Genomic DNA, 57,671 nt, shown 5'->3' with positions numbered 1-57,671 from the left:
GCATGAGCGCTTTACCAAAATGGGTGCTCACCATAGGATCTACCTGGCTGTCATCCTCCAGTTTGCTCACCACAGCCAGCCCAATGGGCAGCATCATCACACTAGTGGCGGTATTGCTGATCCACATGCTCAGAAATGCCGTAGCGAGCATAAAGCCAAAAACGATCTTTCGCATGTCGGTACCGACAAACAAGATAATATTGAGTGCTATTCGTCGGTGTAAATCCCAACGCTCCAGTGCCTTGGCAATGACAAAACCACCCAAGAATAAAAAAATAAAGGGGTGGCCATACGCTGAAGTAGTTTCTTTAAGGCCTACAGCACCAGTGAGGGGAAAAAGCAAGATTGGGAGTAAAGCTGTTACAGCCATGGGTGCAGCTTCGGTAATCCACCAAATGGCGACCCAAACCGCACAGGCCAGGGTCATATGAGCTTCTGCAGACAAGCCTTGTGGATGCGCTATAAAAGCAATAAACATGAAGGCCAGAGGTCCGAGCAGCCGGCCGATTCTCTTAGTCATAGGTAGATGGATCTTAAAAAAAGCCAAATAAACAGAGATCTAAAGAAAAGGCCAAAAGGATTGGGAAGTGGCTCTACCAGCCTACTGCACTACCAGGCGAGCAGTGTGATATTGCTCACCACATCGTGCCTGCAACTGGTATACACCCGGCAACATAACGCCAGGAAGCAATCTGGCACTTCCGGGAAACGCTCTCAACTGTTCGGAAAAGACTTCACGTCCATCCAATGCCACTATGGAAATGGATACATTCTGATTAAGAGCGGCATCCCATGTCAGTGTTACTTCATCACGCATTGGATTTGGGTATACGAGACAGCCCTGAGAAGTAGCGTCCAATATCACAGGTGATTCTACCTCCACGTCTTTGGTGAATTTTTCCACTTGCAAAATCATGGCTGCCAGATGCCCTCCATTGTCTGGAAAAGTAACTTTCACGGTAGCATTTTCAGACAGATAGCTCATAGGCACTGGTATTTCGATCATTCCAAAAAAGTCCTCTCTATTAGCCTGATCATACCCTTTCCAGTTGTCTGGTACAGCTACCGTTTTTCCATTTACAGTCACAGTAGGCTTTTTAGAAACATTGTGTTTTCGGCCTATACTCATGCGTAACGTAGCATAGCCTGTGCCTGTCTCCACATCCGAATATTCAAAAGTGATAGGCTTATTGATGGTGATAGGCTCTAGATAATTAGTCGCATAATACTTTTTGGTTATGATGGAATTGGAAAACTCGGAATCTTCCTTGAGCGTCACAATATAGTTGACCGTCTCCCCTGCACGCAATGAAACAGACACTGGCAATGAATTGAGGTGCTCTGTGGTATACTCAGGATCCTTGTCTGGATAAATCATCAATGAGCGAACATCCGCACCAAAATTCTCTCCCAGATTGTTCCATGCCATTTCCGTTTCTATGGTTTCCTCAGACAAGCTGTTAAGTAGTACATAGATTTTATCACCATCCTTGAATGCCTGTACTTGTACATCTGGGTTGGTCGACTGGATGTGGAGGCGTTCTCCCTTCACTCCTTTCCATAATTCAAAAAATAAAATCCGAGCAGAATATTCCCAGCCTTCCGGGTTGGGCTCTCCAAGATTGGTAGGTATAAAAAGCACAGAGCCGTACGGGTTGTAGTTGTTGGCAGCGGTGAGGTGCCACTTTGCTTTATCACCAATAAACGGAATGCTGATCAGCATGTCATTTTCACGTTCCATCAGCCCCATAATGATGCGGTTCATTGAGCGAATGCTTTGGATGCTTTTCATGTCACTGTATTCTGCCGGGTAGCCTTTTTCTATTCCTCCATATTCGGTAATGGCATGAGGCTTAACTATCCCCCACTTCACGTAACTATACGCTTCTATAAGGTCCAAAATAGCCTCCGAATTGCTGCCCGAACGTTTGGTGTCCTGCCCGGTCACATTGATACCGTCGTACAGGTGGGTAGCAAATCCATCCATGTGCTCACCGGCCACATCCATAAACATTTTCATGCGCGTGTTCCAGTGTTTGAAATCCCAAAGCTCGAGCGAAGGCCATGCACTAGAATATCCAATTACTTTCATATTGGCCAGGGCCTGGCTTTCATGAATTTTCTTACCTATGGTGCCGTACCATTCCGCCATGCGCAGGCGCATTTTGTCGGCATCTGGCTGTTCGGCCTTGAAGACCTCATCTCCTGCATGTACGAAAGGCTCGTTCATCACTTCATAGAACTCTGGCCTTCCTCCCTGGTCTACCCAGTTTTCGTAATAGTTGACCGCCCAGTTGGCAGCTACTTCCACATCTGTGGAATAGCGTACCACGTTTTTAGGGTGATCGGTAGCCACGTGACCTACCTGTACTGGCCGCAAGCTGTTATCGCCTTGCTTGTGCTCTGGATACTTCCCTGTTTCTCCCATTTTGTTTTTGGCAAAGCCAAAGGGAGACCAAAAGCCTCGCCCAAGGTATACATCATAATCACTCAGAAACTGCTGTACATCCGGGTCGTTATATCCTGATGAGTGAATGTTAAAGTATGTTTTACGGTTGAGCTCCGACACATCACCCAGGTACCTTTGCACACTGGCATCTATCTTCACTTCGGCGGTTTGACCACTCACAGTGTACCCTATGACCGTGTAAATCACAAAAAGTACGAGACTATTCACTATACGCTGCATTTTTCTTCTCTAATTTTATTTTGATTCAATATTATTCTTGAGCAATCCATTAGTCAAAACAACCGTTTGCTCATCTTGGAATAACTACTTTGAATGAATGACCATCAAATAGCATGACGTATACACCACTCTTTACAGGTGGCAGCTGCACCAGCATACCTTCATCTATATACTGAGGCGTGAGCTTCCAGCTTTTACCATCCAGACCTGCGAGGTAGACCGGACCTTCAGAGCTACCACGGATCACTACTTGCCTGTCAGCCAAAACAGGATTAGGGTAAATATCCACCGAATTTACTGGTGCATTTAGCACCTTTCCAGAAAAGAAAGAAGTACCAAAACTAAACGCCTTTTTTCCGATTTTTTCCCCTATTATCCTCCCGGGAATATCATCAGCTGGTGGGTGAATACCTCCCCATATCCGAGACAAACTACACTGATCAGACGCATCCTGATAGGTAGCCCACTGAAGCACCACATCCTGACTAGGCCCCTCCTCGAACACCAAAAACTCATTTTTGTGTGCCACAAACTCTCCCATTCCACCTGGGAAATATGAAGATCCCGTAAGGCGTGTGAGCAGCTCAGCGGCAGCTCGCGAAAAGGTAGAGTGTCCTGACACATATCCGGCAAATGGGGGAGTAACAAAACTCGGCCGCTGGTATGGCCACCAATTTTCAGCTAATATCCATCCTACTCCAGCCTGATCGGTTTCTGTGTTGTCAATGTATCGGTGCCCTTTCCATGCATAGAGTTTTAATTTGCCTATATGCTCCTGATTAGCACCAGCGAGGGAGTCATTTTTAGTCACCATTTCTATCAGACCATCTACCAAAGGGAGGCCAGCCACATGGTAGTTGGGCAGGCCAGGATCACTACTCTGGCCCTTTGCAGCCATATATCGAATAGCAGAAACAGGCCGGATATAATCATACCACCCTTTGATGCTCCAGGCCGAAACTGCTGCATCATGCATGGCTCCACCAAGTAAAAAATACGCTTTTATGTCCCACTCCAAATCACTCAGAAGTGGCCCGGTGCCTTCAAGTCTTTTCTCCAAATCCGGGTGATCCGAAACATGATTGAGCAACACAAACCAATGGCCTGGAGGTGTCTCTGAGTCGGGCCCATCTGCCCAAAACTCGGCCAGCACTCGTGTAAAATCTCCCCGAGGTACTAGCTGTGGCTCATAAGCACTACCAGTAGCTGGATTGACCTGGTGTCCTGTTCCGAATTTGCGCTGACTATCATAAAAACCCGGGTGATCGCTCAATTCCCGGGGTAAGTCTTCAAAAGCAATATTGCCCATGGCACCGGGAGAAATATCCCACAAAACACCATCTGTAGGGGCCAACTCAGCACTCCACCTGGCTACTAGTACAAAGTTCCACTGATATAATTTGGATTCGGGTGAAGCCGTGGTGGTATCCAAATAAGGAGGAGCACCTGGGTCATGATGGATAAAGTATTCATGGCCCTTTCGCACTGCGGTACGCACGTCCTGCTGGTTCAGCGCAAAAGGTACTACACTCCCCCACTCAGGACTTAAAAACTCTGGAGACGATTCCCTGGTAGGGTTTCCTGCCTGATCAATAAACTCGCGAAGGCTCAGCGGCTGCCAGCGGTTAGGATCCGCAAGGTCAGGGTTGGAAGGTTCTTCTGGATACAATGGATTGTTTACAGGTTTATAATGCGCATTGTCATATCCAGTAGCCTCTCTGGCTCCATCTTGCTCACCTAGCTTGATGACGGCCTCAGCGATGTAGTTACCCAGCGCAGCGGGATTTCCAGTGGTATAATCGGTAGACAAAAACGACTGATCATAAGACAACCTTTTCATCATCTGATCAAGGGCCGGAAGGGTAATATCGGCCTTAGGCGAATGTTCGAACCGATGTTTCAACAAGCGGTATGCCGCATAACTAATGGCTGCTTCGCGTGCTTCGTCAGCTGCTACCTCAGACCTAAATCCCTGAAATGGTGAGTATACCTTACCTATGGTATTGCCCAGCAAATAGGTCTGTGCCGACTGATCAAATACTGCCCAGGCATCGTACATCGCCACGCTGAGGTGAAATAAATTACGGGCATGAACGGTGGGGCGCGCATAATCATTACGAATAGCTTCCAACAACAACTCGTTCCACAGGCGAGCTATGGAATACTCCGAATTTTCCTGGCGGGGCACCAAACTTACCTTTTTAACAACTCGCCTGCTGGCACAGCTGGACAACTCGCGTACACTTACTTCTCCTTCACTTCCTACTCCCCATTCCACTGTAATTTTTTGCCCATGTTTATCGGAAATAATTCTACCCCCTGACACTTCCCATTCATAGTCTCCGCCATTGCTTTCTGTATAGGTATACACGTCAGTGCGAAGATTTGCCGAAAGCGCCGGACCTACCAGCTCACCAGTTTTCAGGTATTCGCAGCTTCCATCGTTTCCAGTGGCATTTGGATTATAATTACAAGCCATCAGATCCGTGCATCCCATCCGCTTTTTTGCGCCAAGCGCTCGCTCCTCCCACACCTTGCCTTCTACCATTTTCAGATGTTTGTTTGCGGGCAAGTTTTGAAACACCTGCCGAATTCCGGACGGCCATACCACTATCAGCCGGTCGATCAATTGATGGTCCCCCAGTCCGAAGTGAATGGGCAGCTGGTTTTGAGCTAGAAACGAGCTACCATGATGATATCTATACATCCGCTGCCTGTCTACTGATACGATCAACCTGGCTCCAAAAGCACTTCGATTGGAGGAACTACCAACTAACTCCACAGACAGCCAATTTCCGGTGGTATGATTTTCATACAGGTGTACGGATTCGTTGGAGTTGGTAACTAGCAGATCCAGGTCCCCATCGTTATCATAATCAAATGTGGCAAGTCCATTTGCATCTCCCGGATCACTTAGTCCCACACTGTCGGTCAGGTTTTTAAAGAAAAGTGAATCAGTGTTAGATTGATTTTGGTAGTAAAAATTCTCCAATGCCTGTCCATAGCCATTCACGACCATTAGGTCTTCATCCATATCGTGATCCCAATCGGTAAAAGCGGTCCCCCAGGCCCATCCAGATTTCAACACCCCCCAGTCCACCGATACATTGGTGTATTTCCCTTCATCATTTCTCAGCATGGCGCTTTCTCCAATATTGGTGATATACATATCCGGCCAGCCGTCGGCGTTAGGGTCTCCAGTAGCGATCCCCATGCCATCACCAGATCTGTCTGCCGCATTCCAGCTGTCGGCAACCTCCTTAAAGGTCCCGTCCATTTGATTGAGGTATAGTCTATTAGGCTCACCAAAATCATTCGCTACATATAGATCTGGCCAATCATCCTTGTTGACATCAAGGGATACTGCCATCCAGGAGGGGTCATTCGGTGTAGGATCTGCAATATTTGCCAATTCGGTGACTTCTGTAAACGTCCTGCTACCAGAGTTTTTATAAAGCTTGTTGGACGTACATCCTCCCCATTTGGTAAGGTAAATATCAAGGTAGCCATCCCGATCATAATCCCACCACACTGCTCCCGAGTAATTGCAGCTATCTTGGTGAGGCAATCCACTTTGCCGGGTAATCAGATTAAAACCTCCTCCTGTGTTACGATAGAGCTGTACGTGGTGGATACTGGTGAGTAACAAGTCAGGATATCCATCATTGTCCATATCACCCCAGGAGGCCCCGAGCTTGAGACCAATATCATCGGTCAGCTCCACCCCAGTATAATCGTGCACACTTTGAATGCCCAACTGCTGAGCTACCTCTGTAAATGATCCATCATTGTTGTTTTGGTAAAGCCGACTGTATTGAGTGCCAGACCCGTCATTGTTGTCTTGTCTGGCTACCAGAAATACATCCAGGTCTCCATCCAAATCGTAATCGGCTACTGCTGCTCCATTGGCATCTACAGCGCCAGATAATCCTGCGGCATGTTCCATGCGCACAAATTGCTGCGCCTTGACTGAAGCCATAGAAAGGCTCAGCCATAAGGCCAGTATCATCCCACTTTTCATTTCGCTAGGTACATTGGTAATCTCCTAAATATAGAATCTTCCTATAGATGGCAGGCGGGAGAAAAACCCGCTAAAGTGAGGGGTATTCTCTGATCTTTTGATAATCCAGGCACTTCGATACTACTAGCCCCATTATCCCTACTCACAAAACGCAAAAAAGGACTGTATCTCACAACACAGCCCTTTTTCTATGAAATGGTCCTCACTCGTTCCGGTGCTGACCTAAAAATGAATTTACTTAATTTGGATCTTGCGGTACTCACCAGCAGCCTGAAGCATGTATACGCCAGGCTTGAGGGCTGCAACATCCAGGGCTGTCTGTACATCCTCCAAACGACCCGACAGCATCACCGCACCTTGCAGGTTGTACAACACATAACTAGCACCAAGTGCATCTGCAGGTATAGAAAGCGTAAACTTGCCATCTTCTACAGGATTGGGATACACGATGATTAGCTCCTCACTTGATTTGCTTTCATGCGTAAGCCTGGCTCCGCCACTACTCGTAAAGGTCAGGTGATTCAAATTGATATTACCAGCGGTAATATGCACTCTAAGAATTTGCTCTCCGGCAGGTAGTGTCACCGTTGCGTTTACAGTAGCATAAGTCTGCCATGCACCGGTAGCAGGCAGGCTAATCGCTCCTGACAGGTTGGTCCCACCAGATTCGATGTGAATGTTTCCTGTAGCAGAAAGCGATGCATAGCGAATAGCTACCTGATAGGTACCTGCAGAGGCCACATTTACGGTATACTCGAGCCACTCGCCATTAGCTGTCCAGCCAACGTTATAGCCGCCCTCACCGCATACTTCCAGGTCTACGCCATCTGTTCGGTAGCTCCCTCCACTGTTGGCAGAGGTAGCATCGTAGTACGCCACACCAGAGCCACCAGTGTCATAATCTTCTGACTCAATCACACCAGGAATCGCATAAGCCGTACCTCCATAAGGTTCTTGATTGGCCGTAACAGTGATGTTATTGACCTGCTCAGTATCAATGTTTTGAGTCCAGTCGGTACCTACGGGTCGAATGCTGCCTTTCAGGATGTAACCCGTACCAGTAGCCGGTGCACTCCCTAAATTGATAGCAACTGTAGCTGTACCACTCCCGGCATTTACCGTGGTGGTGCCTTGCCCCAACCAACCTGTGGAAGACCAAAACTCTACTACCACATCTCGAGACTGTGATGCCGAGTAGTCGACGCTGATGTTGTAGGTAGTTTTACTGGGCAACTCCGCAGGAGGATTGCTAAACGCAAACAGGTCTTGATTTGCCACCACGGTCACATTATTGACCTGATCAGTGTCTAAACTGGTGGTCCAGTCTCCACCTACCGGCCGAATACTGCCTTTGATAATGTACCCCGAGCCTGCCGGTGGAGCACTTGATAAGTTAACGGTGACAGTAGTGGTACCGTTTCCAGCAGGTACGGTTACAGTGGTTTGTGCCAACCAGCTGGTAGATGACCAAAACTCTACTATCAAATCTCGAGACTGTGATGCCGAATACGTCACATCAAAATCGTATGAAGTAGCACTTGGTAGTGAAGTTGGAGGATTAGTGAAAACAAACGAATCATTTACCGTCACAGGATTGTCGTATTTTTCAACTTGTAAAATCATCGACGCAACTCTACCCCCATTGTCAGGGAATGTTACGGTTACGGTATTGTTGGATTGGATCAAGCTCATGTCCACTGGAATTTCTATGGTACCAAAGAAATCCTCTCTATTTGCCTGATCGTAGCCTTTCCAGTTAGTAGGCACTGCCACGGTTGTTCCATTTACTTTCACCACTGGAGACTTGGACACGTTATGTTTTCTGCTGATCGACATCCTCAGCGTGGCCTTTCCAGTACCTGTTGTCACCCCATTAAAGGTGAATGGAATCGCAGTATTGGCACTAATCGCTTGCAAATAGGCCGTGGAGTAATATTTCGTGCTTCTAATCGCATTGGTAAAACTAGCGGTATTGCTAAAGGTGTACTCCAGCATAGCCGTTTCCTGAGGTATCAGTGTGATGCTAGATGGCGCTGAAGTTTGCGTGTTGTCACTAAAAACCGGGTTGGAGTTGTCATAGATTTTTAGTGTCTTGATACGCACATTCTGCACCTGTCCTGTGCCTCCTGCAAGATTTAGGTTTACGGTTTTATTGGCCGAATGGAGGTTGTTTAATGCTACATACAGCTTATTGCCGTCTGCAAAAGCCTGAATCTGCACATCTGGGTCAGAGGTACTAATGTCCACCCGGTTACCAGTAACATTTCTCCAAAGCTCATAAAAGTATATTCTTGGAGTATAGGTCCATCCAGTAGGGTTGGGTTGCCCTATGTTAGATGGCTTAAACAGCACCGCCCCATAGGGTTGATAATTATTGCTAGCATTGATATGCCACGTAGATTTGTCCGTAATAAATGGGATGGAGATGGCCATATTGTTTTCCCGCTCCAGCAGGTTAAATAAGATGGCATTGATCGCTTTCACGCTTTGAGCATTGGCGATATCACTGTAGTCGCTACCATAACCGCTTTCTATACCACCGTACTCGGTGATGGCATGGTCTTTTACGGTGCCCCATTTGACGTTGCTGTAAGTTTCTACCAGGTCGAGAATCGCTTCAGAGTTACTACCTGAGCGACGATTGTCCTGACCTGTAACATTGATGCCATCATACAAATGCACTGAAAATGCATCCATGTGCTGTCCGGCTACATCCATAAACATTTTCATACGGGTGTTCCAGTGTCCGAAATCCCACAGCTCCATAGAAGGCCAAGCACTGGCGTACCCGACCACTTTCATATTGGCCAGCTCAGGTGACTGGTCTATTTTCAATCCGATCTCTCCAAACCACTCGGCCATGCGCTCGCGCATGAGTGCCTGATCTGGCTGCTCGGCGGAAAACTCTGGATCGCCTGCATGCACAAAGGGCTCATTCATGGGCTCAAAAAACTCCGCCCTGCCAGCATCATCCACAAAGTTTTTCCAGTACTCCACGGCCCAGTTGGCACCGGCTACTTTGTCTGCACTCCAGCGGACCACATTTTTGGGATGCTCTGTAGAAATGAATCTGCTGACATTTCGAACGGCCGTACTCCCTCCCTTATAGGCAGGATACGTACCTACCGATCCTGTTTGGCTTTTGGCATAAGAATAAGGCCCCCAAAAGCCGCGTCCTTTGGTGACATTGTAATCATTAAAAAAGGTTTGAACATCGGCATCATTGGAGTTGGAGTGGAGGGTAAAATATTTGGCCCGATCCAATGTAGAAACGGTGCCAAGAAATCGCTGTGTAGACCGGTCGATAGTCACGGTCTGCGCGTAAAGTATGCCACTCAAAAGTGTGAGTAGCATCATCATCATAGGTTTTAGTTTAGTCATATGTATTGGTTTTTGGTTTCGGTTGAAATGGTGGTGAATGGGGCTCCGATTAGTCAAATCCAATATCAAAATAGTACTAAACTAAAAATTTGGCAGGGACAAAGGTTTGCACAAACCAGCGCAAACGGTTTCTGGTAATAAACTGACCTACAACCCTTTATAGTGGCAGAAAAGTGAGCTGCTCAAAAAGTGATTTCGCTAGCAGCTCATGCCCCAATGCTGTCGGGTGAATAGGGTCTTTGGCATAAGCCTGCTCCGTATGCGTCTTGAGGGCAGTGGTACCATCCAGCACGGTCACTTCTTTAGATGTCATGGCTTTTACACTTTGCCGAAACCCTTCCAACACTTCCTGATCATATCCCGGGTATGGGTTTTTCCAGGAATAGGGTTGTTGTTCTTCTATGGAATCAATTCGTCGTACCAAAGGAGGCGGAGTAATCAAAACGGGGTGAATAGCCCGGGACTGGCAGGCGGAAACAATTCGCTCTAACCCTCGCCGATAGCGCTCCTGTGTATCCTGTGAATAAGGCTGGTAAATACCGCAATTGATTCCAAAATAAAAGAATGCTATGTCTGGCTGGTGTTGCTCCAATAGACTGTCCAGCCGATCAAACAAATAAGGTCGTGGCCCGGGGTGTCCCTCCTCAGTGAGGCCGGTGATGGTTTCACTGTTTCGTCCGGCTGGAATCACCTCAAACCGTTTCGGTGCCACCTCTTGAAGCATATGATCAAGTGCCACCACATAGCCACCATCTCTGGTGACACTGTCTCCAATAAAAAGGAGTTTTACCTGGCGCTGCTGGGCGCATGCTGCCACCAATACCACCAGGATCAACCCTATCCCGCGTGCCATCACCTTTGCGCTAGTGCTCGCTGACTTGCGCCTACGATCTCCAAATCAGGACGATCTTTTGCCAGTGCCTCTATACCTTCAGGAGTCATCAAAGTTTGCCAGACGTAGAGTTTTTTTAATGAGGTCATATTAGCTAGTACTTCTATGGATTCATCAGAAACTTTGGTTCCATAAAGATTGAGCACCTCCAGGTGGTTTAGACCAGCAAATGCTTTTAACCACTCATCCGTCACGTTGCTATTTTGAAGCTTGAGCCTTGTGAGGTTGTTCAACCTGCCTATTGCTTTTTGCAAAGAAGGATGCAGCTCCGTTTCGCTCAAATCCAGCCAGGTGATATTTTCACTTGCCTCCGGTAAGACAGTGGCTTGCCTTTCGGTAAGTTTCCCTATGGGCTTCAAGTCTAGTAAAGCATGTCCATAAGCTATGGTACTTACCTTCCAGCCTGCAGTTTTCAGCCTTTGCAGTACCTCTTCATCTATTGGGTCTACCTGCACACGCTCCACAAACGGCTTTGGTGAGGTATCCAGCCCATAATCGCGCAGCAATGCCATACGCAGATCTGGGTGAATATCTTCAGCCTTGAGTTTTACCTGCTCATCTGCACCCTGATTTATCCACCACTTCAGGAGTTCTACTTCCGTATAAGTCAATGGATCCCCCTTTGGCGGCATAAACTTTTTGCTGGATGGAGAGAGCGTAGTTCGCACAAATAGTGGACTTTCTAAAGCGTTTTGCGCCTTTACAGCCTTACCACTACTTCCTCCTTTATGGATCATTTCCAGGGTAGAAAGGTCCAATTTCCCCTGGGTTTTGGCAGGTCCATGACAGCTTTCGCATTTGGCCTTTAGTACTGGCTGAATGAGGTCACGGTAAACCAATACCGAATCCGGATTAGATGGGAGTTTCAAATTCTGGTTACCCGAATCTACTCCTGCCATTTTCTGTACAAATTTTGGAGCGTACGCCAACAGGTAGTCACTGCCATGCGTGAGGTTTCCGCCAAGGTGTCCTGTGATAGAAACCATCACTACCAATAGCATGACCAATAGATGTGAATACCTGGATGCGGACCCAAGCGCTCCTAGCTTTACTGCCCACGCCACAAAGGCCAGCACACCGAGCCCGATGCCCATCCACTTATGCCACCCAAGTGTTTGTTCGTCATAGCTACCACCCTGAGCGAGTAAGTAACCAACCACCGCTGACAGCACCGCCCCGATAGCTCCAAAAAGCAGAGATAACGCTATGGCTGTATCCAGCTTGCCATAGCGATTTGGCCTAACCCGTGCGAGCACTTCCATGATCGCCGCCAGCAATAGAAATCCGATAGGCAGGTGCACTACCAACGGGTGAAATCTTCCGATAAAAAGTTCTAAATCCATAATTATACCCGCTCTAATTTAATTGGAGGCGTGTGATGTGCATTCCACTGACACACATAGAGGTTTTTGTCTCCATCTACACAGACATCATGACCATGATTGAAGATCGGTGATTCTGCCTGATACATTTGTTGGAGTTTGCTACCCTTATATTCTGGGGCCGTGCCTCCCGGATTAGAGACTACCTGGTCTCCTTCCAACACGGTAATAAAGCCCGTATCTCTCACCCAGCCTTTGTTTTCTTCTCGAGTTTTGCTCCAGCAAACACCCGCGTAGATGTTTTGGTCATCGATCACAGGGCGACACACGTATAAGCCGGGCAGCTCCACGGTTTTGATGTATTTCCCATCCAGCGTAAAGTATTTGAAGCAGTTTTCGGAGCGCGAAGTACATACCAGCTGTGGCTCGGCACCACGTGTGTCGATAGCTACACCATGCGCATTTTGTAGGTTGTGGCGTTTGTCGGCATTGCTGTGCCCACCAAAATGACGGATATACTCCCCTTCGCTGGTGTACTGGATGATATAATCTGACCCGTAACCGTCGGCCACATAGATATCTCCATTGGGTGCTACAGCTACTTCGGTGGGCATAAATGGCTCATCGGCTTTGTACACGCCAGTGATGCGTGGATCTGGCAGGTTAAACAGCAAGCGGCCATCTACAGTGGTTTTGCTCACCACTCCGGCTTGCTTTTGCCACTTGCCGTAGCGGTCCTGATACCAACCACAGTCTACAATAAAGAGAAAATCCTCCTCCCCTTCTGCCGAGAGCGTAAGCCCATGGCCTCCAGGATATCTGGTACCCCAGTAGTCGAGCAGTTTTCCACTTCGGTCAAAAACCAGGATGTTGTTGTCCGTATGGTCGCCGATCATCAGTAGGCGCCCTTTTCGGTCCATCACCATCTCATGGCAGTTTAGAATAGACGTTTTGGCATTGCCTATTTGGGCCCAGTCCCGGACTACTTTGTATTGGTAGTCGCCATGGCCTACAAGCTGCGAGTCGGCGGCTCTGTTGCTGAGTATATTAAAACTAAAAGACGGCACAGCTGTGGCTAAACCAGCAGCCAGTGCTCCTTTTTTCACAAAATTTCTTCTGGAATTGATCATCGATTTTAGGTTGAGCGGAATTGTGTTTAGGTTAAAATATCTTTTACGACATGTCCATGAACGTCGGTAAGTCTGTAGCGTCTGCCCTGGTGTTTGTAGGTAAGTCGTTCGTGATCTACCCCCATCAGATGCAGGAGCGTAGCATGAAAGTCGTGTACGTGCACAGGGTTTTCGGTGATGTTGTAGCTAAAATCATCCGTAGCACCGTATGTAAAGCCCGGTTTCACCCCAGCTCCGGCCATCCACATGGTAAAGCATCTTGGGTGGTGATCTCGGCCATAGTTGTCCGGTGTGAGTTTACCCTGCGAGTATACGGTACGTCCAAACTCTCCTCCCCAGATCACGAGCGTATCTTCCAGCAGCCCACGCTGCTTTAAGTCTTTAATTAAAGCGGCTGTACCCTGGTCGGTATTTCGGCATTGGTTTTTGATACCTCCCGGAAGGTAAGCATGCTGATCCCAACCTCTGTGGTAGAGCTGCACAAACTTCACATCTTTTTCTATCAGCCTTCTGGCCATCAGGCAGTTGGCGGCATATGTACCCGGGTTGCGGCTGTCTTTGCCATACATATCAAAGATATAATCCGGCTCATCGGACATGTCGGTAATCTCAGGTACTGAGGTCTGCATGCGATAGGCCATTTCATACTGCGCAATGCGCGCATTGATCTCAGGGTCACCGTATACACTGTGCTGAATCTCGTTCATTTGCTTGAGGTATTCCAGCATCTCGGCACGATCGTGACCGTCGTAGTTTTCCGGGTTGTTCAGGTAAAGCACCGGGTCTTTGCCTGATCTAAACTGCACTCCCTGGTGCTCTGTAGGCAAAAAACCATTGCCCCAAAGGCGGGCATACAATGGCTGCCCACCTGCATTTTTGGAATTGAGCACGATAAATGCCGGTAGGTTTTCATTGTCAGACCCCAGACCATAACTCACCCATGAGCCTATACTCGGGCGGCCTGGTAGCTGATGGCCTGTCTGAAAAAAGGTGATGGCCGGGTCGTGGTTGATCTGCTCTGTATACATTGATTTGATAAAACACAGGTCATCCACCACCTCTGCTGTGTGAGGCATCAACTCACTCACCCAGGCACGACTTTCTCCATACTGATCAAACTTATATTTAGACGGGGCGATAGGTAAGGACGACTGCTGTGCACTCATCCCTGTAAGTCTTTGATTTCCTCTAACGGACCCTGGCAGCTCCTGACCAAACATCTTCTCCAGCTGTGGTTTATAGTCAAAGGTCTCAAACTGTGAAGGTCCCCCACTTTGAAACAGGTAAATCACCCGTTTGGCCTTGGGAGGGAAATGAGGCAATGTTCCTAAGCCACCGCCGGCGTTGAGTGCTGGCTTACCAGCACCGAAGAGTTTATCCGTTCCTAGTAGCGATCCCAGTGCCATAGCCCCTAATCCCATTGAGGTTTTGGTTAGAAACTGTCTACGGTCGATCTTTCGTTCTTCTTCCTGAAGTTCCTTATCCTGAGATCTGATGATATCGTGATGATGGCACATAAGTCTTATCTTTTGGTAATTGTTGCGTCTGAATTAATGATTACACTGGCAACCACAGCATTCGCTGCAATCAGGTTGCTATCCAATGAAGGATCTACTTCATACTCCCCTGCCGCTAGCCAGCCTTTGGCTTTTTCCGGCTGCTGGGTAAACTTTTCGTATTCTTTATTTCTAAGCTCCTTTAGGATGGCGAGCTCTTCGGGCATTGGCGTACGCCCCGTCAGTTTGATGTATGCCTCTTTGATGGCCTGGTCAGCAGAAGCTTTCCTACACATATCCTCACCAATTTTTTTGGAGGCCTCTACAAACGTAGGGTCGTTGAGCAGCACCAGTGCCTGGAGCGGTGTATTGGTCTTTTGCCGCCTGATTGTACACTCATTGCGCTCCGGCTGATCAAAGGTAGCCTGAGTAGGATGTGGCACCGTTCGTTTCCAGATGGTATAGAGACTTCTGCGGTAGAGCTTGTCTCCAGTGTCTTGCTGATATTTTCCACCATTCATCTTCCAAAGGCCTTCTGGCTGATAGGGCGATACGCTCTCCCCACCGATTTCATCATTGAGCAGACCACTAGCGGCTAAGGCATTGTCTCTTATCATTTCGCTGGTCAGCCGGGCTTTTGGCCCACGAGCCAGAAGTACATTGTCTGGATCTTTCTGGCGAAGCTCAGGCGATGGAATAGAGCTCTGCCGATAAGTGGATGACATCACGATGAGCTTTTGAAGAGCTTTCACGTCCCATCCACTCTCCATAAAACGGATGGCCAGCCAATCTAAAAGTTCAGGATGCGTTGGTAATTCCCCTTGATTTCCAAAATCTTCGCTTGTTTTGACAATGCCTCTACCGAAGTAGTTTTGCCAGTATCGGTTTACAGCTACTCTGGCTGTGAGCGGATGGTCCGGATGTATCAACCACTTGGCTAGTCCCAGCCTGTTTCGAGGGAGATCCTCAGGGAATGGCAGTATGTTTTCTGGGGTATTTGGAAACACCTCTTCTCCATACTGATCGTACAGGCCTCGCTCCAAAATATAAGCCTGGCGAGGCTCCTCCATTTCTTTCATAATCATCAGCTCCTTTACCTGCTCTACGGTGTCTACATAGGCGGTGCGTAGCTCCTGCAGGTCCGAACGAACCTCCTGAACCGGCTGATAGTGTCTGGCGACATAATGAGCGATCAGTAATTCCTTTTCATAAGTCGAAAGCTCATCTGGTGCTTTGCTTACAAGCTGATTAAATCCTTGTGGGCTTGCTATAGCTTTTGCCTCCAGAGCAGTAAGCTTTTTACTGTAAACCTGCACTTCATCGGCACGAGCATTTTTGGCGCCTATGCCTCTCCATCTTCCACCCAGCTTTAGCCCAGGCTCTATAGGGTCTTTGTAGATCACATCTTCATAGTTTCCAAAGATGATGTCTTTGTACAGGTTATCAATAATGAGTTTGGTTTCCACCGGCTCTCCATTCAGGTAGAGGTCTAAACCCGATGCCTTACTAGACCCATCATACGTCCAGGTGAGGTGTATCCATTCATTGCGAGGCACATCCCCGACCATGTGCTTTTCTATGGCATTGTCTGGCCAGGTATGGGCCATGAGCATTTCCAACTTGTTGTCTCTCAGGTACAGGTGATATCCTTTGTAGGAGTGGAGTCGTGACCCCATGTTTTTATGAAAAATCACGCCTTCCTGTAGTGAGTCTGGCAGGTAGACCCAAAGGCCAATGGAAAAAGGTTCGTTTCGCTTGTAGATGCCCACGGGCTTTAGATCGAGCCAGGCATCTCCATCAAACTGAATGCCTTTTCCTTTTTTACCTTGTACGAAATTGGGCTGTTCGTTTTTGGAAAACTTCCGATCCATTTTGCCTTCCCGCCCTTTCACATTATCCTTTAGTGTACCATCTAGCCCAAAGTGAGCCACTTTGCCACTTACTTTGGAGGACAAAGTCTTGTACCCTTCGCGCTGGAGCCATTCATTTGCTTTTTTGAGCGCCGTTTGTTCGGTATTGCTTAGCGTCTCAGACTTTTCTGCCATGGCTTCTTCCAGGTATTTCATCACCTTCTCCTGCTTTTCGTCCGGCAGCAGCATGGTAGGCACAGGGATGTCACTTGCATCCCACGAGATCTGGCCTGTTTCGTTTACATTGTTGAAAAAGCTATACAGCTCGTAAAAGTTCTTTTGTGAAATGGGGTCATACTTATGGTCATGGCATTTGGCACATGCCACAGTCATCGCCATGAAGCCTGAGCCCACCACAGAAGCTCTATCGGCCACATACTCCACCCGAAACTCTTCATCCACTATTCCTCCTTCGCCATTTTGCGGGTGTAGTCGGTTAAAAGCCGTAGCGATAAGCTGCTCGCGCGTAGGGTTGGGCAGCAGATCACCGGCCAGTTGCCAGGTGATGAATTCGTCGTAGGACTGATTGCGGTTAAACGAATTGATCACCCATGTGCGCCAGGGGCTTACATCGCGATACCGGTCTACCTGATAGCCATAGGTGTCTGAGTATCTGGCCAAATCCATCCAGTCTGTAGCCATCTTTTCCCCATAGTGTGAAGAAGCTATCAGTCGGTCCACCTCCTGTTCATAGGCATCAGGAGCATCATTGTTTACAAAGTGAGCAATTTCTTCCGGTGTAGGTGGAAGACCTGTTAGGTCTAGCGAAAGTCTTCGCAGCAAAAGTTCTTTTTCGGCAGGCTTGTTTGGCTGTAAACCTTCCCGTTCGAGTCTGGCAAGCACAAAATGATCTATTTCATTGGACGGCCAGGAATCATTTATCACTTTAGGCACTCCCCATTTTTCGGGTTTCACAAAAGCCCAGTGAGGTTTATACTCGGCGCCTTGCTCTATCCACTTGATCAAAATGGCTTTTTCACGCTCTGTGAGGGTGAGGTTTGCCTCTGGGGGTGGCATCCGCAGCTCGCTATCTTCAGCAATGATTCGATGAAATGCTTCACTTTTACCCAGATTGCCAGGAACAATGGCATGCTTTCCGGGCGAGTTTACCAGTTCGGCATAGGCCGTTTTATCACTGTGGAGCTGTAGCCCTGCTTCGATTTTGCCTTTGTCCGGACCATGGCAAGCAAAACATTTATCCGAGAGTATGGGCTTTACATGGATGTTAAAGTCAAGTTCCTGAGGCAAATCTTCATATGCCGTTTTTACTTCTTCAGGAATTTCCGGTTGGCACGCAAAAAGCGCACCTATAAATACCAGAAGCAACGATAACTTGGGTAGGTTCATAAATTAACTAGTCTTTGGTAAAAGTAACGTTCACAAAGATGTCTACACTACCTGGAGCAGACTAAATACAAACTCGACGTATATTTGCACAAATCCGACTTTTACTCCACATGAGCATTAACAACTTAAACCTCTCCCTACTTCATGCCGGTAAGGTCGACCTGGACCATCACTGGGATTTTGATAATGTCATTAGCCCTTTTTCTAGATTATACCTGATTACCCATGGACAAGCGCAGGTGTTTCACTCGGGGCAAACCTTTGATCTAAAACCGGGATACCTCTACCTGATCCCCAGCTATACTTACAGTCGGTACAAGTGTGAAAGCACCTTTACGCAGTACTACCTCAGCATACTGGAAGAAAGTGACGATCAGGGCAGCATTTTTGATCACCATGAATTTCTGTACGAGGTGCCAGCACACCCTAATGATGCCTTGATTTTGGACCGCATACTGGAGCTCAACGATGACCGTATGCTCCTCAACGATGACCCTAAAGCCTACGACAATGTGCCCACCATGCTGGCCTACAAGGCTAGAAATGATCGAATGAATCCGGGTAGTTTTCTGGAAACACGAGGGCTGATGACAGCTTTGCTTTCACGCTTTATCAAAGGCAAAAAAGTGACCAGATCAGTATCCTTAAAGAATCAGGAAAAAATCAACAACATCATTCGCTACATCCGTCAAAACCTCCACCGAGAGCTGACTGTAGCCGAGCTGGCTGATGAGGCCCACCTCAATGCGGATTATTTCTCCAGGGTGTTTTTCGAAATAGTAAAAACCCGTCCGGTAAAGTTTATTCAGGAAAAGCGAATAGAACGCGCGCAGCTTCTGCTCTCCACCACCACCTACTCCATCAGCGAAATAGCCGCCAAAGTAGGCCTGGACAACATCAGCTACTTTACGCGGCTCTTTAAAAAACAGCTAGGTCGTACACCCGGAGCATACCGCCAGTCCAAGTGGCAAAATGATATTTAGCACATTTCAGGTCAGAATATTAGCCGTTAAACGAGTACAAGCGGACGCTTGCGCTTGTTGGGGGCAGTAAACAGAAACGCTAACTTAGAAAAAATGGAAATAGCCAACCGGACGTTATTCTATATCTTTGGATAACAAAACACTTACGCTCATGAGTTTACAATATATCACAGATGAAAACGGCCAGACCACCGGAGTTTTTATCCCCATTCAAGAGTGGAATGATTTAAAATCCAAATACCAAGGCATTGAGGAAGATGCCTATATCGTGCCAGAATGGCAACAGGAGGTCGTTCGGGAGCGTATCAAAAACACAAAGCCCGAAGAATATCTCTCCTGGAAAGAAGTACGCCAACAACTTAAGACTGATTGATGGCCCGTAATTTCAAGGTCCGGTATAACCCACAGAGTAGCTTGATTCTTCCACCTAAATAGCGCAAGCGTCCGCTTGTGCGAACTACTACTCAGCTCCATAGAGTCGGCTGGTTCATCCACAATTTCGGCCTTTAAGGCTTCATTTGGTAGTGACAAACAGGATAAATCCCAAGAAGAGCGCTATTATTAAGATAATAATACTCTCCTTGGGAGTAAGATTATTTAAACGATCAAATCGGTACAATTCGCTACAAGCTATTTCCCACAGCTACTACCACTACTCCGGCTATCATCGCAATCAAGCCGATATACAATGAGGTCTTTGCTCTGGAGGATGCATTTTTCCACTCACCAGTGAAGAGTCCACTCAAGATCGCTACAGCCACGGAGGTGGTATTGTAGATGGCATAGCCTACCGTATTGCCCTGCTCACCGAGACGAAAAGCAGCATATGCAAACGCTGCAGAGGCCACATAGTTTAAAATGGCCATACCTCCCGTCATCGTGAGATTGTTTCCAAAATGAGGCGTTTTAAACTGACCCCAAAGTCCTTTTTTGGTGAGCTGCCAAATGAAATATGCGGCAATGGCCACACCCCCGGACATGTAAATGACATACATCACCACCACAGAGGTTACCCACTCCGCATTGCCCATCGCAATAGAGGCTTCATGTATGGCCGGACGTCCTACCGCATTGGCATAGCTAAATCCCGTAGCGAGTAGCCCTCCAAAAACCGCAATAAAAATCCCTGAAGCCATAGAGCCCTGCCCTACTACTTCTGCTTTACCCTCGTCACGCTGGCGCAAAATCCCGGCTCTGCCATTGGCTACCACACCGATCAAGACGATGACAATCCCCACGAGAATCGTGATAAGCACATTGGTATCCGGAAGCCCATCTACCAAAAATGGCAACAACGAACCAACCAGAATGATGGTCCCAATGAACAATGAAAATCCCAGTGAAAGCCCGATATGGTTGATGGCTTTGCCCCACATCATCACGCCTATCCCCCACAAAAAGCTGGAGATGATCATTCCCCACAATGCTCCGGCAGGTATAGCTTGCAAAATGGCAACGAACCCTTCTACCAGGGCAAACCCGGCAACATTGGGAATAACAAACGTGGCTATGGCAAAGAACAGTGCCCAGGTATTTTCAAAAGCATAGTCTTTGGTGTACTTCTCGGGTAGGGCGTAAAGTCCTAGCATCAGTCCTGCGGCTAGTGCCCAAATAATTCCTACTGTCATGGTATTGGTCGTTTATGGTAAATGGATTAAAAAATTGGTTTACTGAATATTGGAGAATTGAAAAACGGTCTCACTCGCATAGGGTGACTCGGGAGTAGTAATAGCTCCTGAAGCTTCCGGCAAATTGGGTCCATTAGGATAGCGGCTGGTTTCCAGACAAAAAGCCCGGTATTTTCCATACTGCGCTCCGGATTCTCGTTTGAGTTTATCTGAGGTAAAGTACCCGGTATAAAAAAGCACGCCTGGCTCTGTGCTCAGTACCGTGAGTACTCTTCCACTATCCGGATCGCTTACCTTTGCCACATCTTTGAGCGTACCCTCATCTGGGAGAACATAAAAATGCTCAAACCCCGTCTCCAGCTCCTCAAAAGCGTCTTTCAGCACGCGCCCTGACCTCAAGTCTTCCACTCCCGAGACAGGTCGTTTATCACCAACAGGCACATTGGTGTCATCCGGCACCAATAGGGTGTCTGAATGGATGGATACTTCAAAACCACTGATATCTCGCTGAAAGCCGGAAAGGTTAAAATAAGAATGGTTGGTAAGTGACAAAGGTGTAGCCTGATCTGTGGTAGCCGCATAACGTATTCGGATGGCATTGTCCTGCGTAAGAGTAAAAGTCACCTGCACGGACACATTGCCCGGATAACCTTCCTCCATATGCGGGCTAAAGAGTCGCATTGAGACACTCACCTCGTGATCCGTTTGCGATGCTTCGGCTTGCCATACCCGCTTATCAAACCCCTGCAGTCCACCATGTAGGTGATTAGAGCCATCATTTACGGCAAGGGTATAGCGGTTACCGTCCAGTTCAAACTGGCCATCTTTGATCCTCGAAGCATACCTCCCGACAGTACACCCGAAGTAGGGTGCATTTTCAAGGTAAGCCTTTTGAAAATAGCCTTCGAGTGTATCAAAACCGCAGACCATTTCACTCCCATCGGGTAATTTTATAGAAGTAATGGTGGCACCATAGGTCATCACTTTCACGCAAAGCCCCTGGTCGTTGGTGAGCGCATAGCTATCAATATGCTGGCCCGCCACTTCACCCAGGTAAGATTTCTTGATATTCATCATTTAAAAAAGGGTTAGGGTTTCAATTGGAATTTCTTAGGTAGACATAATACACACCATAGCGCCCCAGATCATCAGCAAACTGCGCCGTTAGCTGGTGGACACCTGTCTTTAGCGGAAGCCGAAATCGCACCACCTCTTTTGTCAGGTCTACTGATTTCGACAGCCGCAAATCGCCGATCTGAAGGTGTGCTGTTTTTGGGGTTATTTTTCGGTAGGGCAATCCATGCGACGTATCTGCTGGCCAACTGCCTATCGGTCCGGGGTTTTCCTTAGGCCATCGGCGCAGCTCGACCTCATAGGTGCCGTTCTTTGCCACATCCACGATGTGTTTGGCGTTTTGATTTCTCACCCCTTCAGCTACTTGTTCTTGTTTCCAAAGTGGGCCATCGTCACCGATGGCATGCTGAATGGTAAACACAACCTCCTCCTGGGCATCATATCCCAAACCGGCAGGCGGTAGCTGATGAAAAGGAGTAGCCGCGAAAGCATCTACCCAAAATGCCTGATGTGCTGCAAGTAGACGGTTGACGACTTCCGGATGTTGCTGGGCCACGTTTCGCTCTTGCCTTTGGTCGGAAGTCATATCATAAAGCTGGTTTCCGTTTAGCAGCCGCCACTCCCCAGAAATGACCGCACTTTTGGCGACACCCTCAGGAGCACGCCAGTCTTGCCGGTGGTGAATGAAAATTTCCCGGTCCGGGATCGCTTCTCTCTGAAACAATGGTGAGATATCCAGGCCGTCCAATACCCAATCATCAGGTAAGGTAAGGTGAGCCAGGCTAGCAAGTGTTGGCAGCAGATCTACGTGAGCCACAGGTTCAGCAACCTTTTTCCCTCCTATAAGCTGCCCTTTAGGCCAACGAATAAAAAATGGTACTCGATGACCACCTTCGAGAGCAGATCCTTTCGAACCAGAATACCCCATATCATAACCGAGCCCCTTTCCGTGTCCATACTGTGTACCATTGTCGGAACAAAATATCACTATGGTATTTTCGGCCAGGCCCTCAGCCTCCAAAAAGCGGTCTAGCTTGCCAAAATTCTCATCAATGTTGGCCAGCATCCCCAGGTAATCAGCGCTAATGATCTGCGTCCCTTCCATTGCCCGGTACGGCGCAGCGTATGTTTCTGGTACTCTCAGTGGACTATGTGGAGCATTGGTAGGCAGGTAGAGAAAAAAGGGCTTGTCATCCCTGTTTTCGATCCAGCGCATGGCCTCCTGAAACCATACATCTGTACAATATCCCTCAAATTGTTTGGGCTCATTGTTTTCAAAATAAACATCATCGTAATAGTCATTGCCCCAATAGTCTGTAATCTCTCCTATGCCGCCCGAGAGGTGATGCAGTGCAAAGTCGAATCCCATATCTGTGGGGCGAGCAGGATAGTTATCTCCCAGGTGCCACTTACCTATTAGGGCTGTGGTGTAGCCGTTTTGCTTAAAAGCCCTGGCTATCGATGGAGCTCCTTTTTGCAGAGAAGCCCTGCCTTTGAACGTGGCCCAGGCGCCATTTCGAACAGGGTACTGCCCTGTAATGATCGCGGAGCGTGTAGGTGTACATAGCGGGCTTACGTGAAAATTGGTAAGGCTCACTGCCTCACCGGCAAACTGATTGAGATTCGGAGTTTTGAGGAAAGGATTACCATGACAAGAGAGGTCACCTATCCCTTGATCATCGGTCATGACTAAAATAACGTTTGGCGGATCCTGTAAACCAAAACCAAGAGTATAATTACTAAAACAAATAATTACTAAACCCAACAAGACCCGCCTTACGCTATTATTTTTCATACGGCTGGAGTTTTTGCCAATCAAAGGTTACTCCCACGCCAGGGTCATCAGGAGCTATCGCCCGGTGGTTTTGTACCTCCAGCGGCCGTATGGTGTATTCGTCTATGGGGAAGCTATGTACCTCCAGCCAGCCGGCATTGGGCTGTGCTGACACCAGGCTCACATGAAGCTCTTGCATGCCGTGCGAACATGCCGGAATTCCATGAGTGTTGGCCATACGTGCTGCCTTTAGCCAGCCGGTAACTCCTCCACAGTTGGAAGCGTCGGGCTGCACAAAAGAGAGTTTTGCCTGATCAAAGGCGTACTCAAACTCATGGATCGTATGCAGGTTTTCACCCATTGCCAGTGGCATACCTGTAGCATCAGCTATTTGGCCATAGCCTTTGTAATTGTCTGGGATGGTAGGCTCCTCAAACCAATAAATATTGTAGGACTCAAATGCCTTGGCCGCTGTGATTGCCTCCTCTACCGACATGGAGTAGTTGGCATCCACCATAAAAGTCACCTCTGGACCGATAAGCTCGCGCACGGCTTTGATCCGCTCCAGGTCTTCTTCTAACTTCTCACGACCGATTTTAATTTTTACAGCATTGAAGCCACAGTCCAGATAGCCCTGAATGTTATTTAACAGTTTCTCCAGTGGAAACATCAGGTCTATCCCTCCGCAGTAGGCCTTGCAGGTATGATCTGCACCTCCGGCCATTTTCCAGAGCGGCAGCCCTGCTTTTTTGCCTTTGATATCCCATAGTGCTATATCCACCGCAGAGATCGCAAAGGAGGCTATACCTCCTCGTCCCACGTAATGAATGTGCCACTCCAGAAAATCATAGATTTCGGCTATAGCCGTACCATCCTTACCTTGCAGCGCCACGGCCATGTCGTGATCGATCATCGCTTTGATGGCGTGTCCTCCTTTGCCTCCGGTATAGGTATAGCCTGTACCCTGGCTACCATCTTCGAGTGTGATGGTCACCGTAACCAGCTCAAAGTGAAAGTGATCCCCGTGCTTAGCATCAGAGAGCACCTCTGGCAGAGGTACCTCAAAGAGTCGGGTTTCCACAGATTTGATTGCCGTACTCATGCCTTATATTTCATGTAAAATGTCTTCTTCTCCATGTATTGCTCAAAGCCATACTTCCCATCTTCTCCACCAGTACCGCTTAGTTTGTAGCCATTGTGAAAGCCCTGATGCTGCTCACCATGCCCGCGGTTGATGTAGATTTCACCAAACTCCAGCTCGTCATTGAGGCGCATGATTTTGTTCATATCATTGGTAAAAACCATGGCTGCCAGTCCGTACTCACAGTCGTTGGCATAGGCAATTACTTCATCAAAGTCCTTGAATTTGATCACGGGGAGGATGGGCCCAAAGGACTCTTCATGTACGACGGTCATATCCTGTGTGACATCCGTCAAAATGGTAGGCTCAAACCAGTATCCCTTCTCAAACTCGGCCCCTGCAGGTTTTTTACCTCCAATAGCCACTGTAGCACCTTCTTCGATACTCTTTTGCACTAAATGCTCCATGTTAGCGATTTCTTTGGCATTCACTTTCGGTCCTATCGTCGTGCTTTCATCCATAGGGTTACCAGTTTTCAAAGCCTTTACTTTTTCCATAAAACGCTCCATAAATTGCTCGTAAACCGCCTCATGGACATACAGTCGTTCATTGCAGGTACACACCTGTCCGCAGTTGTCGAACCGTGAATGGAAGGCGCCCTCTACGGCTGCATCCAGATCCGCGTCATCAAAGACGATACATGGTGCCTTACCTCCAAGCTCCAGCTGTACATGAATCAGGTTGTCCGCTGCTTTTCTGAAAATCTGCTGCCCTGCCGGTGTACTGCCCGTCATGGTCACCATTTTGGTGATTGGGTTTTCTACCAGCGCATTGCCCAGCACTCTTCCAGAACCAGTAATGATGTTGATCAGTCCTTTTGGCAAACCAACCTTTGTGGCCAGATCGCCGAGCTCTAATGTAGCAAGTGGCGTCTCCTGCGTGGGTTTTATGACAACACTGTTGCCGGCAACCAATGCCGGTCCAAGCTTACGTCCGGCCAGTGCCAATGGAAAATTCCACGCGGTAATGGCTACCACTACTCCACGAGGAATCTTGTGGATCATGATATGCTCATTGGGGTTATCAGAAGGAATGATGTCCCCTTCGATACTGCGTGCACCATCGCAAGCATATTCGATAAACGAAGCTGTGACTTCTACTTCCATTTTGGCTACAGCCAGGAGCTTTCCCTGCTCACGGACCAGCAGCTCGGCAAGGCGATCTCGATTGGCCTTGATTTCTGCAGCAAAAGCCCGAAGCAAATCTGCGCGCTTGCGAGCAGGCACTTTTCGCCACTCTTTTTGAGCGCGCTCAGCTGCTTCCAGTGCGCGCTGCGCATCAGCCTCAGCCCCCATTTGCACGGTACCCACCACGCTTTCGTCTGTAGGGCTCAGGATATTTAGGGTATCACCGGTGGAGGCATCTACCCACGCTCCGTCGATGTATAATTGATAGTTTTTGATGCTAGACATTGTTGTCAGGTTTTAGTTTTTAGGTAAAATCAATAGGATTAGCGCCCCATCCAGCCGCCATCTACCAGCATAATGCTGCCGTGCATGTAGGCTGCTGCTTCAGAGGCCAAAAACACCACAGGGCCGGCAAAATCTTCTGCTTCTCCCCACCTGCCAGCTGGAATGCGAGCAAGAATAGAAGCTGACCGTTCGGGATCATTGCGCAACGCTTCGGTATTGTCAGTACTGATGTAGCCAGGAGCTATGGCATTTACATTCACGCCTTTGCTGGCCCATTCATTGGCAAAAGCCATGGTAAGCTGCCCCACTGCGCCTTTACTGGCCGCATAGCCTGGCACGGTAATTCCCCCCTGAAAAGTGAGCAATGAAGCCGTAAAAATGACTTTGCCACTACCTCGGGCCACCATCTCTTTGCCTATCTCCCGGGTGAGGATAAACTGTGCATTTTGATTGACCTCAATCACCTTATCCCACATTTCATCGGGATGCTCAGCTGCTGGCGTCCGCAGGATGGTCCCGGCATTGTTGACCAAAATATCGATTTGTGGAAAATCACTTTTTACCGCTGAGATAAATGCGTAAAGGCTTTCTCTGTCCGAAAAATCACATTGATAGGCTTTGAAGCTTCGGCCCTTGGCTTTGACCGCTTGCTCCACCTCACTGCCTTCCAGCTCCAGGCTGGCAGATACACCGATGATGTCTGCGCCTGCTTCAGCAAGCCCTTCGGCCATCGCTTTGCCTATGCCGCGCTTGCAGCCTGTAACCAGCGCTACTTTTCCGTCTAATTTGAATTTATTGATAATGCTCATAGTGATTGGTTGATGTTAAGCCTGACAGTCGATGAGGTATTTCATGCCTGCAGGATTCTGATCTATTTCTTCAAAAATTTTCTGAATATTGTCCAGGGTGTCTTTGCTGGTAATCAGCTGATCAAAAGGAATACTACCAGACGCTGCTATGCGAATGGCCTCCTCATAGTCCTCCTCCTCATAAAGGCGGGCTCCCAAAAGCTCAATTTCGGACCAAAAGAACTTAAACAAGTCTACTGGTTTTGGCTCACCGCCATGGATGGCTACCATCACAATTCGCCCTCTTACATTGACCACCTCAGTCATAGTTTTGACCCCTGGCGCTGACCCGGAAACTTCAAATGCACAGTCGATCATCTTGTCTTCAGTCAGTTCACTGATGCGAGCAAGCAAATCTTCTTTGAGGGGGTTGATGGTCTGAAAACCAAGGTCACCCAGCATCTGCAATCGCTTATCATTTACTTCTGATATGATGACATTGGCGCCTTTTTCCTTCAACACATAGGCTATCAGTGTGCCTATGGGACCTCCACCGATGACCAACGTATTTTCACCGGCCTGCACTCGACCAATTTTCACATCGTGACAAGCTACCGCTAGTGGCTCAATAAATGCTCCATGCTCCAGGCTCAGCCCTTCCGGCAAATGATGCAAGGTATAAGCAGGTACCGTCCAGCTATTTTGGAAAGCACCAGGGCTATCTATACCAATAAACTTGAGATTTTTGCCCACATGCGCGTGACCTTTGTCGAAAGGATGTGGAGCACCAAAATGCAATGGACGCACAGCGACATTATCCCCTACGCTCACATTGGTAACACCCTCGCCAAGCTCTGCGACCACTGCCGAAGCTTCATGGCCTATTGTTTGCGGTGGACTCACTCGCTGATCCATCACCCCGTGAAAGATGTGAACATCCGTGCCACATACTCCACAGAAGGCTACATTCAGGCGTACTTCACCCGGTCCTGGCGCTACCTGCTGGCCTTCACCTATTTCGAACTTCCCTTTACTTCTATAAAATGCTGCTTTCATAATTTCTTTAAAATTTCACTTCCTAATGACTGATCACACTTAATCTACTGATAGCGTGACCGTTTCGCTGCGCAATCCTTTCCCCGACACGGTTACTGTAACCTCTCCAGCTACTCGTGTAGCTTGTAGTATGGCCAGTGCTTTGCCATTTGCCGTTACGAGCCTATCAGACTGAAAAGGCTGCACATTACTTGGCGCGCCATTATCCACTCCCAGCAGGTTCACAGGCCCCTTGATGTCAAAATGGAGCTCCCCTTCCTCGTAGGTCACGGGATTTCCATTTGCATCTACCAGCTGTGCGACGATATGTGCCACATCATAGCCGTCTGCATTAATATTCTCCTTATCTAGTGTTATTTCTATTGCTGCGGGTTGGTCAGCGGTAGCTATCACCGCTTCGGACTTGCTTTGCTTGCTGACCGCTCGGAGTTCTCCGGGTTCGTACGGTACTGCCCATTTGTAGATGCGGTCCTCAAAGTCTGCAAGTTTTTTGCTTCCTAGCGATCGATCGTTAAGAAAAAGCTCTACCTCATCAGCATTGGAGTAGACTTCCACTGCTATCAGGTCACCTTTCTGATAATTCCAATGTTCGTTTACATCATGCCAGCTCCAGAGTGCACGTTTCCAGCGGCCTTTCTTGCGCTCGGTTAGCTCCCCGGTGCTTTCATCCACCTGATAGATGGAATTGGCTACAGACTGTGTGGTGATGTAAGTATGTGGCTCGTCTTCATTCCAGAGGGTTTTAAACATGTGAAAACGTGGCTTTTCAAAGCCTGTCACATCCAATATCCCCGAAGGAGTAGCTTTTCTGGGCCATTGGTTGTTAGACTCACCCATGTAGTCGATACCTGTCCAGAGAAAAGTACCCGAAATGAATGGTCGCTCGAGCACGGCTTTCCACTCATGCCACTGCCCGAGGTTTTCTGTACCCATGATGGGTTTGTCCGGATAGTTTTTATGCCCATAGTCATACAATACTCGTCTGTAGCTGTAGCCTACTATGTCTAGTGCATCTGCATAGCCGGTCACATGACTTGCCGAAGGCAAAATACAGTTTGCGATCACGGGGCGTGTGGTATCCATCTCCCGCGTCCAGTTGGCAAGCTTCTGTGCGGTTTCGGCCAGCACATACGCTCCCGCCTCACTGGCATCATATCGTGCTTTGATTTCCTCCGGAGTTATTGGGGGGAGTTCCCAGAAGTAATTTCCCTGCCAGTTCATACCGAAGTAACCGGTAGCATTTTTATACCTGGGATAAGTCCACTCTATTTCATTGCCGATACTCCACTGAAACACCGACGGATGGTTACGGTCTCGTAGCATGACTGTTTTGAGATCACGCTCTGCCCACTCCTGGAAAAACTCATGATGCCCTCTGGTGATATAGTCTTTGCTTTTGCGCTCATTCATGTTTAGGCGCTTATCCTTAGGGTTGTCCCACTCGTCATAAAACTCCACCTGCACATAGAAGCCCATTTCGTCGCACAAATCCATAAAAGCCTGTGAACCCGGGTTATGTGAAATCCTGATGGCATTGACGCCTGCTTCTTTGAGCTTTTCTAACCTCCGGCGCCACACGCCATCTGGTACAGCTGCACCCACGATACCTGCATCATGATGCAGGCACACGCCTTTTATTTTCTGGTTTTTACCATTCCAGGAAAACCCCTTATCCGGGTCAAACTCAAACGTACGGATACCAAACGGCGTGATGTAGCGGTCGAGCTGCTGTCCATCCTGAGCGATTGTAACCACCGCCTCATACATGGTAGGTGAGGAAATTTCCCAAAGCAATGGTGAGGAAACACGTGAGTCAATGGTGATTTTTTGCTCGCTGGCAGCACTTATTGTTATCTGCTGTTTTTGCCTTGCCACTTCATTACCATCCTTATCTACAATGGTGAGCACCAGCTCGGCGTTTTGAGGCTGCTCATGACCATTTTTAACAGTCACTTCTGTCACCACTTTGGCCTCCTCCGCAGACACATCAGGCGTAGTGATATAGGTACCCCAAAGTGGCACATGTAGCTTGTTGGTTTGGATCAATTTTACATCCCGGTAGATACCAGATCCGGTATACCATCGGCTGTCTGCATAGCGTGAGTGATCTACACGTACTGACACCACGTTGGTACCCGCCTGCAAATAACTGGTGATATCATACACGACAGGTGAATATCCATAAGGGTGAAAGCCTACCTCTTGTCCATTGACATAGACCGTAGATCGGTTGTAAATACCATCAAAATTGATATAGACAACTTCATTGATGTTGTCTATTTCGAACTCCTTTCGATACCAACCGATTCCACCTGGCAAATACCCCGTAGCGCCTTCACCGTTTATGGAGTCAAAGGGGTGCTCTACACTCCAATCATGAGGAAGGTTGACCGTTCTCCAGTCACCGTCATCATAGTTGGCCAAATGTGCATTTTCCAGATCACCGAGGTGGAATTTCCAGTCAAAATTAAAATCCTGAGCCCTGCCATCAGTTTGATTAGTGGGCTGGTGAGCAAAACAGGCCGTAGCAATGGCTGCAAGAATTAGTAGGTAAAAAGTGGTTTTGTTCATTTGCATGTCTGTGTAAATCGAAGTGGATCTCCCGGATCGAGCGCCGTTTGACCATCAATAGTATAGGAGTGTAAAAGAGGGTATTTGGGCAGTAAATACCTGAAATAGCAACTAGACAAAAACTGAATACCAACAAAATAGCAGGGACAAAATATGTTCAGATGGGGGTATTTTCTGATATTGGTGATTGATTACCTAATGTACGACTCAACAACCCCTTACTATGAGCAATTACCTAACTAGACATTTAACAGGATTTCTCCTGTTGCTCACTACTGGATGTGTTCAGCTGTTTGCCCAGCGCATGGAGTTTACACCGGCATCCACTTTGTATTCAGATAGCACCTTAGCGGCGCTAGACGAAAGAGCCCAGCACTACCTCGACGCACGCGACACTTTGCAGGCTGTTAAAGGCTTGTCGGACGCGGCGTATGCGCGCGCCCACATGGCCAAGTATAGTCAGTCCTATGACATGTACTGGGAAGCACTTCTTTTGGCAGAAGCCGCCGACTGTCCTTTGTGTGAGGCCATTGTTTACAGAGGTCTCGGTTGGTTGTACAGTTTTTATGGAAAAAGCTCCATGTCAGCCTCCTATTTCAAGCGGGGCATACACCTTTACAAAACAGCGCTCAACGAACCAGATAAAATTCAAATTTTGCTGGACAACTACTATGCTCTGGCCACCATCTACCGACGGAATAACCAGCTGGATGTAGCCAGCCAATACCTGGACAGCTGCAGCGCAATAATTAACAGCCTGCCAGATGGGCATCCGCGATGGATAGAAGCAGAAAGGGGCTACATTCTTTACAAACGGGGCGATGTGCAGGCAGCGCTGGACAAACTAAATGTGGTAGAAGGATATTTTACTGAATTTGACCCTTCATACCTGATCATCCTTTATCCTTTCTTGGGGGAGATTCACAAAGATTTGGGCAACCTAAAGAAGGCAGAGTCGTACTATCTACAAACATTGAAACTGGCAGAAACCTACCGGAGCCACCTGGACCTGGTGCCCGAAATCTATGAAGGCCTGTCTGGCGTATATTTTGCTCAAAAAGAGTTTCGTAAAGCATACAAAAACCTTCAACTGGCCAAATCCCAACATGAAGCGCAGTTTAGTGTCCGGAGTGAGGGCAATCAGGGCCTGTTGGAAATCAAAGACACATACCGCAAGGAAAAAGAACGACAAGCCAACCTGATCAAAGAACAGCGACTTGCCCAACTAGAGCAAGAAAACCGCATCTCCGAACTGAAGCTCATCATCCTGATCAGCACAATCGTATTTCTGATCGTCCTGGGCTTTTTGATATACAGGTACATCCGGTCAAAATTTAAAGCTGAGAAACGCCTCCTCAATCACCAACGCGCACTAGAGCTGGAAAAAGCCAATGAAGTGCTAGCCATCAAAAACAAAGAACTTACGGCATCTGCATTGCATGCGCTGGAGCGCGAAGAGCTACTTTCAGAAATAAAAAATGAACTACTCGAACTAAAGAAAAAATCCGATAACAAAGAGGTAGGCAAGCTTGTGAGAAGCATAGACCTGAATACCCACAAGAGCTGGGAGGAGTTTGAAATTCGCTTTTTGGCGGTACATGATGGGTTTTACAACCGCCTACGTGAAAAATTCCCTAAGCTGACACAAAGTGACCACAAGCTTTGTGCGCTCATCAAACTCAACTTTTCTTCTAAGGACATGGCACGGCTGCTGGGGATTTCTATAGAATCTGTACACACTACCCGCTACCGTCTGCGCAAAAAACTGGGGCTTCAGCGCAGCGACAACCTCGAAGATTTTATAGCTGGGATCTAAAGATGACCACCTAAATTTGAAAAAAGGCTCTTTTGCTTTCGGGCAAAAGAGCCTTTTCTATACTCACTGAATTAACCAGTGCCATCGAACAGTGGACGATCAGGGCCTCATCTGAACCTCTGAGATGTTTAGGTCATCCATGTAAAAGCTCAAAGGACCAGGGTTATTCCCATTAAACCCTCTGATCATCACCCCGTAAGGGCCTTCGCTGTTGAACTGGGCCGTCACCATCGTGCTGACATATATCCACTCGCCTACAGGAGTGCTGGACGTGAACGAATAGCGCCCCACCCCCCAGTCGGTTTCGGGAGTCCAAAACACCATAATGTTGGGTTGTTCCATAGCATCCGGATCTGGCCCCAGGTCTTCTACATATATCCACATACCTATCTCGTAAGTTTTACCAGGCTCCGGAGTAAAAGTATAGTTATTTCCAGCCTCATCCTTATGGCCAATGATCATACCGCCATTGGCATTGAAAGCAATGTAGTTACTGGCTACACCTGAGTGCGCTTTGGCTGTGGAGATGCTAGAAGTATACTCCGCCCATTGACCGCCCCACCACAGGTAGGGCCAGTTGGCATCCGTACTGTTTTCAAAACCATAGTCCATGGTAGAAGTCTCAGCTGCCAGGATATTTTCCTTATCCATCTCTACCATCAGGTCACTAAAACTAGCTACCTGGGCAAAATCAGTGGACTGCAAATTTCCTGGAGTATAGTTCACGCTAACGGTGTCACTATTGTACAGCTTTTCTCCACCTAATACCAACAACAGGGTGCTGGCATCGTCTGGATCCAGTCGAACTTCACTCACTGTAGGGGTGATCACCTGCCCATTGTTTTTGATTGTAACAGAAAAGTTTTCAGCCTCTGCACGCGGATCGTCTAGTTCGCGAGAAAAACTGATGGCCACCTGATCTTCGGCCTGAAAGGCTTTATCTATCAGTATAGGCGCAGAAGAAGGCACTATCTCTATGAAATTTTCATAAGTAACCGTATCAGCTCCTGCCGGGCGTCCTCTCTGAGAGATCAACTGTATGCTATACGTACCCAGCTTTTTATAAGCTACCGTAAGCGTATCACCGTTGTTGCCAGGTTCTGGACTAAACTCCGCAGGTGTGCCACCTTCGAAAACCCATTCATTTTCGGCTGGGTTTCCTGTAGAAGTTACCACAAATCGAAGGGAGCTTCCTGCTTCTATTTTGTTTGTAGACGCACCTCCGTCAGCCAAAGTAATTTCACCCTGGTCATTGCCCTGATAATCGATCAGGTTGGCCTTGAATGATGCCTGTATAGAATCAAGCACAGTGACGGTATATACGGTATCCAGAGCGTTTCCGCGCAGCTCTTCTTCTACCCACGCCTCTCCGGCAAACTCCAAATGCAAAGACACCTCGTGCGTTCCAGGTTCCTTAAATATCACTTTGATTTTATGCGCTTCGGAGGTCACGTCATTTTCCTGACCTACAATGTCCGCTACCCCTTCGGGAAACGTCCAAACACGCTCCTGCACCCCTCTGGACACGTCTATAAAATCCAAATCTGTGCCCACCTGCACGGTGTTGTCAAAATCCTGCTCAGACAAGAACACCGAAAAATGGTTAGGCTCCGGCGCAGGGGCCTCATACTCTGGCGTACAGGCCATAAAACCTACTACCAGGAGCATCAATGTTAAGTATTTATATAAAGTTTTCATTGCTGTCATTTTTATGGTTTATTGACCAGGGATTAAATTTTCATTGACCTGAATTTCGTAATCCGGTACAGGGAAATAATTGTGCTCTGAAGGTGTATACAGCTGTTGAGCAATTTCAAAATCATTGTGCACCTGATTACCAAGATTTAAAGGTGGCTGCCCTTCAATACTCGCAATGTTGGCCATGCGCCACTCTTCATCCGCTCGAAGCTGGTCAAACTGGCTTTGCACCATCCCCCACCGCACCAGGTCTTTCCATCTATGCCCCTCGTAGCACAGCTCAATAGGTCGCTCCACTAGCTTGATGTGGGTAAGTAATGCTTCGGCTGTAGCCGGTGTATAGGTACGCGGCCCATGCACCTGCACAGAGATATGCAGCTCTGGAATCATGCCTCCATTGGCATCCATGTACTCCTGCAGTGTTATCACACCGGCACGATCTCTCACCAGATCTATGTATGTCACAGCTTCACTAATGCCTGCAGCTCCCTGAGCTTCCAAAACAGCCTCTGCATACATGAGATAGACGTCTGCCAGACGTATGTGACGGAAGTTTATACCACTTCTACTCAGCGGATCTTCACCATCATACTGGTACCAGTTGGTATGCTTTTTTACATATGCAGCTTGTCCTATGTTAAACGGCGCCTTTTCGGTAGGTGGCAGCCCATAGTACAGTCCATCTGCATCTTTGGTAAGCAGTGTGGCATTTAGACGCATCGATTGCGTACGGTCAGTATTATCTGGATCATTGGGATCCATCTCATCGTACTCAAAAAGCTCCAACAGGTAGTAAGTAGGTACAAGCGTATTAAACCCTCCGAATTGTAAGGTGGCATACTGCTTGGGGATCGTAGTAGCCTCCGAACCTGAAGTATATGGATCATTGTCCCACACGCTACCCTGCGTTCCCGGGTTTTTGGTATCCGAAAAATTAACTTCAAAAATGGACTCCTCATTGAATTCATTTTCATCGGTGTAGTTGTGGCGCACATTATCTACCAGACGGTATACTTCAGAGTCGATCACTTCTTTGAAGTGACTAGCTGCCTGATCCCACTCCTCCTGATAGAGATGCACCTTACCTATCATAGATACCGCTGCACCCCATGTGGCGCGACCTATGTCTTCACCGGTCCATTCAGCTGGCAGGTGCTGTTCGGCAAATTCCAGATCGGGTAGTACCACCTGTGCGATTACTTCGCTGCGTGGCGAAAAAGGCTTGCTAAACTCCTCTGGCGAACCAGGCACAGTAGTATGGATCACGGCACCATTGTAATCATAAGCCAAATCGAAATACAAAAACGCTCGAATAAAACGGGCCTGTGCCTCTATCTCTTCTTTTTGACCAGGGGCGAATCCTTCGATTTCGTTTTCATTAATGTATTGGATCACCTGATTGGCTCGAAAAATTCCTACATATGCAGCGTTCCAGTTGTTAGCCACCTGTATGTAGTTATTTGAAAAACCAAACGTGCGAAATTGATACGGTCGGTACCAGGTTTCACTTCCGGCAATGTCGGCACGTGCAAGCTCATAACCTAGCCCGGCTCCACTTATCGGTCCAAACTGCAAAGCACCATAAACAGTATGCAACGCCTGACCAAAGTGATCTGGACTTTTCCAGAATGTGGCTGCGGTAATGGCATTGGGGTTTACTTCTTCTAAAAACTCCTTTTCATCACAAGCACCCATCGTGCTACCCAATACCGCCAGGAGTAAGATATATTTCAATGTTTTCATAGTTAATTCTTTTATCAAAATTCAATCTGTAAGCCTCCTAAAAATCTTCTGGATACTGGATAAGTACCCCTATCTACACCACGGGTATAGAGCCCGTCTCCACCTACTTCAGGATCATATCCGGTGTATTGCGTGAAGGTGAATGGATTCATAGAACTGAGGTAAACACGCACTTTGCCTAGCTTGTCCTTTGTGATACGCTTAGGAAGGGTATAGCCCAACGTGATGTTACGTATCCGGAAATACGTTCCGTCTTCCAGAAACACATCGGTTCGTGACCGAATGTTGTTATGGACGCTGCTTCCTCTGGATGCCGGTACATCTGAGGTGGCGTTTTGAGGAGTCCACTGATAGTACAGGTCTTTGTGCCTTTTGATCGCATAAGCATAAAGTTTGGCACCGTTGTAAATCTGTACGTCGTGCACATAGTAGCCTTGCACAAAAAGATCAAAACCCTTGTACTCCAGATTGACAAAAGACCCCAATTCAAATTTTGGCTGACCTGAGCCCATATACACACGATCCAGGTCGTTGATCACGCTATCACCATTAGCATCTACAAACATCATATCGCCCAGTCGGGCGCCGGCATCATAAGCCCGGTATGCTTCGAGTTGCTCTTCATTTTTGATGATACCTGCACTTTCTATGAGGAAAAAGGCTCCTGCTTCGTGCCCAACGGAAATAAAGGTGGTCGGATCATCCGCTATCCCATTTACTCCGTTGATCGGTCGGCCTCCACTAAACGCCAGTCCTTCAGCACCATTGAGGTCTGTGACTTTATTCCTGTTTCGGGTAAAGGTGAGGCCTGCATTGAAATTAAGTCCAAAACTGGTTTGTTCGCGGTATTTCAAAGACACTTCCAGTCCTTTGTTTTCCATATTTCCAGCATTGACATCTACGGTGTTCCAGTAGCCTAGATACCCCTCACCTCTAGGGTGCCAGGTACCTGTAGAAGGAGCCAATAGCTCTGGCAAGAGCATGTCTTGCTTGCTGTTTTTATACACATCCACGGTCAGGTTTAGTTTCCCTTTCAGAAACTCAGCATCCATCCCGATATTTTCTGAAATACTCGTTTCCCACCTCAGATCTGCATTGGCATATCCACGCTGAATGGCACCGATACCATCCACTTCATCAGGCCCATAGATATAGTTGGACCCGCTTTCTATTACTGGTGCATATCCGTAAGCACCAATGTTTTGGTTGCCTACACGTCCGTAGCTTGCTCTCAGCTTTAAGCTAGAAACAAAATCAGCACCGAGACTTTGGAAAAAGGCCTCATCTGAGAGCGACCACCCTCCGGATATACCGAAAAAGTTTTCGTATTTATTGCCTGGGCCAAAATTGGACGACCCGTCTCTGCGGAAGTTGGCGGACAGGAAGTAGCGATCGCCGTAGGCATACTGCACTCGTGCGAGCTTCCCTGCAAGCGTATTGCGAGTTTCGGTACCAGAAGGCTGGATTCCAGCAGACCCGGCACTCAGCACACGAGTGTCATTGCTCAGCAAGCCTATCACCCCATAACTGCTCGAAGCTGACTGAAACGCTTCGTAGGTCACACCTAGCAGTGCTCCTACTTTATGGTCACCAAATGTTCGGTCATAGGTCACTACATTTTCAAGCACATTCCTACTGCTTTCTATGTTGGAGTAGTTAAGTATGGCTTCTGGCCGGCTTGCTGTAGGCGAAAAGTCACCGTTTCGGTCATATACCAGGTACTGAGGCTGAAAAAACTTGCGCTTATAGTTGTAACTGTTCCTACCAAAATTGACACGGTACTTCAGACCATCAAGTATTTCATATTGCAGGTTAAGGGCCACATTCGAGGTATTTACCGTTCGCTCGTCCTCATTTTCAAGCTGGCGAGCGATGTAGCTATAGAGTATTTCATTGTCACCGTCCAGCTGCCAGGAGTTTTCACCCACCTCCGGCACATCAAACAACCCACGCTGATAGGGCTTTTGTGACATGGCCAGCAGATACATGGCATAAGGTTCTTGCTGGGTGTTCTCGGTGGTAAAGGCCACACTAGAAAACACCTTCAGTCGGTTTTTGGTAAAATCAGCGGTGATTCGATTAGAAATACGATCAAACCCAGAGCTGATCAGTACGCCATCTTGCTTAAAGTAAGTGGTATTGGCAGACAGATTGAGTCCGCCACTACCGCCAGATACTGAAACGCTATAGTTTTCAATGGCAGCATTGTTATTCGTCACATCTCCAATAAAGTCAGAGTCGAAATCTGCTGCGTCTTTGTTGAGCACAAAAATGGCCGGCTCGCGTCCCTCGGCATTGAGCGAAATGTCTTCTACATACATTTGCTCGCTTGCATTCATGAGTGGCGTACCTGATGTAATGTTTTGTACGCCTTTATAGGCCGTAGCACTTACATTGAGTACACCAGGAGCTCCTCTTTTGGTGGTGATTAAAATGACACCATTAGAAGCGCGCACTCCATAAATTGCCGCAGATGCTCCGTCCTTTAGTACATCTACCGACTCTATTTGCTCCGGTGGAATATTAGGTATCCCTTGAAAGGGCACTCCATCCACTACATAAAGTGGCGTAGACTCACCATTGAGGGAGCCAATACCCCGAATCTGAATATTAGCAGGTGCTCCTGGACGCCCATCAGCGCTCTGCACATTGACACCCGCTATCTGACCTTGCATGGCCGTATTCAAATCTGAACTCGGCGTTTTCACAATGGCATCCGTCTTCAAACTGGCCACTGCTCCTGTGACTTCTTTTTTGCGCTGCGTACCGTACCCTACTACCACCACTTCTTCAAGTTGTTTGAGGTCGGTACTCAGACTCACATCAATCGATGAGCGCCCGTTCACGTTTACCTCCTCGTTGAGGTAGCCTACAAAGCTAAAAACCAATACGCTTTCATCATCTGGAACGGTGAGGCTATAGCGCCCGTCCAGGTCACTGACCGTACCTGTAGTGGTACCCTTGATCACCACACTTACCCCAGGCAGCGTGGACCCATCTTCTCCGTCAGTCACTACTCCTGACACCTTCGACTGGGCTGAAGCCCAACCCATCAGTAACAGTAGCAGGACAGACATCCAATGTTTGGAAATTGTAAATCGTCTCTTCATCCAATTATCTTTTTAGTTTAGTACATGACCAGTAGGTCGATCGTGGATTTTTTCAATTTGTTAATTTGACTCTCATCAAACCTTCTTTTGATTTCAAATCCACAATCAAATATGTATTTCACTGAAATATCCTCAAACCAATCTCACTGAACTAAAACTGAACAGAATGATGAAAATCCTACAAATCAATGCCAACAAGCCAAAAACCCACCTCAACAGGATTCTGGGTACAGCTCATAAAACCAATACTTCCCGCAGCTAACACAAGGGTGCGTTTCAAAAAAAACATAGCAATCGGCGAGCGTCTAGTTTTTGTTCAGTTGTGGAGGTAGATGAGAAATAGTATGAGCGATTGAAATGGCTATTTTTGGCACTATTAAAGCGCAAAGGGTTGCTCGATTTCTATTATAGTGTATGAGCTATCCTTGTCTATAGAAGAATCATAAATCCATTTAATCCTTAACTATGTTTAAGCAAGTTCGATTTTTCATCACTATATGTGTGATAGGGTTGGCGGTAAGCTCATGCCAGCAGGAAGCCCCCAAAAAACCAAACATCATCTTTATCATGTCTGATGACCATACCACGCAGGCATTCGGTATCTACGGAAGCAGACTGGCCGACCTAAACCCTACTCCTACCCTCGACGAACTAGGTAACAATGGAATCATCTTTGACAATGCCTACTGTAGCAACTCCATCTGTACGCCGAGCCGGGCAACCATTATGACCGGGCAGTATGCGCATGTAAATGGTGTGCTCGACCTGGATGGCAGCCTAAATGAAGCCAAACAATACTTGCCTAAAGAAATGAAAAAGCTTGGCTATGAAACAGCCATTATAGGAAAGTGGCACTTGAAGGAAGAACCTGCAGCTTTTGACTACTATGAAGTGCTAAAACTTCAGGGAGACTACTTCGATCCTACCTTCAGAGTACGTGGAGAAAAGCCGTGGCCTCAAAACACCAATAAGTACGAAGGCCATAGCACAGATGTAATCACCGATCTAACCATCAACTGGCTAAAAAACCGTGATAAAGAGAAGCCTTTGTTTCTCATGCATCATTACAAGGCGCCTCATGACATGTTTGAGTTTGCCCCTCGCTATGAAAGCTACCTGGCAGACACCGAAATCCCCGAGCCAGCAAACCTCTACCATCAGCCAAATTTTGGATCTGAAGCAACCAGAGGCAAAAACGACAGCCTGCTCCACCGCATAGGAACTTCCATAGGACGCAGACATCCAATCCGTAACTATACGCAGGATTTTGACATCTCCGAAGAACTGGATGATAAAACGGCCAAACATGAGGCCTATCAGGAATACCTCAAGCGATACCTTAGATGTGTAAAGGGCGTAGACGACAACCTGAAGCGCTTGTTTGACTACCTGAAAGCGTCTGGAGAATGGGACAATACCATTATCATTTATACCGGAGATCAGGGTTTCATGCTCGGCGAGCATGACTATATGGACAAGCGATGGATGTACGAAGAGTCTATGCGCATGCCGTTTATAGTGCGCCATCCGCAAGGTCAGAAAGGTCTTCGCTCAGACCTGCTGATCAACAATGCTGATTATGGCCCAACTATGCTGGCCCTGGCCGGCGGTGAAGTGCCTGAGTACATGCAGGGCAAAAGCTTTGCCTCGCTGGTAACAGATGGAGAAGCCCCTACTAACTGGCGATCTGCTACCTACTACCGCTACTGGATGCACATGATGCACCACGACAACCCATCGCATTTTGGTATACGTACTGCGGATTACAAGCTGATCTTTTACTACGGGTTGCCTTACAATACGGAAAAGCTGGGCACTCCCTCTATGCCATGGAAAAAGAACTCGTTCATGATCGAGCAGACGCCCGCTGCCTGGGAACTGTATGATCTAAAGAAAGACCCAACAGAGGTTAACAATGTCTACAACGACCCGGCCTACGCCGAAGTGGTAGCTGACCTCAAGCAACAATTGAAGGAACTAAGAACAGAAATAGGAGATACAGACGAAAAATACCCTCACCTGCTAGAGGTAATCAACAATAACTGGTAAGACAAACCTCTGACCAACCAACCTGAAAAACCCCTCCAACTGCCGTTGTGAGGGGTTTTTGTTTAATACAAGATAGTATTTAACAGGGAAAACCTTTGCGCACATTAAGTCTCCGTATTCTAGCTACTTTCATCTATTGGCTGTACACCGTACAGCAGATAAATGATGTACTACAAAACTAAATCTTATGAAAAGAATTCTTTACCTAACCTTAATAGCTGTCTTCGGTTTCTGGGGGCATTCAGGCATAGCCCAAGTCAACGTGACCATAGAAATGGATCTCAGCCAACAAACAGACCTGGGTGGTAACAATGTCCAGATCTATGGTGAATTTAACGGATGGGGAAACCCAACAGCAACCTACATGACCGACCTTGGCAACGGAATTCACTCATACACTTTCACCATAGATGGTACCGAGTCCTGGGTAGTCAATGATGTTTTCTCATTCAGCACCAAATATTGGACAGGATCACAAACAGTAAGGGAGGAAAACGTTCCTAACACATGCACCAACTGCACAGCATTTACGAACTCCGGCCAACCAAGCTATAGAAAGATAGTAGTTCCGGCATCTGATGCTACATACCGATTTGTATTTGACGCATGTGAACGCAGCACATATAGTGCGGGAAGTTGGGACATCACTCCTACCGAAAACAGCTTTCTAGACATTCAGGATGACTATACATTTACCAGCTCACTCAAAACCAGTGGCATGGTAACAAGCAGCAATACTGTAACGGTATCATCTGGCACTACACTGGAAGTAGATGGTTCATTGGAAACACAAGCCGCACTCATCTCTGTGGCTGCAGAAGATGTTGAGTCAGCTTCAACTGCAGCTGATGTACTCTCCAATACAGGCAATACCACTTATATTACTACAGGAATCTCGTCGACCGTTGCTTATTCAGGATCGAAAAGTGTTTCCGTAGAACGGACTGCAACTAACGCTCAAAACAACAAAGAGGCCATTGAGTACCAGTTTGCATTAAATGAATTGGGCACATACCGAATTGAATTTTATGCCAAATCGAGTGGAACAGCATCTAATAGCGCATGGACAAATGTGTACTTCAGGAGTGGTTGGCCTGCATCAGGAGTAAGTGGCTTCAATGTCAACAATGATTCGTGGACAAAATATAGCCTAACCGGAGTTGAAATCTCAAAAACAGGCAATTATGTTATGGACATCAGGGTTCCCAACGAACTAGGAACATTCTATTTCGATGATTTTAAAGTATTGAAAGAAGAAACTAATGACAAAATCATTGTAGAATCTGGAGCCTCGTTGATTACCTATGCTGGGTTCAGTGATAGCCTTCACACAGTCGTAGCTCATCGTACTACTTCACACAGTAATGGACAATACAGTTTTGTTGGTTCGCCAGTTTATAGTGAGACTGATTCCACTAAAGACCTGGGCATGTATGTGTACAGTTATGACGAATCGGTAAACTTTGATACAGATGCGGGACTGTCAAGATGGATAGATCAAAGTGCAAATGGCAACGTCACAACACTAGATGCTGGAATAGGCTACGCCGCAGCAGGCGTACAAAACCTAACATTTACAGGTATACCAAATGTAGGCACTATTGAAGTTTCGGGTCTATCACATACCCCATCAGCATCTTCAGATGCAAGCAACTATGGATGGAACCTTTTGAGCAACCCATACCTATCGGCGATCAATATTGAAGCGTTTTTAGACACCAACGCTCACATCACCCAATCCGTGGCGATTTGGGATGATGGGGGTTCGCATCTCGGAAGAGGCTCCAATTCGGATTACCTTACTGTAAATGCGATTGCTACTGTCAATGGTAAAAACAAAAGCTTTGAAGGATATATCGGGAGCATGCAGGGCTTCTTTGTCCAGGTACTTTCTGACAATACTTCAGTGAAGTTTACCGAGTCAATGCGCGTAACTGGCAATAACTCTGATGCTACCTATTTTCGCACTGCACAGGATCGAGTAGATGGTGTAAAACTCTCACTACAGACCGTAGACGGCAAGCTCCAAAATGAATTATTTATAGGCTTACTGGAAGATGCTACAGCTGGCATCGACCCAGAATACGATGCCCCGAAACTGCATGGCAATGACAATTTGCAGTTTTACAGCCTTATAGATGATCGTAAATTTGCTATTCAAGGTATAGAGTTAGCACAAGGGTCTAAAGCTACATTGGCCTATGATCTAAAATCTGAAGAATCACTTAAAATCACGGTGAATGAGCTGAAGCTCTCAAACTCAGAGATGACGCTTCTCCTACATGATGCAATCACTGGTTTGACTCACAACCTTACAGAAACAACCGAAATTGAGTTTAGAAGTAAGGCCGGATCGGACCAAAACCGATTCACACTGACCTACGGCCTGGCCAATGTGCTCAGCAGCGAATTAGCTTCAGCAGAACCGCTGTACAGATACCTAAACGGTACACTGTCAGTAGATTTTCAGGAAGCACTGGAAGTAAGTGAATTTGCCGCTTATGACCTGTCCGGACAGCTGATCACACACGAAGAAGGCATCACAGGTACTACTCGTCACCTGGATATCCCACTCCACAGCAAGGGTATCACCATAGTGAAAATCGTGACCTCCAAAGGGCAGTTTACTCGCAAGTTTATTTTCTAAAACCACCTAAAGACTAAAAATTATGACAAGCAATAAAACACTCTTAACACTGGGTTTAGTATTCATGGCCGTGGCTCCTGTCTTAGCACAGGGAGCTCCTCCAGCTACCCCTATAGACGGAGGACTTACCGCGCTACTTGCTGCTGGAGGTATCTACGGCATCAAAAAGCTGCGTGACCATCGTAAAGGCCATTAAAGCACCTCTTTATATTTCAACACCAAATCCCGACCTGACTCCAGGTCGGGATTTCTTTTTTCTATAGCATGACATCAAACGTTTGCGCAACCAATTTGCAGCTTTATACTTTAGCTTAGTTATTATCATAAAAAAGCACTTCCCCCCCGGTGCATGGACTCATTGAAGTCGATACAATTTATACCTAACTCGTAATGAGTCGACACTCCGCCTTAGCGGCAAAGTAAGGCTCATTACACAAACACACTTCGAATGAAAAACTTAAAAACCGGGCTATGGAAATGCTTGTTTCTTGCATTTCTGATCCTACCAACCATTGGTGAGGCACAATCCATCAGTAGCCTCACGCTAATGAATGCAACCACCGATGAAGCCATTGGTGAACTGACCAACGACTACACCATTGACCTTGCTACTACAGGGCAATCATTGAACGTACGAGCCAACACCGAAGGCACAATAGGCAGTGTGCAGTTTGTGCTTGACGGACAGGTGTTTCGTACAGAAGGAGTAGCACCTTACGCCCTGGCTGGTGATGACAATGGAGACTATCGTGTGTGGACACCGAGTGTAGGAGACCACACACTCAAAGTAACGGCGTATTCGGAAGGCAACGCCGGAGGCACTGAACTGTCCGCTCTGGAGGTAAACTTTACAGTCACTGAAACACAAGAGGACCTGGTAAAACCCACCGAAACAGGCACAGGAGAAGTGACCATTTCTGGAGAGCTTAAAAAATGGCACAAAATCACACTCGATTTTGATGGTCCGGCCTATAAGGAAACTGACAATGCACCAAATCCATTTTTGGACTTCCGGTTGCAAGTGACATTCACCAATGGTGAATCTTCTTTTACCATCCCCGGGTTTTTTGCAGCAGATGGCAATGCTGCGGAGACCAGCCTGGATTCTGGCAACGTATGGCGCGTACATTTTGCACCAAACCAAACAGGTGAATGGACCTACACGGCATCTTTCCGGTTTGGGTCTGCAGTAGCCATCAGTGATGCAGCAGCTCCAGGTGAGGCCATTAGCCCCATGGATGGGAAAACGGGGACTTTTACCGTAACTGAGAGCGACAAAAGCGGAAGAGACTTCAGAGCCAAAGGAAGGCTGCAATATGTAGGAGGCCATTACTTACAATTTGCAGACAGCAAAGAGTACTTTATCAAAGGAGGATCGGATGCTCCGGAAAACTTGCTGGCCTATGAGGATTTTGACAACACCCCTAATCAGGGCAACCGCCTGAAAAGCTGGAGCGCCCATGCCAACGACTGGAATACCGGCGATCCAAGCTGGCAAGACGGTAAAGGCACGGAAATCATAGGAGCCGTAAACTATCTGGCAGATGAGGGGCTCAATGTTTTCTCTTTTCTCACGATGAACATCGGAGGTGATGACAAGAATGTTTTTCCTTACGTGTCGTCAAGTGACTTCAAACACTTTGACTGCTCCAAACTGGACCAATGGGAAATCCTTTTTGAGCATGCCGACAAGCTGGGCATGTACCTGCACTTCAAGACTCAGGAAACAGAAAACGATCACCTTCTCGATGGAGGCGATGTAGGCACTACCCGTAAACTCTACTATCGTGAGCTCATTGCGCGTTTTGCACATCACCTCGCCCTCAACTGGAACCTGGGGGAGGAAAACACCCAGACCGCACAGCAGCGCAAAGACATGGCTGCCTATTTTGCAAGTCATGACCCCTATCAAAATCATATCGTAATCCATACCTATCCCAACCAACACGATGCGGTATACCCCTCACTTCTGGGTGACGCCTCCGAGCTTACTGGAGCTTCTATCCAAACAGGCTGGAATAAAGTGCACGAAAACACATTAAAGTGGAGAAAAAGATCTGCTGCCGCTGGCAAGCCCTGGGTAGTCGCCAATGATGAACAGGGAGGCGCCAATACCGGAGTACCTGACGACACTTACACCGGCTCTCCATCACTGGATGCCATCCGAAAGCAAACCCTGTGGGGCAACCTCATGGCTGGTGGTGCCGGCGTAGAATATTACTTTGGGTACAACCTACCGCATTCAGACCTTACCTGTCAGGATTTCAGAAGCCGCTCCATTAGCTGGAAATATGTGGGTATCGCCATCGATTTCTTCGACGACCTGCCTGTAAACCAAATGGCACCCGCTGACGAACTGGTCAGCAAAGGTTGGTGCCTGACCGACCCAGGCAACACCTATCTGGTGTATCTTCCTGAAGGAGGGTCTGCAGACCTTACCATAGCTATAAAAGGCACCTATGACATAGCCTGGTTTGACCCAAGAAACGGGGGTGAACTACAGACTGGAAGTGTAACGCAACTCACAGAAACCGGCACACACTCACTAGGCACCCCTCCCTCAGACGAGAACCAGGACTGGGCTATACTCATCACCCGTGCTACAAGTGGAGACAATGTAGCGCCCACAGCAGCTTTCACGGCTTCAGCTACCACTGGAGAAGCTCCTGTAGAGCTTACCTTTGATGCCAGCACATCGTCAGATTCAGATGGCACCATCAGTGCTTATGAATGGGATTTTGGTGATGGTATAACGGCTACTGGCAAAGAAGTGTCTCACACCTTTGAGACTGCAGGCAATTTCACAGTAGAGCTCATTATTTATGATGACAAAGACGGATTTGCACGAGCTACTCAGCAAGTAAGCATCACCCAAAGTGCAGGATGTGGATCCGCTACCAGTATATTATCTACAGACTTTGAAAAAGGAGGCTTTTATGTAGACAACTATACCGGCACTGACCTGCTAGCCATACAACCTGACGAAGCAAACCAAAAGCCCGTTTCAGCTACAGCCACTACCACCTTTGAGGGAGAATCCTGTTCCTACAACCTTACGTTTCATGGCGTAGGCGAAAGTGACGGTGAAGCAGCATTCCAAATTTTAGTGAATGATGTAGAAGTAGGGGCTTACAACATTCCTCTAAGTACTCAAAACTGGGAAATGGGGGATCATTTCAACCTGGTGATGGAAAATGTATCACTTGCCAATGGAGATGAAATCAAGGTGGTAGGCGCTACTGCCTCTGCTGACGGAAAGGAATGGAGCCGCGCCAGATGGCTCAAGCTAGACATCACACCTACTGCCTGCACGGCAGGTATCTTTGAAGAAAAGGACGGATACGTGGTAGTAGAAGCCGAAGATGCAGTATCTATAGGCACAGGATATGTAGTAAAAGACAGCTATACTGAGCCGGCACTGGGCACGGGCCACCTCCAATATACTGGCTCCAACAGCTACGGAGCAGTGCCACAAGAAAGTATCACCGAGTACCAGATCAAGATCAATACACCGGGAACTTATCAGTTTAAGTGGAGGTCAAGAAATGGACCGGGTGCTGTAAAATTTGATGAGGAAAACGACAGCTGGCTGAGTATAGAAGCGGACCGGTTTTATGGAACTAAGGGCAGCACAGAACATACCTTTGCAAAAGGCGATTTCATCAAGGTATGGATCCAAGACCTTAACAAATGGTCGTGGAACTGCTTTGGGGAGCACCACGGCGTAAATGGCATGAACGTTTATGCTACCTTCAACAATGCAGGAACCTACACTTTAAAAATAGCAGGTCGCTCTCATGGTCACCCGATTGATCGGTTTGCACTGTACCTACCGGGCAAAGGGACGATCGCTACAAATGACAACACCAAAGCCTCCTCCTCATCCTGCGGGTCCAGTGGACAAGCCAAAATTTGGGCCTCACCCAAATCCTATGAACTTAAAGCTTTTGACGCAGCTTTTGAGATCGATGGAGAAGAAGATGAAGAATGGAAATTCATTGAAGAGGCTTATGGCACGTTTGAAAGCGCAGGTAAAGACCTGCCTGACGAATCGGACCTCTCTTTGAAGTATAAGATGACCATGCACGAAGACATGCTATACTTCATGGCAGCTGTAAAAGATGACCAGCTAACGACAGCCACCTCTGCGGACGGCTATGCCACCTCAGACAATGTAGAGTTGTATTTTAACCCGGACAATGAGCACGGCGAACAAGGTGCGTACGGCACTGATGCTATCCAGATCAGATTGCCTTACGGCATTACTGGAAACCCGAAAAGTGGATCCGAAAACTGGACCACTGACACCAATACAGATTTTGCTTATACTACCAAAGCCACTGCTGATGGCTACCTACTAGAAGCAAAAATCCCGATGAGTATCATTGGTGAGGTAAGTACAGGGCAAGAGCTCGGATTTGAAATACAGGTGAATGACAATGATGGAAGCGGACTCGAAAACAGCCTGGCATGGGCCAATGACACCAAAAACAATACAGCTAATACGGACACCCGCAAATTTGGCACACTGATGATTGGCACCCAGGCCTATCGTTTCGAACCTAAGTCTACCTGGCAGGTAATCTACGTGGATAGTGAAGCCACTCCTGGCAACAGGGATGCAGCTATCGACGGTGATCCTAGCACCTTTTGGCATACGGAATGGAAGGACGCCCAGCCAGGGTTTCCCCATGAAATTCAGATCGATTTTGGAGATACGATCAACGTGGAAGAAGTGCACTACATGCACCGACAGGATGAATGGGGACCAAATGGTGCGATTGGCGAATACGAGATCTATGTAAGTGGAAGCACAAGTAGCTGGGGAGATCCGGTGGCCAAAGGAGAACTGGAATGGCCCGAAGAACTGGCTACCAACTACAAATTGAGTCATGTCATCACTCTGGATGAAGTGACACCAGGTCGGTATTTGCGTCTGGTTGCACTTTCAGAAACCCAAAACATTCCAGAGAAACCATTTACAGCAATAGCGGAGCTGGATGTAGTAGCTGGTGAAATCGAAGTTACTGAACCCACGCCCACCCTTGGTGTAGAGACCGCTGCAGAGCTTTTGATCTTCCCATCGCCTGCTAAGAGCGAGCCAATCACTATACAAATGAACAATCAGGAAGCATGGGAGCTCACCATAACCGATATCAGTGGTAAAACAATTCTAACACAGAATTTTGTAAAAGAGGCCATAATCAAAACCGATGGATGGCCTACAGGACTGTATCAGGTGCGTTTGCGCCAAGGACAACAGCAGGTAAGCAGCAAGCTCATCATCACCAAATAGGCAAGCTGAAATATACACCTAACCTACGGTCCCCGGCATCTAGATGTCGGGGACTTTTTTTTAGTCTTGTTTTAGTGTTATTTCTATCACTCCATTTCCACCTCGGGTCCCATAAAATGACGCTTCATTTCCTAAGAGCACTTTTACATCTGCTACTTTACTGGGCTGTATACCTGCGAAATTCTGCGTAACCACCCCGTCTACAACTACGAGTGCATCAGCATCAGCAATGATACTCTGGGCGCCTCGTGAGTTGAGAAAAATACGCTGCTGCCCACGAAGTTCGGCCACTTTGGCCTGAGGATATACCGACTGAATAACCTGAAAGATATCCGCCATCCGATCGAAGTTATTGTTCTCGGTAAGCAGATGCTCGATGCAATAATCCAGATCATCTTTGGACATGTACCCATTGCTTACCACCTGATCATACGCCCAGGTATTGTCCATGTAAATCAGGTTGAAGGCCACATCGCCATGACCGTGGTATTTTTGCTGCATTGGCTTGAAGCCTTTAGCTTTTACCTTGAGCAAGTCAGATTTTTTCACAGTAAGCTCAAAGTTTCCAAGTGAGTCCGTAAGAGCGGTTTGCCCGCTTCGTTTGGCTTTCACTTCCACACCTTTCAGACCAAAGCCCTTAAACGCCATTACTTTGCCCTGGAGGCGCTGTTGTGCCATGAGTGATGGCAGAATCAACAATAAACACATTCCGATTGATAAGCTGATTTTCATAAGAATTCAATAATGTTTTAGTAACTAAATAGGTTTTTCGTCCTTCTAAAGATGCATCATGGCTGATATATAGTCGGGTAAAAAAACTGGGAAATTAGAGGGGCATTTCAGAAATAAAAGCATGAAAACCTACTGAACACCAACACATTGCACTTTTTGTCATGCGCAAAGGTTTGTTTACCAATTCTATCCCAGACTCCCTATCATACAGGTATGTAAACCAGCGGTGCTCTGCACCTACCTAAACTAACACATATGAAAAAATTCAAACCTTTACACATGCTATGGGTCCTTGTATTTTGTGCTATCCAGCACACGACTCTGGCACAACCGTACTTTCAATCTGGCCAGGATCCCAAACCCTCGGGTAAGGTCTGGCAAAAAGTAAACAACCTGTCGGATGAGTTTAACGGATCCTCCCTCGACCTCAACAAATGGAAAAACACCGACCCATCACGATGGATAGGTCGGGCGCCAGGTATTTTCAAACAAAACACGGTATCTGTAGCCAACGGTGAGCTCCGGATCACCAACTACAAACTGGCACAGAGCGAGTGGCACAATGGCAATGAATACACCCATGCCGGAGGAATGGTGCGCTCCAAAAATGCTGGCCAGCCTGGATGGTATTATGAGGCGCGTATGAAGGCCAGCAAGACGTTTATGTCTTCTACCTTTTGGCTGATCAACTTCCGAAATGAAGGCAGCGGCTGTGATGTGCGCGTCACCGAGCTGGACATACAAGAGTGCGTTGGTGTAGTCACAAGTTCACAAGGATGGACTCAAAGTTTTGATGAATCCATGCACTCCAATACGCATAGCCGAAATGTAACCTGTAGCACGCCTACGGGCTCTAACGGCAACAGTACAGCCACCTCTGGCAAAGTCTATGCAGGCTATCACGTGTATGGCGCCTGGTGGAAAAGCCCTACTGAAGTGCAGTTTTTCCTCGATGGCAATCACGTATACACCATCACACCACCTGCCGATTTTGACATAGGCCAGTACCTCAACATGGTGACCGAAACTTACGACTGGAACCCTGTACCAGCAGATGGAGGCATGAACGGCACCTGGGACGAGCGTACCACGCGCTACTCCTGGGTACGTACCTGGAAGCTCGTAGACGGTGGTAGTGGAGGCTCCGGTGCCCCTGTAGGACAGACCATCTGGCTCAAAAACACCGAAGGCAACTATGTATGGGCACATGCTGGCCAGGCCAATGCTCCGCTGTATTCCAACTCTGCCACTATGGGAGGCTGGGGACAGTTTGTAGTGGAAGATGCTGGTGGAGGGCTGATCGCGCTCAAGGCCAACGCCAATGGCAAATATGTGGTAGCAGAAAACACCACCAATCGTCCGTTGGAAGCTGACCGCACGGCTATCGGGGCCTGGGAAAAATTCACCTGGGTAGACCTGGGTAACAACCAGGTGGCGCTAAAAGCCAATGCCAACAACCTGTACGTACAGGCACGCCTAGATGCTACAAATGATCCTCTCCAAGCCAGAGCCTCTACCATTCAGAGTTGGGAAACCTTCACCTGGGGTACCGTATCGGGTGCTCGGATGGGGCAGGAAGCTACAGTAGAACACAAAATAAGTGCATACCCTAACCCTACCAACATCGGTAAGCTGTATGTAGATGTGGTGCTACCTGAAGCCGGAGATGTGGACCTGGAGCTGATTAACCTGGCAGGCCAACAGCTACTTACCCAGCACTTTGAAAACCTACCGAAAGGTGGACATACAGCAACGCTGGAGCTGGATAACATCGCCAACCTGCAGCAGGGCGTGTATTTACTCAGAGTAGTAACTGATGATAAAACGTCCACCCTACGCGTAAAAATCAACCGATAATTCATGATCAGGTGCTGTAGCACGCTGGTAACATGCTCATTGAAGGTGACTACTGTGCTTTGCAGTGGTCACCTTCTTTTTTTTATAAACACCGTATCTTTCAGGTAGCAATGACTTAAATTTAACCAACACCCAACACCCTACAGTATGAAAACGGCCTACCTGACCTTCCTTCTTTTACTTGCTTGTTTTTCCAGCTGGAGCCAACAACTCCTTGACAAAAAACCGCTGGACCAATGGAGTAACTATCCCATCTACCCTCGTTTGATACAGGAAGATGGTAGCTGGAAGCCTCAGTTTGCCTACCTGGACAGTATTTCCATTTTTAGCATCAGCTACCTCAGTGACGGACTCAATGTAAAAGGCATGCTTATCAGCCCCAAAGCAGAAGGCACCTACCCCTGCCTGATTTACAACAGAGGTGGGAATCGGGAGTTTGGTGCTCTGAAAGTAGCCCATGCGGCTTTTGACCTGGGGCGGCTCGCCAGCAAAGGCTATGTGGTAATCGCCAGCCAATACCGGGGAGTAGCTGGCGGAGAGGGACAGGAAGAGTTTGGTGGTGCAGAGCTAAACGACATCCTCGCTCTGGAGCATATACTGGCCGCTACTCCAGCTGCAGACACCTCACGCATCGGGATGTATGGCTGGAGCCGCGGTGGTATGATGACCTACCTGGCACTTACACAATCCAACAACATCAAAGCTGCTGCAGTAGGTGGAGCCATTGCCGATCTGCAAGACATGATCGAGGATCGACCGGAAATGGAAACAGGAGTGCTTGCCGAGCTGATCCCTGACTATAGCACCAATAAAGAGGAAGCACTGGCCCAGCGCTCTGCCAGCCACTGGCCGGAGCAGTTTCCTAAAGACGTCCCCGTCCTCATCCTACATGGCACTGCCGACTGGCGCGTAAAACCCGAACAGAGCCTGCAGCTAGCCATGAAACTCAACCAGCACCAGGTGCCCTACCGCCTGATCATGTACGAAGGTGCCGACCATGGCATCAATGAATTTAGAAGCGAAGTGTTTGACGAAGTGCACAACTGGTTTGATCGGTATTTGAAAAATCAGGCCCCGCTCCCAAATATGAAGCCTCATGGCAAATAACGCCTCGTTTACTGGGCTTTTTTTTACTTTTACTTGTTTCACTACATCACCTGATCTACATGCAGCTAACTGAGCTCTCCAACACCCAGGCCATCCGTCACGTTTGGTTTTCACCCAGAGAAGTATTTCGCTATCTCAAAACAGCCAACGACAACCAGCACGTAATTGCTCTGCTAATCCTTACTGGCATCTCGCGTGCCTTTGACCGGGCTGTGATGCAAGACATGGGCGACCGGCTGGGGCTCACAGAAATCCTACTTGTCTGTACACTGGGCGGAGCTCTATTTGGCTGGATGTATATCTACATCTATGGGTACTTGCTACGGTGGACCGGCAAATGGCTCCACGCCACTACCGTAGACATCCAAACCATGGTGCGCATGCTGGCCTTTGCCATGCTACCCACTGTAGCATCCCTGACTCTCCTCATCCCGCAGATAATTATCTATGGCCATGAGATTTTCAAAGCCGATGGAGATTTGCTAACCGGAGGCATTTTCAACAACCTGATTTTTTACAGTACCGTAATCGCAGAAGTAGGCCTGGGCATCTGGACGGTCATCCTCACGGTGGTGGGTATTTCAGAAACACAGGAGCTCAGTACAGGCAAAGCCATCCTCAATATGATCTTGCCTGTGCTGGTCATAATGGTACCACTTATCGCTATAGCATTGCTGATTTCCACGTTTTCGTAGTGAACCAGGCGCAAGGGTCCACTTGAGCTAGACACTCGCATTTCTTAGGGCTCACTTGTTTATTCCTTTTAAGTCCTCAAGCCGGACGGGACTAGCCGTCCGCGCTCTTAACTTTTTGGCTTGATCCAAAACCTAAGGAAAAAGATCAAGGACTGGCCGTCCGCGCTGTGAAGAAATTTGCTAAATTTTGAGGCCGGAAAAACATAAACTCGTCCTCCTTCGTCGGACATCAAACAGTATGTTTTTCTAATCGACCTCACGATCAAAATTCTTCACGCATTTTCTTCAAGGCCACTCAAAAAACCTCAAAAATGCTAAAAATCACACCTTTTTGAGGTTTTCGCATACAATATACGAGATTGAAATGCCCCCTCAGAGTTCATAGAAAGGCATTTTTTACTAAAAAGTATTTATCAAGGACGCCATTCTTAGCCACTGTACTGTGGCAAATGTGCTACATAAACATCACGTCCACCTTGCTCAGATGAACAACACTCGACATAAAACAAGTGCTATTGAGTCAATAAGAGCCAATTTTCCATGCCCATCAAACCAAAAATACCCCAATCGGGGTATGAAGACATCTGCGCTATGCCACACCTTTGTTTCTACCATGAGGGAACAGACGGTTCTTTTGGCTCATAATCATGGTTCTTAATGATTCACCGTTTTTGATCTGTATCAGATCTAGTTTAACTGCAAAGGGTGCCTTCGGCGAGGCACCCTTTTCTTTCGTTATACCCAAATAGTTCTGAAGGCTTACTAAATCAGTAGTGACACCTTGAGTTGGCGGACGACCAGTCGCATAATGTCAGACACTTCCTTTAAAAAGCGTAATAGATCAAGCAATATTTCTGTGGACTTGCTTAAGAATTTCAAATTGTGGGGGTAAAGATCTGCTCTTTTACTGGTTACAAAAAGCTATCAAAATATAACATTCTGAAGTGCTTTATTCTTCTACTTTTTCTTGATAAAAAGTAGCAAAAATCAATGGCTGGGTTCATTTATTAACGCTTTTCCAAATGAAAATCAGCAAATAAATAAACTCGCATTAATGATTTCGAATTGATTTTGAAACTGCGTAAATGCTCAAACAGTATTTATTTGTTACCTGATTTTCATTCGGAAAACCTAAAATGAACCAAGGCCAGTCCTTCTATTAATTCTATTCCTCTCCAGATTTTCGAATTGGCCCATTCTTAACCAGCAGTGACACCTTGAGTTGGCGGACGGTCAGTCGCATAATGTCAGACACTTCCTTTAAAAAGCGTAATAGATCAAGCGATATTTCACTAATCCTTTCGATCAATCTTCATCACTCCCTTTCTTGCCAGCCACTACGCCTTTGGCCACATGGGTCGTCTTGCGCTTGCCTTCAAACCTACGGATGTACTGGTAGTCATAGGTCTTGTACTGATGGGTGAGGCCCCACTTAAAGACGTTGAAAGGCTCATCGGTATCCAGGGTTCGGTTGAGGCCGATGGCATGGGGAGCTCCCGGTATCACTGCCACAATTTCAAAATTGATACCATCTGGCGACAACTGAATGGTATTTTTTTCGGGACCATCAGTAGTGATCAGCGACCCAATGCCCCCTTTGTAGGGCCACACACAGATCTCATGACCACTGTTGGAGATGGGGTTGTACTTTGACTTGACATAGGGGCCTTTCGGGTTGTCCGCTATGGCTACCCCATGTCGGATTTGGCGTCCGCCAAAAGTAATCTCTTCGCCCATTTGCTCGCCTTTGTAGTAGAGGTAAAACTTGCCCTGATAAGGTATGATGCACGGATCGTGCACTTTGTGGCTATCAAAATCCCCTTTTTTCTCTACCAAAAAGCGGTTTTGTTCTGTGCCTTTCCACACCCCATTGTCGGCCGGGCTCAGGATGGGCTCTTCACTCTTCGTCCAGGGGCCATGCGGGCTATCTGCCCACGCCAGGCCTATCTGGTTTTTGGTACGCACATTGTATGGCGACTGGATGGTCTGATACGTGAGGTAGTAGGTGCCCTCGTGCTCCATGATCTCGGTAGTAAAGACCGAGCGGTCGTCATAGGCACCTTTTTCGCCGCGGCCTACCGCCATGCCCTCTTCCTTCCAGGTCCAGCCATCGTCAGAGGTAGCATACCAGATGTCGCAACGGTCCCACGGAAACACCTTGTCGTTTTCGATATCGCCACCAAACCCGTCGGTAGGCCCTACGCTCTTGCTATACCACACAAAGTACTTGCCATCTACCTGGATGATGGCACTGGGATCACGACGCACTACCCCTTCTTCGTAGGCCAGGTCACCTTTGAGGTCATAGACTTTAAACTCCCCAAACCACTCGTTGGTCAGCTCAGGCCACTGCAGCGCACGCTTGGAAGCGGCACTCAGGTACTCTTTGTTGGTAATACCCAGCCGGTCCATCTGCTCATCGGTCACTACCAGCTCTTCTTCACAGGGGTTGTCATTTTGTGGTGCCTGGCATCCGGCCAGGCATGCTATCATCAGGATCGTTGCTATTAAAAGTTTCATGGTGCTTTCTATGTTTAGGTAAAAAATCAACCTCTAAACAAATGAATTACCTCCTGGAAACACACAATCAATGCTAGACATAAACTAGACAAGATACCAAAAACAGGCCCATCAGTCCTCCTACTGGGTGTTACGGCCTGTACAGCCCCAGCCATAGCCCTCCCAACAGGAAGCATAGTGTGTGGGCGGAGTTGTCTGGTCTCCTGCTGAGTTTGCTAACAGCCGTTTGTCTCATGCTGCAGCCGACTAAAGCCTACTTACAGCCAACTTTTCACCGCTGCAGGCGTCTGACAAACAATTACAGCCGTCTTTTCCATTCTGCAGCCGTCTTACGGCCACTGCAGGCGTCTGAAGGGCGCTTACAGCCAACTTTTCACCGCTGCAACCGTCTTATGGCCGCTTACAAGCGTCTAAATCAGAATTACAAGCAACTTTTTCATTTTACAGGCGTCTAAAAGGCATTTACAACCAACTTTTCCTCGCTACAGGAGTCTGATGAACAATTACAGCCGTCTTTTCCTCACTGCAACCGTCTTACGGCCACTGCAGGCGTCTAAATCGCACTTACAAGCGTCTAAAACAGTATTACAGTCGTCTTTTTCATGTTGCAGCCGTCTTACGGCCAATTACAGCCAACTTTTCCTCACTGCAGCCGTCTTACGGCCGCTGCAGGCGTCTGAAAGGGGTTTACTGGCGTTTCACGCCCGATTACAAGGGTCTGAAAGGCAATTACGTGCATCTTAGGGACTCCAACGTCTATCTGATAAAGGGCAACTTCTGGCTGGTGGGAAATTCAACTGACTTTTATAGGTGCAATCAAATCTGATGGGAGTTTACAACCGCCAAATTCAAATATACTCGAATCTAAAACACTCCAACGCCTATCTGAAGTGAGGCGACAACAGTCTTTTTAAAAATTCAAGTGGCATTTTTAGGAAAAAATAGGTCTGAAGGCATTTTGCAAGCGTCAAATTCTAATTTACGAAAGGCTAAGCCTGATTTCAGGCTTCTAAAATGCCTGTGCTTCAAATCTCAAGGCTGATTACAACCGTCAAATTAAAAATTCAGACAGCAAACTGATTTTCACCTGCGGCCGATCGGTTTTTACGAGCATCTAAAAGGGATTTACTGGCGAATCACGGCCATTTACAACCGAATCTTTAAAAGGTTCAGGTGTCTTTCGCCCATATACAATGGTGATACATGAGCCAACGTGGTGTTGAAGAGACTAGTGATGAGCGCAAGTCTGGTGTCTCCTGCTTATGACCAGGAAGTGAAAACATTATCCGTATTAATATACGGATAGTTACGTATATATACGTTTAATAACCACCCTACTTGTTTGATTTTCGCTTGGTTTACCCACATGGAGCCTACTACGAGCCAACGACAGCTTACTTTGAAGCACCTGGTCATTAATAATGAGCGGATGATCGGCATAAAATTTTACCCTGACAAGGTGATACAGGCCTTGATCAAAACGCTTTTTTCTCTACTTTTCCTTGCGGCCGGCCAGGCGATGAAAAGCCTACGCCCCGGTATCGCAACGGCGCCCGTCAAAAATCAAGGGCTACGCGCCCCGGACTGAGTTCATTTCTTAACGCTTTTCCAACTGAAAATCAGCAAATAAATAAACTCACATTTACGTTTACATAAGATTTTGATATTTGTCAAATGCTCAGACCTGCCTATGCCGGCCTTTAGGTTTACAATCTATTGATATTCTAAGACTACTACTATTATCCACATGAGGGGGTTCTAGGGGGAGACTCATAATTTGTGAATA

At 47.5% G+C, this 57,671-nt stretch carries 33 protein-coding genes (1 of these 33 running past the window's edge); 11 read left to right on the top strand and 22 right to left on the bottom strand.

The annotated features are described in order from the left end of the window. The 9 genes from C7460_RS17050 to C7460_RS17010 all read right to left on the bottom strand — a co-directional run. A protein-coding gene (locus C7460_RS17050; protein WP_115869343.1) for an SLC13 family permease crosses the window boundary here: on the bottom strand, nucleotides 1-520 show its beginning. 914 nt of this gene lie to the left of the window's left edge; only the first 520 of its 1,434 coding nucleotides appear in the window; its start codon is at nucleotides 518-520; its stop codon lies off the left edge, out of view. Nucleotides 521-601: 81 nt separating this feature from the next. Beyond that, nucleotides 602-2,689 (bottom strand): T9SS type A sorting domain-containing protein, encoded by a 2,088-nt coding sequence (locus C7460_RS17045; protein ID WP_115869342.1) that lies wholly within the window; start codon nucleotides 2,687-2,689, stop codon nucleotides 602-604. Nucleotides 2,690-2,759: 70 nt separating this feature from the next. Further along, nucleotides 2,760-6,710, bottom strand: coding sequence for an FG-GAP-like repeat-containing protein (locus C7460_RS17040; protein ID WP_115869341.1), 3,951 nt, complete (start codon nucleotides 6,708-6,710; stop codon nucleotides 2,760-2,762). 234 nt (nucleotides 6,711-6,944) lie between these two features. Next, nucleotides 6,945-10,091 carry a carbohydrate-binding protein gene (locus C7460_RS17035; RefSeq protein ID WP_115869340.1) on the bottom strand — a complete coding sequence of 1,049 codons (3,147 nt, stop codon included), beginning with the start codon at nucleotides 10,089-10,091 and terminating at the stop codon, nucleotides 6,945-6,947. Nucleotides 10,092-10,248: 157 nt separating this feature from the next. Then, nucleotides 10,249-10,944 (bottom strand): SGNH/GDSL hydrolase family protein, encoded by a 696-nt coding sequence (locus tag C7460_RS17030; RefSeq protein ID WP_115869339.1) that lies wholly within the window; start codon nucleotides 10,942-10,944, stop codon nucleotides 10,249-10,251. Beyond that, complete coding sequence (locus C7460_RS17025; RefSeq protein ID WP_115869338.1) at nucleotides 10,944-12,326, bottom strand: DUF2231 domain-containing protein; 1,383 nt, start codon at nucleotides 12,324-12,326, stop codon at nucleotides 10,944-10,946. Before C7460_RS17025 ends, C7460_RS17030 begins: the two co-directional genes overlap by 1 nt. A 2-nt stretch (nucleotides 12,327-12,328) precedes the next feature. Further along, the gene (locus C7460_RS17020; RefSeq protein WP_317127703.1) at nucleotides 12,329-13,435 is read right to left on the bottom strand and encodes an NHL repeat-containing protein; all 1,107 of its coding nucleotides are present in this window, start codon (nucleotides 13,433-13,435) and stop codon (nucleotides 12,329-12,331) included. Between the two features lie 26 nt (nucleotides 13,436-13,461). After that, nucleotides 13,462-14,952, bottom strand: coding sequence for a DUF1501 domain-containing protein (locus tag C7460_RS17015; protein ID WP_115869337.1), 1,491 nt, complete (start codon nucleotides 14,950-14,952; stop codon nucleotides 13,462-13,464). A gap of 5 nt (nucleotides 14,953-14,957) precedes the next feature. Next, on the bottom strand, nucleotides 14,958-18,188 hold the full coding sequence (locus C7460_RS17010) for a DUF1553 domain-containing protein (protein WP_115869336.1): 3,231 nt from the start codon (nucleotides 18,186-18,188) through the stop codon (nucleotides 14,958-14,960). Nucleotides 18,189-18,298: 110 nt separating this feature from the next. Between C7460_RS17010 and C7460_RS17005 the strand changes: the two genes are divergently transcribed. Both C7460_RS17005 and C7460_RS17000 read left to right on the top strand, forming a co-directional pair. Continuing rightward, complete coding sequence (locus C7460_RS17005; RefSeq protein WP_115869335.1) at nucleotides 18,299-19,171, top strand: AraC family transcriptional regulator; 873 nt, start codon at nucleotides 18,299-18,301, stop codon at nucleotides 19,169-19,171. Nucleotides 19,172-19,322: 151 nt separating this feature from the next. Further along, nucleotides 19,323-19,544, top strand: a complete 222-nt coding sequence (locus C7460_RS17000) for an addiction module component CHP02574 family protein (RefSeq protein ID WP_115869334.1) — start codon at nucleotides 19,323-19,325, stop codon at nucleotides 19,542-19,544. Nucleotides 19,545-19,794: 250 nt separating this feature from the next. Here C7460_RS17000 and C7460_RS16995 read toward each other — a convergent pair whose 3' ends face one another. The 8 genes from C7460_RS16995 to C7460_RS16960 are packed head-to-tail and all read right to left on the bottom strand — an operon-like array spanning nucleotide 19,795 to nucleotide 30,615. Further along, complete coding sequence (locus C7460_RS16995; protein ID WP_115869333.1) at nucleotides 19,795-20,799, bottom strand: L-rhamnose/proton symporter RhaT; 1,005 nt, start codon at nucleotides 20,797-20,799, stop codon at nucleotides 19,795-19,797. A 39-nt stretch (nucleotides 20,800-20,838) separates the two neighbouring features. Beyond that, nucleotides 20,839-21,876, bottom strand: a complete 1,038-nt coding sequence (locus tag C7460_RS16990; protein WP_245986423.1) for an aldose epimerase family protein — start codon at nucleotides 21,874-21,876, stop codon at nucleotides 20,839-20,841. Nucleotides 21,877-21,895: 19 nt separating this feature from the next. Continuing rightward, nucleotides 21,896-23,668, bottom strand: a complete 1,773-nt coding sequence (locus C7460_RS16985) for an arylsulfatase (protein ID WP_115869332.1) — start codon at nucleotides 23,666-23,668, stop codon at nucleotides 21,896-21,898. Further along, a complete protein-coding gene (locus C7460_RS16980) occupies nucleotides 23,658-24,749 on the bottom strand; it encodes a mandelate racemase/muconate lactonizing enzyme family protein (protein WP_115869331.1) in 1,092 nt (363 codons plus the stop codon). The genes C7460_RS16985 and C7460_RS16980 overlap by 11 nt, the downstream gene beginning before the upstream one ends. Continuing rightward, nucleotides 24,746-26,200, bottom strand: a complete 1,455-nt coding sequence (aldA, locus tag C7460_RS16975) for an aldehyde dehydrogenase (RefSeq protein ID WP_115869330.1) — start codon at nucleotides 26,198-26,200, stop codon at nucleotides 24,746-24,748. The genes C7460_RS16980 and aldA overlap by 4 nt, the downstream gene beginning before the upstream one ends. A gap of 38 nt (nucleotides 26,201-26,238) precedes the next feature. Then, complete coding sequence (locus C7460_RS16970) at nucleotides 26,239-27,003, bottom strand: SDR family NAD(P)-dependent oxidoreductase (protein ID WP_185148306.1); 765 nt, start codon at nucleotides 27,001-27,003, stop codon at nucleotides 26,239-26,241. Nucleotides 27,004-27,024: 21 nt separating this feature from the next. Then, nucleotides 27,025-28,044, bottom strand: coding sequence for a zinc-dependent alcohol dehydrogenase (locus C7460_RS16965; RefSeq protein ID WP_115869328.1), 1,020 nt, complete (start codon nucleotides 28,042-28,044; stop codon nucleotides 27,025-27,027). A 39-nt stretch (nucleotides 28,045-28,083) separates the two neighbouring features. Then, nucleotides 28,084-30,615 (bottom strand): sugar-binding domain-containing protein, encoded by a 2,532-nt coding sequence (locus C7460_RS16960; protein WP_245986420.1) that lies wholly within the window; start codon nucleotides 30,613-30,615, stop codon nucleotides 28,084-28,086. 223 nt (nucleotides 30,616-30,838) lie between these two features. Between C7460_RS16960 and C7460_RS16955 the strand changes: the two genes are divergently transcribed. Beyond that, on the top strand, nucleotides 30,839-32,431 hold the full coding sequence (locus C7460_RS16955; RefSeq protein WP_115869326.1) for a tetratricopeptide repeat protein: 1,593 nt from the start codon (nucleotides 30,839-30,841) through the stop codon (nucleotides 32,429-32,431). Between the two features lie 99 nt (nucleotides 32,432-32,530). Here C7460_RS16955 and C7460_RS16950 read toward each other — a convergent pair whose 3' ends face one another. The 3 genes from C7460_RS16950 to C7460_RS16940 are packed head-to-tail and all read right to left on the bottom strand — an operon-like array spanning nucleotide 32,531 to nucleotide 38,982. After that, nucleotides 32,531-34,129 (bottom strand): hypothetical protein, encoded by a 1,599-nt coding sequence (locus tag C7460_RS16950; RefSeq protein WP_147302997.1) that lies wholly within the window; start codon nucleotides 34,127-34,129, stop codon nucleotides 32,531-32,533. A gap of 18 nt (nucleotides 34,130-34,147) precedes the next feature. Beyond that, nucleotides 34,148-35,872, bottom strand: a complete 1,725-nt coding sequence (locus C7460_RS16945; protein ID WP_115869324.1) for a RagB/SusD family nutrient uptake outer membrane protein — start codon at nucleotides 35,870-35,872, stop codon at nucleotides 34,148-34,150. 14 nt (nucleotides 35,873-35,886) lie between these two features. Then, entirely contained in the window at nucleotides 35,887-38,982 is a 3,096-nt protein-coding gene (locus C7460_RS16940; RefSeq protein WP_115869323.1) for a SusC/RagA family TonB-linked outer membrane protein, read from the bottom strand. Between the two features lie 465 nt (nucleotides 38,983-39,447). Between C7460_RS16940 and C7460_RS16935 the strand changes: the two genes are divergently transcribed. From C7460_RS16935 to C7460_RS16925, 4 genes are all read left to right on the top strand, one after another. Then, nucleotides 39,448-41,031 (top strand): sulfatase family protein, encoded by a 1,584-nt coding sequence (locus tag C7460_RS16935; RefSeq protein ID WP_115869322.1) that lies wholly within the window; start codon nucleotides 39,448-39,450, stop codon nucleotides 41,029-41,031. Nucleotides 41,032-41,218: 187 nt separating this feature from the next. After that, on the top strand, nucleotides 41,219-43,678 hold the full coding sequence (locus C7460_RS16930) for a hypothetical protein (RefSeq protein WP_147302996.1): 2,460 nt from the start codon (nucleotides 41,219-41,221) through the stop codon (nucleotides 43,676-43,678). 22 nt (nucleotides 43,679-43,700) lie between these two features. Next, the gene (locus C7460_RS23835) at nucleotides 43,701-43,874 is read left to right on the top strand and encodes a PID-CTERM protein-sorting domain-containing protein (RefSeq protein WP_170148065.1); all 174 of its coding nucleotides are present in this window, start codon (nucleotides 43,701-43,703) and stop codon (nucleotides 43,872-43,874) included. 252 nt (nucleotides 43,875-44,126) lie between these two features. Continuing rightward, entirely contained in the window at nucleotides 44,127-48,974 is a 4,848-nt protein-coding gene (locus C7460_RS16925; protein WP_115869320.1) for a sugar-binding protein, read from the top strand. Nucleotides 48,975-49,034: 60 nt separating this feature from the next. On the opposite strand, the gene C7460_RS16920 is transcribed toward C7460_RS16925, so the two are convergent. Continuing rightward, entirely contained in the window at nucleotides 49,035-49,706 is a 672-nt protein-coding gene (locus C7460_RS16920) for a TonB-dependent receptor plug domain-containing protein (protein ID WP_115869319.1), read from the bottom strand. A 255-nt stretch (nucleotides 49,707-49,961) separates the two neighbouring features. Between C7460_RS16920 and C7460_RS16915 the strand changes: the two genes are divergently transcribed. The 3 genes from C7460_RS16915 to C7460_RS16905 all read left to right on the top strand — a co-directional run bounded on the left by C7460_RS16915 (nucleotide 49,962) and on the right by C7460_RS16905 (nucleotide 53,365). Further along, the gene (locus tag C7460_RS16915; protein WP_147302995.1) at nucleotides 49,962-51,563 is read left to right on the top strand and encodes a T9SS type A sorting domain-containing protein; all 1,602 of its coding nucleotides are present in this window, start codon (nucleotides 49,962-49,964) and stop codon (nucleotides 51,561-51,563) included. A 147-nt stretch (nucleotides 51,564-51,710) separates the two neighbouring features. After that, a complete protein-coding gene (locus C7460_RS16910) occupies nucleotides 51,711-52,670 on the top strand; it encodes an alpha/beta hydrolase family protein (RefSeq protein ID WP_115869317.1) in 960 nt (319 codons plus the stop codon). Nucleotides 52,671-52,729: 59 nt separating this feature from the next. Next, a complete protein-coding gene (locus C7460_RS16905) occupies nucleotides 52,730-53,365 on the top strand; it encodes a Yip1 family protein (RefSeq protein WP_115869316.1) in 636 nt (211 codons plus the stop codon). Nucleotides 53,366-54,670: 1,305 nt separating this feature from the next. On the opposite strand, the gene C7460_RS16900 is transcribed toward C7460_RS16905, so the two are convergent. Continuing rightward, on the bottom strand, nucleotides 54,671-55,885 hold the full coding sequence (locus tag C7460_RS16900; protein ID WP_115869390.1) for a glycoside hydrolase family 117 protein: 1,215 nt from the start codon (nucleotides 55,883-55,885) through the stop codon (nucleotides 54,671-54,673). Nucleotides 55,886-57,284: 1,399 nt separating this feature from the next. On the opposite strand from C7460_RS16900, the gene C7460_RS24110 reads away from it, so the two are divergent. Then, nucleotides 57,285-57,473: a hypothetical protein gene (locus C7460_RS24110; protein WP_221409557.1), complete on the top strand. Its 189-nt coding sequence runs from the start codon at nucleotides 57,285-57,287 to the stop codon at nucleotides 57,471-57,473. Nucleotides 57,474-57,671 lie beyond the last annotated feature (198 nt).

This window comes from Marinoscillum furvescens DSM 4134 (genome assembly GCF_003386095.1).
In the GTDB taxonomy this organism is placed as follows: domain Bacteria; phylum Bacteroidota; class Bacteroidia; order Cytophagales; family Cyclobacteriaceae; genus Marinoscillum; species Marinoscillum furvescens.
Note: the sequence above shows the minus strand (reverse complement) of the source record. Positions and strands in the feature narration are given on the sequence as shown.

Coding starts and splice junctions, on each gene's coding strand:
- C7460_RS17045 (WP_115869342.1), bottom strand. CDS start 2,689: ATGCAGCGTATAGTGAATAGTCTCGTACTTTTTGTGATTTACACGGTC.
- C7460_RS17040 (WP_115869341.1), bottom strand. CDS start 6,710: ATGAAAAGTGGGATGATACTGGCCTTATGGCTGAGCCTTTCTATGGCT.
- C7460_RS17035 (WP_115869340.1), bottom strand. CDS start 10,091: ATGACTAAACTAAAACCTATGATGATGATGCTACTCACACTTTTGAGT.
- C7460_RS17030 (WP_115869339.1), bottom strand. CDS start 10,944: ATGGCACGCGGGATAGGGTTGATCCTGGTGGTATTGGTGGCAGCATGC.
- C7460_RS17025 (WP_115869338.1), bottom strand. CDS start 12,326: ATGGATTTAGAACTTTTTATCGGAAGATTTCACCCGTTGGTAGTGCAC.
- C7460_RS17020 (WP_317127703.1), bottom strand. CDS start 13,435: ATGATCAATTCCAGAAGAAATTTTGTGAAAAAAGGAGCACTGGCTGCT.
- C7460_RS17015 (WP_115869337.1), bottom strand. CDS start 14,952: ATGTGCCATCATCACGATATCATCAGATCTCAGGATAAGGAACTTCAG.
- C7460_RS17010 (WP_115869336.1), bottom strand. CDS start 18,188: ATGAACCTACCCAAGTTATCGTTGCTTCTGGTATTTATAGGTGCGCTT.
- C7460_RS17005 (WP_115869335.1), top strand. CDS start 18,299: ATGAGCATTAACAACTTAAACCTCTCCCTACTTCATGCCGGTAAGGTC.
- C7460_RS17000 (WP_115869334.1), top strand. CDS start 19,323: ATGAGTTTACAATATATCACAGATGAAAACGGCCAGACCACCGGAGTT.
- C7460_RS16995 (WP_115869333.1), bottom strand. CDS start 20,799: ATGACAGTAGGAATTATTTGGGCACTAGCCGCAGGACTGATGCTAGGA.
- C7460_RS16990 (WP_245986423.1), bottom strand. CDS start 21,876: ATGATGAATATCAAGAAATCTTACCTGGGTGAAGTGGCGGGCCAGCAT.
- C7460_RS16985 (WP_115869332.1), bottom strand. CDS start 23,668: ATGAAAAATAATAGCGTAAGGCGGGTCTTGTTGGGTTTAGTAATTATT.
- C7460_RS16980 (WP_115869331.1), bottom strand. CDS start 24,749: ATGAGTACGGCAATCAAATCTGTGGAAACCCGACTCTTTGAGGTACCT.
- aldA (WP_115869330.1), bottom strand. CDS start 26,200: ATGTCTAGCATCAAAAACTATCAATTATACATCGACGGAGCGTGGGTA.
- C7460_RS16965 (WP_115869328.1), bottom strand. CDS start 28,044: ATGAAAGCAGCATTTTATAGAAGTAAAGGGAAGTTCGAAATAGGTGAA.
- C7460_RS16960 (WP_245986420.1), bottom strand. CDS start 30,615: ATGAACAAAACCACTTTTTACCTACTAATTCTTGCAGCCATTGCTACG.
- C7460_RS16955 (WP_115869326.1), top strand. CDS start 30,839: ATGAGCAATTACCTAACTAGACATTTAACAGGATTTCTCCTGTTGCTC.
- C7460_RS16950 (WP_147302997.1), bottom strand. CDS start 34,129: ATGAAAACTTTATATAAATACTTAACATTGATGCTCCTGGTAGTAGGT.
- C7460_RS16945 (WP_115869324.1), bottom strand. CDS start 35,872: ATGAAAACATTGAAATATATCTTACTCCTGGCGGTATTGGGTAGCACG.
- C7460_RS16940 (WP_115869323.1), bottom strand. CDS start 38,982: ATGAAGAGACGATTTACAATTTCCAAACATTGGATGTCTGTCCTGCTA.
- C7460_RS16935 (WP_115869322.1), top strand. CDS start 39,448: ATGTTTAAGCAAGTTCGATTTTTCATCACTATATGTGTGATAGGGTTG.
- C7460_RS16930 (WP_147302996.1), top strand. CDS start 41,219: ATGAAAAGAATTCTTTACCTAACCTTAATAGCTGTCTTCGGTTTCTGG.
- C7460_RS23835 (WP_170148065.1), top strand. CDS start 43,701: ATGACAAGCAATAAAACACTCTTAACACTGGGTTTAGTATTCATGGCC.
- C7460_RS16925 (WP_115869320.1), top strand. CDS start 44,127: ATGAAAAACTTAAAAACCGGGCTATGGAAATGCTTGTTTCTTGCATTT.
- C7460_RS16920 (WP_115869319.1), bottom strand. CDS start 49,706: ATGAAAATCAGCTTATCAATCGGAATGTGTTTATTGTTGATTCTGCCA.
- C7460_RS16915 (WP_147302995.1), top strand. CDS start 49,962: ATGAAAAAATTCAAACCTTTACACATGCTATGGGTCCTTGTATTTTGT.
- C7460_RS16910 (WP_115869317.1), top strand. CDS start 51,711: ATGAAAACGGCCTACCTGACCTTCCTTCTTTTACTTGCTTGTTTTTCC.
- C7460_RS16905 (WP_115869316.1), top strand. CDS start 52,730: ATGCAGCTAACTGAGCTCTCCAACACCCAGGCCATCCGTCACGTTTGG.
- C7460_RS16900 (WP_115869390.1), bottom strand. CDS start 55,885: ATGAAACTTTTAATAGCAACGATCCTGATGATAGCATGCCTGGCCGGA.